Source organism: Pseudomonas graminis, assembly GCF_001705435.1.
GTDB classification, from domain to species: Bacteria; Pseudomonadota; Gammaproteobacteria; order Pseudomonadales; family Pseudomonadaceae; genus Aquipseudomonas; species Aquipseudomonas graminis_B.
In genome coordinates, this window is the sequence record NZ_MDEN01000065.1 from 57672 (window position 1) to 114639 (window position 56968).

General features: G+C 62.7%; 52 protein-coding genes, 1 pseudogene and 1 riboswitch (2 of these 54 only partly in view). Of the genes and pseudogenes, 25 read left to right on the top strand and 28 right to left on the bottom strand.

Annotation, left to right across the window (positions count from 1 at the left end):
• The 8 genes from BBI10_RS17015 to BBI10_RS17050 form a co-directional block, all read left to right on the top strand.
• On the top strand, positions 1-299 hold the end of the coding sequence (locus BBI10_RS17015) for a hypothetical protein (protein WP_432213758.1). The gene continues 346 nt to the left of window position 1, outside the view; the window shows 299 of its 645 coding nt (coding positions 347-645); the start codon falls outside the window, past its left edge; the stop codon is at positions 297-299.
• A 250-nt stretch (positions 300-549) separates the two neighbouring features.
• Positions 550-1470, top strand: a complete 921-nt coding sequence (locus BBI10_RS17020) for a DNA-3-methyladenine glycosylase family protein (protein ID WP_065990357.1) — start codon at positions 550-552, stop codon at positions 1468-1470.
• A gap of 216 nt (positions 1471-1686) precedes the next feature.
• Positions 1687-2226 carry a methylated-DNA--[protein]-cysteine S-methyltransferase gene (locus BBI10_RS17025; RefSeq protein WP_065990359.1) on the top strand — a complete coding sequence of 180 codons (540 nt, stop codon included), beginning with the start codon at positions 1687-1689 and terminating at the stop codon, positions 2224-2226.
• Between the two features lie 75 nt (positions 2227-2301).
• Positions 2302-3105, top strand: a complete 804-nt coding sequence (locus BBI10_RS17030) for an isocitrate lyase/PEP mutase family protein (protein WP_065990862.1) — start codon at positions 2302-2304, stop codon at positions 3103-3105.
• Positions 3106-3225: 120 nt separating this feature from the next.
• Positions 3226-3843, top strand: coding sequence for a transcriptional repressor LexA (lexA, locus tag BBI10_RS17035; protein ID WP_065990361.1), 618 nt, complete (start codon positions 3226-3228; stop codon positions 3841-3843).
• Entirely contained in the window at positions 3843-4460 is a 618-nt protein-coding gene (gene imuA / locus BBI10_RS17040; RefSeq protein ID WP_065990363.1) for a translesion DNA synthesis-associated protein ImuA, read from the top strand. The genes lexA and imuA overlap by 1 nt, the downstream gene beginning before the upstream one ends.
• A 7-nt stretch (positions 4461-4467) precedes the next feature.
• A complete protein-coding gene (locus BBI10_RS17045; protein ID WP_065990365.1) occupies positions 4468-5895 on the top strand; it encodes a Y-family DNA polymerase in 1428 nt (475 codons plus the stop codon).
• The gene (locus BBI10_RS17050) at positions 5892-8993 is read left to right on the top strand and encodes an error-prone DNA polymerase (RefSeq protein WP_065990367.1); all 3102 of its coding nucleotides are present in this window, start codon (positions 5892-5894) and stop codon (positions 8991-8993) included. The genes BBI10_RS17045 and BBI10_RS17050 overlap by 4 nt, the downstream gene beginning before the upstream one ends.
• Before the next feature lie 56 nt (positions 8994-9049).
• On the opposite strand, the gene iolG is transcribed toward BBI10_RS17050, so the two are convergent.
• Complete coding sequence (gene iolG, locus BBI10_RS17055) at positions 9050-10048, bottom strand: inositol 2-dehydrogenase (RefSeq protein ID WP_065990369.1); 999 nt, start codon at positions 10046-10048, stop codon at positions 9050-9052.
• Positions 10049-10106: 58 nt separating this feature from the next.
• Positions 10107-11132 (bottom strand): LacI family DNA-binding transcriptional regulator, encoded by a 1026-nt coding sequence (locus BBI10_RS17060; RefSeq protein ID WP_065990372.1) that lies wholly within the window; start codon positions 11130-11132, stop codon positions 10107-10109.
• Between the two features lie 215 nt (positions 11133-11347).
• Between BBI10_RS17060 and BBI10_RS17065 the strand changes: the two genes are divergently transcribed.
• Entirely contained in the window at positions 11348-12199 is an 852-nt protein-coding gene (locus BBI10_RS17065) for an urea carboxylase-associated family protein (protein WP_065990374.1), read from the top strand.
• A 45-nt stretch (positions 12200-12244) separates the two neighbouring features.
• Here BBI10_RS17065 and BBI10_RS17070 read toward each other — a convergent pair whose 3' ends face one another.
• A complete protein-coding gene (locus BBI10_RS17070; RefSeq protein ID WP_083233153.1) occupies positions 12245-12646 on the bottom strand; it encodes a hypothetical protein in 402 nt (133 codons plus the stop codon).
• Positions 12647-12947: 301 nt separating this feature from the next.
• On the opposite strand from BBI10_RS17070, the gene BBI10_RS17075 reads away from it, so the two are divergent.
• The 3 genes from BBI10_RS17075 (at position 12948) to BBI10_RS17085 (ending at position 16164) form a co-directional block, all read left to right on the top strand.
• Positions 12948-13958 (top strand): zinc-binding alcohol dehydrogenase family protein, encoded by a 1011-nt coding sequence (locus BBI10_RS17075; RefSeq protein ID WP_065990378.1) that lies wholly within the window; start codon positions 12948-12950, stop codon positions 13956-13958.
• An 11-nt stretch (positions 13959-13969) separates the two neighbouring features.
• A complete protein-coding gene (locus tag BBI10_RS17080) occupies positions 13970-15100 on the top strand; it encodes a D-mannonate oxidoreductase (protein WP_065990380.1) in 1131 nt (376 codons plus the stop codon).
• A 356-nt stretch (positions 15101-15456) separates the two neighbouring features.
• Positions 15457-16164 carry a FadR/GntR family transcriptional regulator gene (locus tag BBI10_RS17085; RefSeq protein ID WP_065990381.1) on the top strand — a complete coding sequence of 236 codons (708 nt, stop codon included), beginning with the start codon at positions 15457-15459 and terminating at the stop codon, positions 16162-16164.
• A 43-nt stretch (positions 16165-16207) separates the two neighbouring features.
• Here the strand turns inward: BBI10_RS17085 and uxuA are convergent, their stop codons facing one another.
• Positions 16208-17251, bottom strand: coding sequence for a mannonate dehydratase (uxuA, locus tag BBI10_RS17090; RefSeq protein ID WP_065990383.1), 1044 nt, complete (start codon positions 17249-17251; stop codon positions 16208-16210).
• Positions 17252-17587: 336 nt separating this feature from the next.
• On the opposite strand from uxuA, the gene BBI10_RS17095 reads away from it, so the two are divergent.
• Complete coding sequence (locus tag BBI10_RS17095; protein ID WP_065990385.1) at positions 17588-18877, top strand: MFS transporter; 1290 nt, start codon at positions 17588-17590, stop codon at positions 18875-18877.
• A 93-nt stretch (positions 18878-18970) separates the two neighbouring features.
• On the opposite strand, the gene BBI10_RS17100 is transcribed toward BBI10_RS17095, so the two are convergent.
• Entirely contained in the window at positions 18971-19879 is a 909-nt protein-coding gene (locus BBI10_RS17100; RefSeq protein WP_065990387.1) for a LysR substrate-binding domain-containing protein, read from the bottom strand.
• Between the two features lie 169 nt (positions 19880-20048).
• On the opposite strand from BBI10_RS17100, the gene BBI10_RS17105 reads away from it, so the two are divergent.
• Positions 20049-21392, top strand: coding sequence for an MFS transporter (locus tag BBI10_RS17105; RefSeq protein ID WP_065990863.1), 1344 nt, complete (start codon positions 20049-20051; stop codon positions 21390-21392).
• 31 nt (positions 21393-21423) lie between these two features.
• Entirely contained in the window at positions 21424-22698 is a 1275-nt protein-coding gene (locus BBI10_RS17110) for a glucarate dehydratase family protein (RefSeq protein WP_065990389.1), read from the top strand.
• 614 nt (positions 22699-23312) lie between these two features.
• Here the strand turns inward: BBI10_RS17110 and BBI10_RS17115 are convergent.
• The 5 genes from BBI10_RS17115 to BBI10_RS17135 all read right to left on the bottom strand — a co-directional run bounded on the left by BBI10_RS17115 (position 23313) and on the right by BBI10_RS17135 (position 28497).
• Complete coding sequence (locus BBI10_RS17115; RefSeq protein WP_065990391.1) at positions 23313-24119, bottom strand: ABC transporter ATP-binding protein; 807 nt, start codon at positions 24117-24119, stop codon at positions 23313-23315.
• Complete coding sequence (locus BBI10_RS17120; protein ID WP_065990393.1) at positions 24116-25147, bottom strand: FecCD family ABC transporter permease; 1032 nt, start codon at positions 25145-25147, stop codon at positions 24116-24118. The genes BBI10_RS17115 and BBI10_RS17120 overlap by 4 nt, the downstream gene beginning before the upstream one ends.
• 11 nt (positions 25148-25158) lie before the next feature.
• Entirely contained in the window at positions 25159-26160 is a 1002-nt protein-coding gene (locus BBI10_RS17125; protein WP_065990395.1) for an ABC transporter substrate-binding protein, read from the bottom strand.
• Positions 26161-26304: 144 nt separating this feature from the next.
• Positions 26305-26498, bottom strand: a riboswitch (cobalamin riboswitch).
• 220 nt (positions 26499-26718) lie between these two features.
• Complete coding sequence (locus tag BBI10_RS17130) at positions 26719-27441, bottom strand: aspartate/glutamate racemase family protein (protein WP_065990397.1); 723 nt, start codon at positions 27439-27441, stop codon at positions 26719-26721.
• A 60-nt stretch (positions 27442-27501) separates the two neighbouring features.
• Positions 27502-28497 (bottom strand): aldo/keto reductase, encoded by a 996-nt coding sequence (locus BBI10_RS17135; protein ID WP_065990399.1) that lies wholly within the window; start codon positions 28495-28497, stop codon positions 27502-27504.
• 226 nt (positions 28498-28723) lie between these two features.
• Here BBI10_RS17135 and BBI10_RS27595 point away from each other — a divergent pair, with 226 nt between their 5' ends.
• Positions 28724-28888, top strand: a complete 165-nt coding sequence (locus BBI10_RS27595) for a hypothetical protein (protein WP_167355805.1) — start codon at positions 28724-28726, stop codon at positions 28886-28888.
• A 12-nt stretch (positions 28889-28900) separates the two neighbouring features.
• On the opposite strand, the gene BBI10_RS17140 is transcribed toward BBI10_RS27595, so the two are convergent.
• The 7 genes and pseudogenes from BBI10_RS17140 to BBI10_RS17165 form a co-directional block, all read right to left on the bottom strand.
• Positions 28901-29671: an endonuclease/exonuclease/phosphatase family protein gene (locus BBI10_RS17140; RefSeq protein ID WP_244160391.1), complete on the bottom strand. Its 771-nt coding sequence runs from the start codon at positions 29669-29671 to the stop codon at positions 28901-28903.
• Between the two features lie 207 nt (positions 29672-29878).
• Positions 29879-31105, bottom strand: coding sequence for an MFS transporter (locus BBI10_RS17145; protein ID WP_065990404.1), 1227 nt, complete (start codon positions 31103-31105; stop codon positions 29879-29881).
• A 321-nt stretch (positions 31106-31426) separates the two neighbouring features.
• Positions 31427-33013 (bottom strand): ABC-F family ATPase, encoded by a 1587-nt coding sequence (locus BBI10_RS17150; protein WP_074883050.1) that lies wholly within the window; start codon positions 33011-33013, stop codon positions 31427-31429.
• 332 nt (positions 33014-33345) lie between these two features.
• Complete coding sequence (locus BBI10_RS17155; protein ID WP_065990408.1) at positions 33346-33876, bottom strand: GAF domain-containing protein; 531 nt, start codon at positions 33874-33876, stop codon at positions 33346-33348.
• A 152-nt stretch (positions 33877-34028) separates the two neighbouring features.
• Entirely contained in the window at positions 34029-34478 is a 450-nt protein-coding gene (locus BBI10_RS28650) for a methyl-accepting chemotaxis protein (RefSeq protein ID WP_410933797.1), read from the bottom strand.
• 84 nt (positions 34479-34562) lie between these two features.
• A pseudogene (locus tag BBI10_RS28655) lies at positions 34563-35339 on the bottom strand (PAS domain-containing protein); the annotation flags it as partial.
• 229 nt (positions 35340-35568) lie between these two features.
• A complete protein-coding gene (locus tag BBI10_RS17165) occupies positions 35569-35937 on the bottom strand; it encodes an NUDIX hydrolase (RefSeq protein WP_065990412.1) in 369 nt (122 codons plus the stop codon).
• 584 nt (positions 35938-36521) lie between these two features.
• On the opposite strand from BBI10_RS17165, the gene BBI10_RS17170 reads away from it, so the two are divergent.
• From BBI10_RS17170 to BBI10_RS17205, 8 genes are all read left to right on the top strand, one after another.
• Complete coding sequence (locus tag BBI10_RS17170) at positions 36522-37370, top strand: transporter substrate-binding domain-containing protein (protein ID WP_065990413.1); 849 nt, start codon at positions 36522-36524, stop codon at positions 37368-37370.
• 75 nt (positions 37371-37445) lie between these two features.
• Positions 37446-38108 (top strand): amino acid ABC transporter permease, encoded by a 663-nt coding sequence (locus tag BBI10_RS17175; RefSeq protein ID WP_065990414.1) that lies wholly within the window; start codon positions 37446-37448, stop codon positions 38106-38108.
• A gap of 12 nt (positions 38109-38120) precedes the next feature.
• A complete protein-coding gene (locus BBI10_RS17180) occupies positions 38121-38783 on the top strand; it encodes an amino acid ABC transporter permease (protein WP_065990416.1) in 663 nt (220 codons plus the stop codon).
• The gene (locus BBI10_RS17185; protein ID WP_065990418.1) at positions 38780-39571 is read left to right on the top strand and encodes an amino acid ABC transporter ATP-binding protein; all 792 of its coding nucleotides are present in this window, start codon (positions 38780-38782) and stop codon (positions 39569-39571) included. The genes BBI10_RS17180 and BBI10_RS17185 overlap by 4 nt, the downstream gene beginning before the upstream one ends.
• Positions 39572-39595: 24 nt before the next feature.
• The gene (locus tag BBI10_RS17190) at positions 39596-39982 is read left to right on the top strand and encodes a RidA family protein (protein ID WP_065990419.1); all 387 of its coding nucleotides are present in this window, start codon (positions 39596-39598) and stop codon (positions 39980-39982) included.
• 144 nt (positions 39983-40126) lie between these two features.
• On the top strand, positions 40127-40888 hold the full coding sequence (locus BBI10_RS17195; RefSeq protein ID WP_065990421.1) for an IclR family transcriptional regulator: 762 nt from the start codon (positions 40127-40129) through the stop codon (positions 40886-40888).
• 40 nt (positions 40889-40928) lie between these two features.
• Complete coding sequence (locus BBI10_RS17200) at positions 40929-42134, top strand: amino acid deaminase (protein WP_065990424.1); 1206 nt, start codon at positions 40929-40931, stop codon at positions 42132-42134.
• A 12-nt stretch (positions 42135-42146) separates the two neighbouring features.
• Positions 42147-43088 carry a sugar kinase gene (locus BBI10_RS17205; protein WP_065990426.1) on the top strand — a complete coding sequence of 314 codons (942 nt, stop codon included), beginning with the start codon at positions 42147-42149 and terminating at the stop codon, positions 43086-43088.
• A gap of 178 nt (positions 43089-43266) precedes the next feature.
• Here the strand turns inward: BBI10_RS17205 and BBI10_RS17210 are convergent, their stop codons facing one another.
• Positions 43267-43542, bottom strand: a complete 276-nt coding sequence (locus BBI10_RS17210; protein ID WP_037009819.1) for a peptidylprolyl isomerase — start codon at positions 43540-43542, stop codon at positions 43267-43269.
• 255 nt (positions 43543-43797) lie between these two features.
• On the opposite strand from BBI10_RS17210, the gene BBI10_RS17215 reads away from it, so the two are divergent.
• Complete coding sequence (locus BBI10_RS17215) at positions 43798-44964, top strand: PilT/PilU family type 4a pilus ATPase (RefSeq protein ID WP_065990428.1); 1167 nt, start codon at positions 43798-43800, stop codon at positions 44962-44964.
• 154 nt (positions 44965-45118) lie between these two features.
• Here BBI10_RS17215 and BBI10_RS17220 read toward each other — a convergent pair whose 3' ends face one another.
• The 10 genes from BBI10_RS17220 to BBI10_RS17265 all read right to left on the bottom strand — a co-directional run.
• Positions 45119-45889 (bottom strand): 3-hydroxybutyrate dehydrogenase, encoded by a 771-nt coding sequence (locus BBI10_RS17220; protein WP_065990430.1) that lies wholly within the window; start codon positions 45887-45889, stop codon positions 45119-45121.
• Positions 45890-45899: 10 nt separating this feature from the next.
• Entirely contained in the window at positions 45900-47291 is a 1392-nt protein-coding gene (locus BBI10_RS17225) for a GntP family permease (RefSeq protein ID WP_065990432.1), read from the bottom strand.
• Positions 47292-47547: 256 nt separating this feature from the next.
• Entirely contained in the window at positions 47548-48963 is a 1416-nt protein-coding gene (locus tag BBI10_RS17230; RefSeq protein ID WP_065990864.1) for a sigma-54 interaction domain-containing protein, read from the bottom strand.
• A gap of 63 nt (positions 48964-49026) precedes the next feature.
• Positions 49027-50610, bottom strand: a complete 1584-nt coding sequence (locus BBI10_RS17235) for an ABC transporter ATP-binding protein (RefSeq protein ID WP_065990434.1) — start codon at positions 50608-50610, stop codon at positions 49027-49029.
• A 1-nt stretch (position 50611) separates the two neighbouring features.
• Positions 50612-51634, bottom strand: a complete 1023-nt coding sequence (locus BBI10_RS17240) for an ABC transporter permease (protein WP_065990436.1) — start codon at positions 51632-51634, stop codon at positions 50612-50614.
• Entirely contained in the window at positions 51634-52698 is a 1065-nt protein-coding gene (locus BBI10_RS17245; RefSeq protein WP_065990438.1) for a microcin C ABC transporter permease YejB, read from the bottom strand. The genes BBI10_RS17240 and BBI10_RS17245 overlap by 1 nt, the downstream gene beginning before the upstream one ends.
• A complete protein-coding gene (locus BBI10_RS17250) occupies positions 52698-54566 on the bottom strand; it encodes an extracellular solute-binding protein (protein WP_065990440.1) in 1869 nt (622 codons plus the stop codon). The genes BBI10_RS17245 and BBI10_RS17250 overlap by 1 nt, the downstream gene beginning before the upstream one ends.
• Positions 54567-54777: 211 nt before the next feature.
• Positions 54778-55059, bottom strand: coding sequence for a peptidylprolyl isomerase (locus BBI10_RS17255; RefSeq protein ID WP_065990442.1), 282 nt, complete (start codon positions 55057-55059; stop codon positions 54778-54780).
• Positions 55060-55167: 108 nt separating this feature from the next.
• Positions 55168-56049: an esterase/lipase family protein gene (locus tag BBI10_RS17260; protein ID WP_065990444.1), complete on the bottom strand. Its 882-nt coding sequence runs from the start codon at positions 56047-56049 to the stop codon at positions 55168-55170.
• A 301-nt stretch (positions 56050-56350) separates the two neighbouring features.
• A protein-coding gene (locus tag BBI10_RS17265; protein WP_065990445.1) for a 3-deoxy-7-phosphoheptulonate synthase crosses the window boundary here: on the bottom strand, positions 56351-56968 show its 3' portion. 468 nt of this gene lie beyond the right edge of the window; only the last 618 of its 1086 coding nucleotides appear in the window; the start codon falls outside the window, past its right edge — the gene reads right to left on this strand; it ends in the stop codon at positions 56351-56353.

Genomic DNA, 56968 nt, shown 5'->3' on the forward strand with positions numbered 1-56968 from the left:
CGGTGAACATCGACTTCGCTGCCAACGACACCGGTGATCTGGCCGATGAGTTGATGCGCGACAAATACCACGACGCCACTATCTACACGGCTTGGTCCCACGGTTACCTGCCGGAGCTGATCAACAAAGTCGCCGAGGAGGCATCGGGCGAGAAACTCAAACTGGTCGACGACTGGGTGGCCGAGGACTTCGATTCCGTGCTGGTCCTGACGCTCAAGTGGAACGACGGCAAAGCCACGCTGCAGTACGAAAACTACAAGCAGAACCTCAACGGCGGCGCAGTGGGCTGCCCGAGCTGACGGGAATGCATGGGATCCACTCGTAGGACGCGATCCCTTGTGGGACCGGCTTCAGCCGGGAAGAGGCCGGTGTACCCACTCTCAATTCTGCGGTGTGACACCTGACATGTTACCGGCTGAAGCCGGTCCTACAGTCGGGGCGCGATCCGGTCCTGGGGTCGACACCGCCTGATGTGTTCGAGCCCAAAAAATTTGTACGCCTTCATCGATTAGGCTAGCGTCAGCCGACCTGACTGCCGGCGATTCCCCCATGCTTCGACCTCTCCAGCCCCACGCCTCGCGCCTGATCCCCTTCAACCCGCCGTTCGACTGGCAGCGCATGCTCGATTTCTTTGCGGCGCGGATGACGGCGGGCGTGGAGGCGGTGGTCGATGGGGTGTACATGCGCACGATCGACTTCAAGGGCAGCCAAGGTGCCTTGTCGGTCGCACTGGCGCCGGACGGGCAGCAATTGCTGGCGACCGTCCATGGCGAGGTCAGCCAGCACATTGATGAGCTGATCGTGCCGGTTTCGCACATGTTCGATCTGTACGCCGAACCGCCCATCATCGACAAGGCCCTCTCGCAAGACCCGTGGCTGGCCTCGCTGGTGCAGCGTCGCCCGGGGCTGCGCGTGCCGGGGGCGTTTTCCGGGTTCGAGCTGGCGGTGCGCACGATTGTCGGGCAGCAGGTCAGCGTCAAGGGTGCGACGACGATTGTCGGTCGCCTCGTGCAGCGCGCCGGGGTTCAGGTCCACGATGGGCTGCATGAACAATTGGCCTGGCGCTTCCCGACGCCTGAGGCCTTGGCGCAGGCCAACCTGGACAAGATCGGCATGCCCGGCAAGCGCGTCGAGACCCTGCAGCGTCTCGCGGCGGCGGTGGCCAGTGGCGAGCTGTCCCTTGACGTTCGTCATGGCGGCATTGGCGATTTACGGCGACAGTTGCTGGCCATGCCCGGCATCGGCCCTTGGACCGTGGAATACATCGCCATGCGCGCCTGGCGTGACCCGGACGCCTGGCCTGCCGCCGATCTGGTGCTGATGAATCTGATGACCCTGCAGGAGCCGACCCTGCTGCGCCTGCCGCAGCACAAGGCGCGGGCCGAAGCCTGGAAACCCTGGCGCGCGTACGCCGCGATTCACATCTGGAATTCCGCGGCGGACGCGGCGGGCATGCAGAAGGGCGGCTGACCTGTGAGTTCGAGCGCAAGAAGCGGGTGGTTCGAACCGGGCGCGCGAGTAGTATGTCGGCATTCGACCCGGCGCCCGGACGGTCTGGGTCATGCCGCATGATCACGGATCATGTCGGGTCATTGCGGATGACCAAGGCGCACCACGATCCAGTGCGAAATCCGCAACACGCGCAATACCGCAAGCCAGGCCACAAGTCAGAGCAGGAGCCAGACGATGATTTTCACCTACCGCTTCATCGATTCCCCGGTCGGTCAGTTGAAGCTGATCGCCAAGGGCCCGCGTCTGGCCGCCGTGCTCTGGGAAAACGACCGCCCCAACCGCGTGCTGCTCGGGCCGATGAGCGAAGATGCCGGCAGCGATATCCTTGACCGGACCGAGCGCCAGCTCGGCGAATACTTTGCCGGTCGCCGACAGCGCTTCGACCTTGAGCTCGAATTCCATGGCACCGCATTTCAGCAGAAAGTCTGGCAGGCCTTGTTGAATATTCCTTTCGGCGAAACCCGCAGTTATCTCGACATTGCCCTGCAGATCGGCAACCCCGCCGCCGTGCGCGCCGTCGGTGCCGCCAATGGCAAGAACCCGATTTCCATCATCGCCCCGTGCCACCGGGTGATCGGCAGTACCGGCGCGCTCACCGGTTTTGCCGGTGGCCTCGACGCCAAGCACCTGCTCCTGACGCATGAGGGGTATCAGCCCGCGTCTCGTGGCAAGGGCATTGCGGCGGCGGCTTCGACTCAGGCGTTACTGTTCTAGACTGGCCCCCCACATACACACACGCACCCCCTGTCAGTAAAAACCCGCACAGAAACCGAATCAATGGAGATGATCATGCCTGGTTCCGCTCAGACGTTTCGCTCACTGCACCACCAGTCCACCGTTTTGCGCCTGCCCAATGCCTGGGATGCCGGCAGCGCTCGGCTGTTCGAAAGCCTCGGCGCCACCGCCATCGCGACCACCAGCGCCGGGGTCGCCTGGGCCCAGGGCTATGCCGATGGCCGTGTGTTTCCGGTGGACATCGCGGTAACCGTCGCGGCCAGCATCGCGCGGCTGATCAACGTGCCGCTGTCGGTGGACATGGAAAACGGCTACTCGGACGACCCGCAAACCGTGGCGGAAAACGTCAAGCGGGTGCTGGACGTCGGCGCGATCGGCATCAATATCGAGGACGCTTCCGACGCGCCGGCGCTGCTGGCCCGCAAGATCGAGGCGATCAAAAGCATGGCGGCCCGCAACGGGCTGGACGTCTTTATCAATGCCCGCACCGACGTTTACCTGGCGAGTCTGGTCGCTGAAGAGTTGCGTCTGGAGGAAACACTGAAGCGCGGCCAGCTTTACAGGGAAGCAGGTGCAGACGGCCTGTTCGTGGCGGCATTGGTGGATGTCGAGCACATCAAGACCGTCGTTGCAGGCATCGACCTCCCCATCAATCTGTTGGCGCGACAGGGGCTGCCCGCCGCCGACGCGCTGGCGCAGCTGGGCGTGCGCCGTTTGAGCGCCGGGTCCACCATCACGCAGACCTTATGGGGACAGGCCGAGCAACTGGCGCGGGGCTTTCTGCAGGAAGGGCGATCGGAAGCGGTCACCGAAGGCAGCCTGACCTACCCGCAGATCCAGGCGTTGTTTGAGCGCTAGATAGCACCCATCGCAATAAATGAAATAAGGGGTGGCGATTCTGTGGATTCGCCGCTCTGTTACAAAATTGCCAAGGGATCGACAGGAGGCGCTGGTCAGGATTAGTCGAAAAGAGTACAAATGTGCTCCATGACGACCCTATCCCCCAAACGCGCTGCCATCCTCACGTTCATACGAGATCGCATCGCCCAGAATGGCCAGCCTCCCAGCCTGGCTGAAATTTCCGAAGCCTTCGGTTTTGCTTCCCGCAGTGTCGCGCGCAAGCACATCGTGGCCCTGACCGACGCCGGCTTGATTGAAGTCGTCGCCAATCAGGCCCGCGGCATCCGCCTGCTGGACACTGGGCCACGGCCGCAGATGCTCGACATTCCCGTACTCGGTCGGGTGGCCGCCGGCGCGCCCATCGGCCCCGACCTCGACAATCACGACACCTTCACGCTTGACAGCCGCACCTTCATGCGCGTCCCGGATTACCTGTTGCGGGTGAGCGGGGACTCAATGATCGACGACGGCATCTTCGACGGTGATCTGGTGGGCATCCTGCAAAGCGCCGAGGCCCGCGACGGTCAGATCATCGTCGCCCGGCTGGACGGCGAAGTGACCATCAAGCGCCTTGAGCGCGGCGATGATCAGCTTCGCTTGCTGCCGCGCAACCCGGCATATCAACCGATCATCGTCCAGCCCGACCAGGACTTCGCCATCGAAGGCGTGTTCTGTGGCCTGGTGCGCCGGGAATGATGGGCGCGGTGGTCAGCCTCGACGCGCTGCTGGACGAGCGACGCGTCTGGAAGGGGCGTCAGCAGGTTGCCTCGGTTGCCGCCCAGCCTACCGGCCATGCCGCCCTCGATGCGGCATTGCCCATGGGAGGCTGGCCGCCTGCAGCAATGACTGAAGTGCTGGTGGCGGCCAACGGCAGCGGCGAGTTGCGTCTGATGTGGCCGACCCTGGCGCGACTGGCGGACAGCGGCGAGCGCATCGTGCTGGTTGCGCCTCCTTTTTTGCCCTATGCCCAGGCGTGGCAGATGGCGGGCATCGACCTGAGGCAGTTGTCGATTATTCACGCCAACGAGCGCGATGCCCTGTGGGCGGTGGAGCAATGCCTGCGTTCGGGCAGTTGCGGCGCAGTGCTGTGCTGGCCGACCAAGGTCGACGACCGTGCCTTGCGTCGGTTGCAGGTGGCCGCCGAAACCGGTGAAACCCTGGCCTTTGCCTGCCGTGGGCATGAGGCGGCAGCCAATCCGTCTCCGGCCGCGCTGCGCATTGCCATCGACGCGCGCCCCAGTCAGTTGCGGGTGCTCAAGTGTCGCGGCGGGCTGGCGCCTTCTTCCCCCGTTCCGTTCATCGCTGACGCTTGAGGTTGCCATGCTCTGGGCCTGTGTCCTCCTGCCGCAGCTGGCGCTGGACGGCGTCATGCGCCGTCGCGAAAACCCTGAAGAACCGCTGGCGCTGATCAGTGGCACGGCCCAGCGCCGTGTGCTGCAGACGGTCAACCCGGCCGCCCGCGCGATGGGCTTGCGTGCCGGCCAGTCTCTGACCGCAGCCCACGCCATGACCCGGGAATTCGCCACCGTCCAATACGACCCGGACGAAACCGAGCGCTGGCACCGTTTGCTGGCGGCCTGGGCCTACCGTTTCAGTTCCCATGTCAGCCTCAAGTACCCGCGCGTGCTGTTGATGGAGGTGGAATCCAGCTTCGGCCTGTTCGGTCCGTGGCCGGTGTTCGAGGCGCGACTGCGTCAGGAGCTGACCGAGCTGGGCTTCACCCATCGCATCGTCGCGGCGCCCAATCCGCTGGCGGCCCGCATGCTCGCCAACGCCCATGACGGTCTGGCCGTGACCGATGCCGACACGCTGCAGGAGGTGCTGGCACAGATGCCGGTCAACCGCATCGGCCTGCCAGCCGAAGTCGCCACTGCACTGGCGCGCATGGGCCTGCATCGCGTGCGCCAGGTTCATGGCTTGCCCCGTGACACCCTGGCCCGGCGTTTTCCGGCGGCCGTGCTGCAACACCTCGATACGCTGTTCGGGCGCAGGCCCATGGGGCTGGAGTGTTATGTGCCGCCTGACCGTTTCGATACCCGCATCGAGCTCAACTTCGACGTCGAATCCCATCAGGCGCTGCTGTTCCCGCTCAAGCGCATGATTGCCGATCTGGCGGTGTTTCTGGCCGGGCGCGACAGCGGCGTGCAACGTTTCGTGATTCATCTGGAGCATGTGCCAAGCGTCGGCAGCGTTGCGCCGGATACGCAGATTCCCGTCGGCCTGCTCAGTGCCGAGCGCGAAGCCAACATGCTGTTCGAGCTGGCACGGGGTCGTCTGGAACAAATTGAAGTGCCGTCTCCGGTCCGCGCGTTGCGATTGCAGGCCAAGGATCTGCCGGCGTTCGTGCCGACCCACCGCGAGCTGTTCGACGACCGTCCGCAGCAGACCATGCCGTGGGAGCAGCTTCGCGAGCGCCTGCGCGCACGGCTTGGGGACGAAGCGGTCGCCGGTCTGGGCTTTCAAGCCGACCATCGCCCCGAGTGTGCTTCGTTGCCCGCGTGCCCGGGCAAACCGCCGGCGCTGCTCCACAAAGTACCGCGCCCCGGCTGGCTATTGCCGGAGCCCGAGTTACTGACCGAGCCCGGCCTGCGTGTGCTGGCGGGGCCGGAGCGCATCGAGTCGGGCTGGTGGGACGGCGGCGATGTACGCCGCGACTATTACCTCGTCGAAACCCGCAACGGCCAGCGCGGCTGGGCGTACCGCAGCGTCGGCGACAGCAGTCTGTTGCTGCACGGCTGGTTCGCATGAGCGGGGGATACGCCGAGCTGCATTGCCTGTCGAATTTCAGCTTTCAGCGCGGGGCGTCGAGTGCTAAGGAGCTGTTCGAGCGGGCAAAGCTGCATGGGTATCAAGCGCTGGCGATCACCGATGAATGCACCCTGGCGGGCATCGTGCGTGGGTGGCAGGCCGCAAAGGAATGTGAGCTGCCACTGATCATAGGCAGCGAAATCACCATCGAGAACGGGCCGAAAATCGTCTTGCTGGTGGAGAATCTCGCCGGCTACCAGGCCTTGTGTCGCTTGATCACCCAAGGGCGGCGCCGCAGCAAGAAAGGCGAATACCGGCTGCTGCACGAGGACTTTCAGCAGCCGGTTCCAGGGCTTCTGGCCTTGTGGCTGCCGGATCTTGATCAGGACATCCCGACCCGACGGGAGCAAGGCGAATGGCTGCGGGGGATCTTTCAGCAGAATCTGTGGCTGAGCGTCGAACTGCATTGCGGTCCGGATGACCGAAAGCGCCTCAATACCTTGCTCGGTATGGCGCGTGCCATGGCGATTCCTGCCGTCGCCAGTGGAGACGTGCACATGCACGCCCGCGGTCGTCGGGCGTTGCAGGACACCATGAGCGCCATCCGCCACCACACCACCGTGGCGGAGGCGGGGCATCGACTGTTTGCCAATGGCGAGCGGCATCTGCGGCCGTTGTCGTCACTGAGCGAGGTTTACCCGGCGAGCCTGCTGATTGAAACCGTGAATATCGCCCGGCGCTGCACCTTCGACCTCAGTGAATTGCGCTACGAATACCCCCATGAACTGGTGCCGCCTGACCAGTCCCCCAGCAGCTGGTTGCGGCACCTGACCGAGCAGGGCGCTAGTCGGCGCTGGCCTCAGGGCGTGCCGGAGGTCGCCCGCAGCAACATCGAAAAAGAGCTGAAGGTCATCGCGGCCAAGCGGTACGAGAGTTACTTCCTCACGGTGCACGACATCGTCAGCTTCGCCCGCGGTCAGCACATCCTCTGCCAGGGCCGTGGCTCGGCGGCTAACTCCACGGTGTGTTTCGCCCTGGGCATCACCGAGCTGGACCCGTCAAAAAGCAACCTGCTGTTCGAGCGTTTCATCTCCGAAGAACGCGACGAGCCCCCGGACATCGACGTCGATTTCGAGCACGAACGGCGCGAGGAAGTGCTGCAATACGTGTTCCGTCGATACGGCCGGGGCAGGGCGGCGCTCACCGCCGTTGCCAGTACCTACCACGGTGCGGGGGCCGTCCGGGATGTGGCGCGGGTCCTAGGCTTGCCGCCCGACCAGATCAATGCGTTGGCCGATTGTTTCAGCCGCTGGAGCGACAACATGCCGCCCGCCGAACGGCTCCGGGAATGCGGTTTCGAGCCTGACAGCCCGATTCTGCGCCGGGTGCTGACGTTGACCGGCGAACTGATCGGCTTCCCCCGGCATCTGTCCCAGCACCCCGGCGGTTTTGTGATTTCCGAGCATCCGCTGGAAACCCTGGTGCCCGTGGAAAACGCCGCCATGGCGGACCGCACCATCATTCAGTGGGACAAGGATGACCTCGATCTGGTGGGCCTGCTCAAGGTCGATATTCTGGCGTTGGGCATGCTCAGCGCACTGCGCCGGACCTTCGACCTGGTCAGGGGTTACCGCGGTTACGACCTGACCCTCGCGACCATCCCCGCCGAGGACAAACCGACCTACGACATGATCACCCGCGCGGACACCATCGGCGTGTTCCAGATCGAGTCCCGGGCGCAGATGTCCATGCTCCCGCGCCTGAAGCCCAACACCTTCTACGATCTGGTGATCGAGGTGGCCATCGTCCGGCCCGGGCCCATTCAGGGCGGCATGGTGCATCCGTACTTGCGCCGCAAGAACGGCGAAGAGGCCGTGACGTACCCGTCCGAAGAACTGAAAGCGGTGTTCGAGCGCACGTTGGGCGTGCCACTGTTTCAAGAGCAGGTCATGCAACTGGCGATCGTCGCCGCGGATTACTCGCCCGGCGAGGCGGACCAACTGCGCCGTTCCATGGCGGCCTGGAAACGCCATGGCGGTCTCGAGCCCCATCGCATTCGCCTCAGCGAGCGCATGAAGGAAAAGGGCTACCCCGACGAGTTCATCCAGCGGATTTTCGAGCAGATCAAGGGCTTCGGCAGTTACGGCTTCCCGGAATCCCACGCCGCCAGTTTCGCCTTGCTGACCTACGCCAGTTGCTGGCTCAAATGCCACGAGCCGGCGGCCTTTACCTGCGCGCTGATCAACAGCTGGCCCATGGGCTTTTACAGCCCGGATCAATTGCTGCAAGACGCCCGGCGCCACCAGATCGACGTGCACCCGGTGGACGTGCGATACAGCGACTGGGACTGTTCACTGGAACCGGTGGCCGGGCGGGAATACAACCAGAACCTGGCGATCCGCATGGGTCTGCGCATGATTCGCGGCTTTCGCGAGGAGGACGCCAGGCGCATCGAACAGGCGCGCGGCATACGTGCTTTCAAGGACGTGGCCGACCTGTGCATCCGCGCCGAACTGGACAATCGGGGCCGTGCTGCACTGGCCGATTCCGGTGCGCTGCGGGGGCTGGTGGGGCATCGGCACCGGGCGCGCTGGGAGATCGCCGGCGTTGAGATGCAGCGTCCGTTGTTCGGCGACGACTGTTTCCCCGAAGAGGCCCAGGTCGCGCTGCCGCTGCCCAGTGTCGCCCAGGACCTTGCTGCCGATTACGACACCCTCGGCACCACACTCGGCCCGCACCCGCTGGCCCTGCTGCGCCATAAGCTGGCGGCGAAGCGTTTTCGCAGTTCAAAGGATTTGCTGGATGAAGAACACGGCCGCAGCTTCAGCGTCGCCGGGCTTGTCGTCGGTCGACAACGGCCCGGCACCGCCAGCGGCGTGACCTTCGTGACCCTGGAAGACGAACACGGCATGATCAACGTCGTGGTCTGGCGTGATCTGGCCGAGCGTCAACGCAAGGTGCTGGTGGGGTCACAATTGATGCAGGTGTTCGGCAAGTTCGAATTCCAGAAGGGCGTACGCCACGTCATCGCCCAGCGATTGTTCGACCTCACGCCGATGCTCACCGGGCTCGACGTGCGCAGTCGCGATTTCAAGTGATCCGCCGGGCGTTCATCATGCCCGCACCCAAGTACGGGCGATGGGCACCGCAGGATTCACATGTCCACTTTCACCGCTCGCCCGGTCTTGATCGACTCGATGGCGCAGTTGGCCAGATGCAGCGCTCTCAAGCCATCCCGGGCGTTGGTCGGCAGGGTCTGGTTGCCGCGCACCGCGTCAATGAACTGGTTCAGCTCGATGCGGTAGGAAGCGGCGTAGCGCTCGAGGAAGAAGTTCTCCAGCGGCTCGCGCACTTCGGTCTGCGTGGCGCTGTAGCTGCGCACGGTGCTCGGGCGATGGTTGTCGTTGAGGATCATGCCCTTGGAGCCGAACACTTCCAGGCGCTGGTCATAGCCGTACACGGCCTCGCGGCAGCAGTTGATGTGGCACTGTTTACCGGAGGCGGTGCGCAGCAGCACCATCACGCTGTCGTAGTCGTCGATCTGCGCCAGTGCGGGCTCCACGAGGCGGCTGGCGATGGCGATGACTTCGATGGGTTCTTCGCCGAGCAACGTCCGTGCGGTGTCGAAATCATGGATGGTCATGTCGCGGAAGATGCCGCCGGAGTGGGTCAGGTATTCCACCGGCGCCAGCCCCGGATCACGGCTGGTGATCACCACCTGGCGGACCTCACCGACGTCCCCACGGGCAATGGCTTTGCGCATCTGCAGGGTGTCCGGGTCAAAACGGCGGTTGAACCCAAGCATCACCTTGCCGTTCAGGCGCTCGATCTCTTCCACTGCGCGGGCGGCTTTGGCGAAATCCAGGTCAATGGGTTTCTCGCACAGCACCGGTTTGCCCAGTTTCACCGCCCGCAGCATCAGGTCGATGTGGGTGTCGGTCGGCGTGCCGATGACAATCGCGTCCACATCGTCCCGGGCAATGGCCTCGGCGCAATCGTAGGCCGCGGCGCAACCCAGCTTGCCGGCCAGGGCGTCGACGCCTTCGCGCCATGGGTCAGCGATCAGCACCAGTTTCACGTCGGGATTGGCGGCCACGTTGGCCGCGTGGATGTTGGCGATACGGCCTGCGCCGAGGACAGCAATGCGTAGCATGGGTGGATCTCCGGGATTGTTGTTATGGGGTGATCGGCGTAACGGGTGCGGCTGCACATCAGTGCGTCAGGTTGAACGGCGTGACGACCTGCACGTGGGACACGGGAATCGGCACCGCCTTCCACAGGCGATGGAACTGCAGGATGTGCAGAAACGCATTGCGGGCATCCACGTGCAGGTTGTGATCGATGATCGCGGCAATCTTTTCTTCCGCCAGCAGTTGCCGGTTTTCCTGATCGAGGTCGTGGCCGATGAACACCTCCAGGGGGCGGTCCAGGGCGGCGAAGGCTTCGACGATGGCGCGGTTACCGCCGCCGACGCTATAAATGGCTTTGATCGACGGATTGTCCTGCAGCGCCCGGGTCACTTTTTCAAAGGTCGGCTCATGCACGCCGAACCCTCCGGTGACGTCAACGACGCGCAGATGGGCGGCACGGCTGCGCAGCCAGGTGCGAAAACCCATCTCGCGCTCTTCCTCGCCACGAAACAGCTCGCTGCTGATCACCACGGCCACGTCTTGCGCTTCGTCGGCCAGCCAGCGCGACATCAGATACGCCGCCGTTTGCCCGGCCGTGCGATTGTCCATGCCGATGTAACCGATGCGCTCACTCTGGGGCAGGTCGGAAACAAACGTCACCACCGGCACACCCGCCGCCGTCGCCTGATTCACCGCTTCGTTGATCGGCAACTCGTCCGCGGCCTTGATGATCAGGCCCTGACTGCCTTTGCCGACGCAACGCAGAATCAGGTCGTGCATCTGCTGCGGGCCGATGGCCTGATGGAGGTGAAAGCGCGGAAAGATACGAAACGGCGCCAGACTGCCGAGCTGGGCGAGAACCGCCTCTTGCACGGCATCGCTGAAACGCTTGGGCGTGTGCAGGATGACGTCGATATGAAAGGTGCGGCCCACCGCAGGCCCGGACTTTTCCTGGGCTTCGAGTTCTTCGAGGGCTTGATGGATGCGGCGGTGGGTCTGGTAATGCACGCTGCCGCGCTGATGCAGGACGCGATCGACCGTCGCCTTGCTCACGCCGGCTTGAGTCGCGATCTGCTTGATGGAAAAACGTCTGGCGCGGTCGAGCATGTGAATCCCCTGAAGCCTCTCGATGAGGTCTTGTTGAGGTCGATTCGGGGCCTCGGTGAGGCTGTCGCAATGCTAATCGCAGTTCTATTGCTTGTACAGATGGAAATTAAATTCCAAATAAACGTCGTGGTTTTGCGTGTTCAACGACTCAATGCATTTGGCACGGGGTGTGCTGTGCTCAGTGCGTCCGACCCCATCATTCGCCAGGAGCACCCATGTTCAAAGACTATCCCGCTGCTTATCAGGTCAGCAAAGGCTCGGCGCTGCAAGTCGACACGGCGTTTTACCAACACATCCGCGAGGCGCAGGACAGTCGCACCTTGGTCGAGCAGTTCGAAGTGCCGATCCGCACCGGGCGAGCGTGGAAGGTCAAGGCCGGTCAGGTGTTCCGCGTTACCACCCCGGTGGGCCCGCAAGTGGGCGACTTCAACGTCTGGAGCGCCGATGACCCCCGCGAGCGCCTGTGGGCGGCGCGCACCCGGCAATTGCAGGGCGCCCATGTCACGACCCACGACCGGTTGTGGTCGAACCTGCCGTTCCTGCGGCCGATGATCACCATCACCGACGACAGCCTCGCCAGTTACGGCATCGACGAGCACGGCGGTCGGCTGCATGACCTGCTCGGCACCCGCTGCGATCCCTACGTGAACAAGATGCTCACCGGCGAAGACTTTCACCACCACTGCCATTCGAATCTGACCCGCGCCGTGTTGCCCCATGGCCTGACTGAATTCGACGTGCACGACGTGCTGAATATCTTCCAGTGCACCGGCTTGAATCACGACGACCTGTACTTCATGAAAGCGTGCCCGGCCAAACAGGGGGATTACCTGGAATTCTTCGCCGAAATCGACCTGCTCTGCGCGCTGTCGACGTGTCCCGGCGGCGACCTTTCCCTGCCGATGTGGGGCCCGGATGCCCAGGACCCGCTGACCGTTTGCCGGCCGCTGGGTGTAGAAATCTACGACATTGATGCGGCGTTGCTGCAAGGTTGGGAGCAGCCAAAACGAGCGGCCTACAACGGCTTGCACGGGTTGAAGATCGACAAGGCGGACTGGGAGGAGTAAGGCCGCGCTGAGTCTGGTATTTCTAATACCAGGTCCTCACCGCATTCACGCATCCCGAAACAAGTCGTGGGCGTCGAGCAGGCGCCAGGCGATTTCGGGATTCTTTTCCAGGCCGCGGCGGATGGCGGCGGGGATGGCGGCGCGGGTTTTGCGGCACATGCCGGGCAGTTCGGCGATGTCGATGACCATGCCGCGCATGCTGCGCACTTCATTGAAGCCGGGGCCAATGTCCAGGCGGATGCCCAACTGGTCGAACATCCGCGTTTGCAGGCGCTGCAGATCTTCCAGCGTGGCGATATTTTCCAGACGCTCAAGCAGACGTTTCTCTTCCTGACGGGTCAGGCGAAGGATGCGCACGTCCGCGCCCTCCAGCTCCAACAGTCGGTCGCGGTCGCATTTACAGGCGCCGGGCGGGCAGGGTGAGCGGATCGGCAATGGGGAAGTCATGGGCTCCGATCATAACCATGGGCTGTTGGGATTTACAGCCGTAGCGCTGGTGATCGCGCTGAAAACTCAAATGGCTGATTTGGTAAGGCCAATACCTAAATAGATTAATTGGTCTTGCCAATGGTCAGGCGGCTGTGTCATTTTTTCCTGCAGCGCCGCGCTTGTCATGGCTGCAGCCACTGCACCTGCGGCCCGCGCTTCCAGAATCCATCCGCCACCTCACAACAACAAGATCACTGCCCGGTAACCTGCGGCTCTGGCCGTTTCAGCGATGCCGGCGTGCCTGGTCTGGAGAGAGAAGATGCTCACCGTCGTCTGCGAAAAACCCGGCTCCCTGCTGGCCCTTGACCGTCCGAAACCCGAACGGGCACCCGGCGAGACGCTGGTCCGCATCAAGCGGGTCGGGGTCTGTGGCACAGATCTGCATATCTTCAACGGCAACCAGCCGTTCCTCGAATACCCCCGGGTCATGGGCCACGAATTTTCCGGCATTGTCGAGCAAACCGAGGCGGGCAGCGGGCTTGAGCCGGGCGACGTGGTCTATGTGATGCCGTACTTGTCCTGTGGCGACTGCATTGCCTGCCGCCAGGGCAAGACCAATTGCTGCGTGCGGATTCAAGTGCTGGGCGTCCATCGCGACGGCGCATTCACCGAATACCTGAGCCTGCCCCACGGCTTCGTGCTCAAGGCCGATGGGGTCACGCTGGATCAGGCGGCCATGATCGAATTTCTGTCCATTGGCGCCCATGCGGTGCGTCGTTCGGACGTGCAAGCCGGCCAGCGCGCGCTGGTGGTCGGCACCGGCCCGATTGGCATGGCGGTGGCAATTTTCTCCCGTCTGCGGGGCGCGAAAGTCACCGTGCTCGACACCCGCGAGGACCGGCTTACGTTCTGCAAGCAGCACCTGCAGATTGACTCGGCCGTGCTGATTGGCGAAGACGATAAGCAGCAACTGGAGCAACTGACCGAGGGCGAATTCTTCGATGTGGTGTACGACGCCACCGGCAACGCCAAGGCCATGGAGCGCGGTTTCGAATTCATCGCCCACGGCGGCAAATACGTGCTGGTGTCCATCGTCCGCGACACCATCAGCTTCTCCGACCCTGAATTTCACAAGCGCGAAGCGACGCTCATGGGCAGTCGCAACGCCACCGTCGAAGACTTCCGCTACGTCGAGCAGTGCCTGCGCGACGGCTTGATCCCGGACGCCGCGCTCAATACCCACCGCATGGCCCTGAGCGAAGTGACCGAGCGCTTCACTACGCTGCTCGACCCTGCGCAGCGGGTCGTCAAAGCCATCGTCGAATGCTAGGAGGCGCGGGCATGCAGGCAACCCCGTTCACCCCCATCCTGCAGTTCGGCACCAGCCGTTTTCTTCAGGCCCATGCCGATCTGTTCATTTCCCAGGCCCTGGAGAAGGGCGAAGCGCTGGGCAGAATCACCGTCGTGCAAACCACTGGCAGCGCCGACAGCGCGCAGCGGGTGCAGGCGCTGGCCGGTGGCACGGGTTATCCGGTGCGCATTCAGGGCGCAGAAAACGGTCGCACGGTGAACGAGGAGTTTTGGTCCACTTCCATTGCCGGCGCACTGCAAGCCGGCCCTGACTGGCCGGTGATTCGTCAGGCGATTCGGCACGACGTGCAGGTGGTGATCTCCAACACTGGCGACAAAGGCTATGTGCTGGAGGCGGCGGACACGGCGTCTTGCCTGGCCGCCGATGCGCCGACGCCCCGGAGTTTTCCGGCGAAACTGCTGGTGTTGCTCCATGACCGCTGGCTGGAGAATCCTGATGCGCCGCTGTCGCTGTTTCCCTGTGAGCTGGTGTCACGCAATGGCGATGTGCTGCGCGACCTGATCATTCAACTGGCGGTGGCGTGGGGCATCGACGCCGGGTTTGCGCACTACCTGCGCGACACCTGCCGCTGGGCGAATTCCCTGGTGGATCGCATCGTCTCGCAGCCCATCCAGCCGGTAGGCGCCATTGCCGAGCCGTACGCGATCTGGGCGATTGAGCGTCAGCCTGGGCTGGTGGTGCCGTGTAGGCATCCTTGTATGGTGGTGACGGATGAGCTGGAGCAGTACGAGCAGTTCAAGCTGTTCATGCTGAATTTGGGGCACACCTGGCTGGCCGAACGTTGGTCGAAAGATGGCCGGCCTGAGGGCGAGACGGTGTTTGAGGCCATGAACGACCCGCTGCTACGCGGGAGCCTGGAGGATCTGTGGGAGCGGGAGGTGCTGCCCGTGTTTGCGGCGAAGGGCCAAGGGGATCAGGCGCACAACTATCTGGCAAGCGTCCGCGACCGTTTTCTCAACCCGTTCTTGCAGCACCGGATTGCCGACATCGCGCAAAACCACGAAGAGAAGAAACGCCGCAGGTTCTTGCCGGTGGTTGAAATGGGACGGGGGATTGTGGGATTGGAGCAGCCGAAGCTCGAGGGCGCGTTGCCGGACTGATCCCGCCTGACACACCGCGCACTAAATAGCGGGACCGGCTTTAGCCGGGAAGGCGTCAATTAGCACACCGCAAAATCGAGGGTGAACGCACTGGCCTCTTCCCGGCTAAAGCCGGTCCTACTAAATAGGATGCATCCACTGATGATCGTCCCCACGCTCCGCGTGGGAATGCCGCCCGGGACGCTCCGCGTCCCCTCCTGTGACGCAGAGCGTCAGGGGATGTGTTCCCACGCGGAGCGTGGGAACAATCAAACTAAAAGATCGCGTGCATCCAGTGATGACCGCGTCCATGGTCCCGCCACAAGGCGCCCCGACGCCTGTGATATCCTCCGGCGCATCCTGATGGAACGTGATTGATGACCGCGCCAAGCCCCGCACCCGAACGCCGCCTGTACCAGATCACCGCCGACCGATTGCGCGAGCACATTCGCAAGCATGGCATCGCCCCTGGCGCGCGCCTGCCTCCCGAGCGCGATCTGGCGCAGTTGCTCGGCGTCTCCCGGCCATCCCTTCGCGAAGCCCTGATCGCCCTGGAAATCGAAGGCAGCGTCGAAATCCGCATGGGTTCCGGCATCTACGTCTGTGAGCACCTGCTTGGGGTCAAAGGCAAAACCCGCACGCTGGGCGAGAGCCCGTCCGAGCTGATGCAGGCCAGAGCACTGATCGAAGGTGAGAGCGTGATGCTGGCCTGTCTGCACGGCAGCAAGGCTGATTTTCGCTACCTGCAGGGTTGCATCGACAAGATGCGCGAGGGGGCGCTCAAAGGCGTGCCGGCGCTGGATGACGACCGCAAGTTCCATCAGCGGCTGGCGAAAATGAGCGGCAACTCGACCCTGGTGCGCATCATCACCTCATTGTTCGAAGAGCGGTACAGCCCGCTGACCGCCCATGTCAGCGAACACTCCGAAACCACCGAAACCTGGGCCATGGCCGTGGCCGAACACGAAGCCATTCTGCACGCCGTCCAGACCCGCGACCTGATTGGCGCCCAGACCGCCATGCGCGAACACCTGCGCCGCTCCGAAGCGCGCTGGCTCGATGGCATGGATGCGGAGCTGCGTTAACAGGCGCCCGCCGCAAGGCGGTGCTGTTCAAAAATCCTCAGCCTCACGCCATCGTTTTGCGGATCCCTTCCCACAAGCCATTCAGGTACACCGCACCCAGCGCCCGGTCGTACAGGCCGTAGCCCGGCTTGCCGGTTTCGCCCCAGATCATCCGTCCGTGGTCGGGGCGGTAATAGCCCTCGAAGCCGGTCTCGACGTAAGCCTTGACGATCTCGGCCATGTCCAGCGAGCCGTCTTCCGAGCGGTGTGCGGTCTCAAAAAAATCACCGGCTTCGTTGACCTTCACATTGCGCAGATGGGCGAAGTGAATGCGCCCCTGACCGCCGAATTCCCGCACCAGCGAGGGTATGTCATTGCCCAGATCGGCGCCGAGGGAGCCTGAACACAGGGTCAACCCGTTAGCCGGGTCATCGACCATGGCCAAAATGTGCGCCAGGTCTTCGCGATTCTTCACCACCCGCGGCATGCCGAACATCGAGCGCGGCGGGTCGTCCGGGTGCAGGGCCATCTTGATGCCGGCGTCTTTTGCAACCGGGATGATGCGCTCCAGAAAGTACGCCAGCCGTTCGCGCAGGGTGGCTTCGTCGACCTGGGCGTATTCGTTGATCAACGCGCGCAGGACCTCCGGCTCATAGCTGACGTCCCAGCCAGGCAGGCTGATGCCGTTGTCCAGGTTCGCCTGCTCGATCACCGCCACGTCGAACGCCAGGGTGGTCGAACCGTCGGGCAGTTCCATGGCCAGGGTCGAGCGGGTCCAGTCGAACACCGGCATGAAGTTGTAGCAGACCACCTTGATCCCGCAGGCCGCCAGGTTGCGCAAGGTCTGGCCGTAATTGTCGATCAGTTGATCGCGGGAAGGTAGGCCACGCTTGATGTCTTCGTGGACCGGCACGCTCTCGATGACCTCCAGCTCCAGGCCGTGGGCATTCACCGTGGCTTTGAGGGCGGCGATCTTGTCCAGCGGCCAGACCTCGCCCACCGGGATGTCGTAGATGGCCGAGACCACGCCGGTCATGCCGGGGATCTGGCGGATGTAGGGCAGGGTGACGGGATCGCTGTCGCCGTACCAACGGAAGGTCATCTTCATTGCGCAGTCCTTGTTGTTATGGGGGCAGTCCGCTCAAGACCGCCAGTGCCTCGCCGCCAGCGGCCCGAGGTGGCTTGCGCAGCAGGATAGATTGGTCAGGCCAAATTATGCAAATACCGACCGTCCAGCCACAAAACCGCAAATAAATCGCCTTTTCAATTTCCATAACCTGGTTTCCGGGTCTAGTATCCGCTGCATTCGGATATTTGGTCAGGCCAATTCCGCGGTTCTCGACGGGTGCTTTATCCCTCGTTGAGCAGCGTGTGAATCAAGGCCAGGGCGCTATGCGAAGCTCAAACGACGTCTTACTCATAAAAATAATTAGGAGGACTCGCCATGCAGAAAGGGCGCTGGTTGGTAATTTTTCTGTGCTTCCTCGCGGTGGCCATCAACTACATCGACAGGGCCAACCTCGCGGTTGCCGCCCCTTACATCCAGAAAGAACTCGCCTTGGGCTCAGGGCAAATGGGCCTGCTGCTCAGCGGCTTCTTCTGGACCTACGCACTCATGCAAATGCCGTTTGGCTGGTTCGTCGACAAGGTCGGCGCGCGCATCGCGCTGCCCCTCGCGGTGGCCTGGTGGTCGCTGTTCACGGCGGCCACGGCGGCGGCGAGCAGCCTGGCGTCGATGTTCGGTTGCCGGCTGATGCTCGGCGTGGGCGAGGCGGGGGCGTATCCGTCCTGCGCGAAAATCGTCAGCCAGTGGTTCGACGTCAAGGAGCGCGGCTTTGCCACCAGCATCTTCGACAGCGGTTCGCGGGTCGGCTCGGCGCTGTCGATCCCGCTGGTGGCGCTGATCATCGAGCTGTGGGGCTGGCGCGCGTCGTTCATCATCACCGGCGCGGTGGGCCTGATCTGGGTCGTGGGCTGGTTCCTGATCTACAAAGAGCCCCAAGCCGTTGCCGCCATCGAGCAGCATGAGGCAGGCAAGGCGGCAACCCTCGCCGCGCGGCCGAAAGTGAAATGGGCCTCGCTGTTTCGCCACCGCACCCTGTGGGGGATGATGCTGGGCTTCTTCTGCCTGAACTTCGTGATCTATTTCTTCATCACCTGGTTCCCGACCTATCTGGTCACCGAGCGCGGTTTCTCGCTGAAATCCCTCGGTACGCTGGGCACCATCCCGGCGGTGGCGTCCATCGTCGGTGGCTGGATCGGCGGACTGACGTCCGACGCGCTGTACCGCCGGGGCTGGAGCCTGACCGCCGCGCGCAAGACCTGCATCGTCGGCGGCATGCTGATGTCGTCAAGCATTTCGCTGTCGGTGTTCGTTGACAGCACCTGGGCGATGCTCGGCTTTTTCAGTCTGGCCTATGCCAGCCTGGCGTTCGCCGGCGCGAGCATCTGGTGCCTGCCGGCTGATGTGGCGCCGTCGCCTGCCCACGTAGCGTCGATCGGCGGCATCCAGAACTTCGCGTCGAACACCGCTGGCATCTTCATCACCACCTTCACCGGCTTCATGCTGGTGATCGGCAACGGCTCGTTCACTGCGCCGCTGATGACCGCCGGGGCGTTTGCCCTGTTGGGGGCGTTCAGCTATTTGTTCATCGTCGGCAAGATCGAGCCGTTTTCCACGACGCCGGAGGATGCCGCGCCGCTGGACGCGTCGGCGGTCGCCCAGCGCACCTGAATGTTGAAACAGATGCGGGCACCACTTCTGCGGGGTGCCCACTGACGCTTTCCCGGCTAAAGCCGGTCCCACAAGTCGGCGTTCTAGCCGGTCCTACTGCGCGGTGCGCCCTTCGGCTTTCACTGCCGCGCGAATCGCTTCCAGCAGCATCTGACACGCCGGGTTGTCGTTGTCCGAGCGCCACACCAGATGCAGCTCGCTCTGCACCCCTTCACCCAGATCGATGTCGCGAAACGTCACGCCCTTGAACACCACGTTGGTGGCGCAGCGTGGCACCAACGCCAGGCCCATGCCGGCGTTCACCAGCGCCAGGATGGTCAGCGACGAACCCAGCCACTGCACGTATTCGGGCGCCACTTGCGCGGAGCGAAACATGCCGGTGAGCAGTTCGTTGAACGGCGGGTAGGCCGAGTGCGAGTACATGAGGAAGGGCTGGGCGTCGAGGTCCTGCACGTTGATGCGCTGGGCGTTCGCCAGCGGATGACTGCTGGGCACCGCCAGCACGAACGGCTCGCGGACCAGGCATTCGGTCTCGTAACCGGGCTGCAGCAGCGGCGCCCGCACGATGCCCAGGTCGATGCGCCGGGCGCGCAGGGCTTCGTGTTGCTGGTACGTGTTGAGTTCAGTGAGGGAGATTTTCACGTGGGGCTGGTTCTGCCGCGCCTCGGCGATGACCCGTGGCAGAAACTCGTACACCGCGCTGCCGACGAAACTGATAGTGACCGAGCCGATGTCGCCTTCGGCAAAGCGGCGCGCCGCGATGGCCGCCTGATGCGCCCGCTCCAGCAGCGTCTGCGCTTCGATGAAAAACGCCCGGCCCGCCGCGGTCAACGCGACGCTGCGGGTGTTGCGGTTGAACAGCTGAACCCCCAGCGAATGCTCAAGCAACTGGATCTGCCGACTGAGGGGCGGCTGGGTCATGTTCAGCCGCTCGGCAGCCCGGCGGAAGTTGAGTTCGGTGGCGACGGTGGTGAAGCAGCGCAGCTGGGCGAGCTCGAACATTGATCTAATCCAGGTATCAATCAACAGTCAATCTAGATTAGACGGGAACAATGCCTCGGTCCATGATCGGTTCATTCCACGCTATCCCACAAAAAATACAAAGACCGGGAGTCGCACCTTGAACCGCACCGTTCCCACCCCTGCACCCCTCAGCAGCGCCGATTCCACCGTGCTGGCCCGTGCGGCCACGAAGGTGAAGCGTCATGTGTTGCCGTTGTTCGTGATCATGTTCATCGTCAACTACATCGATCGGGTCAACATCGGCTTCGTCCGCAGCCACATGGAAACCGACCTGGGCATCGGCGCCGCCGCCTACGGGCTCGGCGCCGGTCTGTTTTTCGTCGGCTACGCGCTGTTCGAAGTTCCGTCGAACATGCTCCTGCAACGGTTCGGCGCCCGCGCCTGGCTGACGCGCATCATGTTCACCTGGGGCGCTGCGGCAATGGCCATGGCCTTCGTCCGTGGCGAAACCAGCTTCTACGTGTTGCGCTTCATCCTCGGCGCGGCGGAAGCGGGGTTCTTCCCCGGCATCATTTATTACTTCACCCAATGGCTGCCTTCCAGCGAACGCGGCAAGGCCATGGCCATCTTTCTCAGCGGCTCGGCCATTGCGTCGGTGATTTCCGGGCCGGTGTCCGGTGCATTGCTCGGCGTCAGCGGTATGAACCTGCACGGCTGGCAGTGGATGTTCATCATCGAAGGCTTTGCTTCCATCGCCTTGTGCGGCTTCGTCTGGTTCTGGCTGCAGTCCCATATCCGCGACGCCAAGTGGCTGAGCGAAGAAGAGAAGGGCGCACTGATCAGCGCCATCGACGCCGAACAGCGCGCCCGGGAGGCGGCGCAAGTGGTCAAGCCGTCGATCTTCAAGCTGCTCGCAGACCGGCAGATCATGTTGTTTTGCTTCATCTACTTTTCCGTGGCCCTGACCATCTACGGCGCGACCTTCTGGCTGCCGAGCATGATCAAGAAGATGGGCAGCCTCAGCGATTTCGAAGTCGGCCTGTTCAACTCGATCCCGTGGATCATCTCGATCATCGCCATGTACGGCTTCGCGGCGCTGGCTGCACGCTTCAAGCATCAACAGGCGTGGGTCGCGGTCACCCTGGTGATTGCCGCGTGCGGGATGTTCATGTCCACCGTCGGCGGGCCGATCTTCGCCTTCGTCGCCATCTGCTTTGCGGCCATCGGTTTCAAGGCGGCGTCGGCGCTGTTCTGGCCCATTCCCCAAGGCTATCTGGACGCGCGCATCGCAGCGGCGGTGATCGCGCTGATCAATTCCATCGGCAACCTCGGCGGCTTCGTGGCGCCCACCGCGTTCGGCTTTCTGGAGCAGAAAACCGGCTCTATTCAAGGCGGCATGTACGGCCTGGCGCTGACCTCGCTGGTAGCGGCCGTGGTGATCTTCTTCGTCCGCACCACGCCGAAGAGCGACCCACACCGCCCAAAGCTTGAAGACGCTGCGCCACGGCCTGCAGCCAGCGCGCTCAGCCCCCATACCAGTCTTAAACCCTAGCCTCGAACCCTGATTGACCGGGAGAAGTCATTTGAAAATCACACGCGTCACCGTCACCCCGATTGCCTTCCGCGATCCGCCGTTGCTCAACGCCAGCGGCATCCACGAGCCCTTCGCCCTGCGCTCGATCATCGAAGTCGAAACCGACAACGGCTACCTCGGCCTCGGCGAAAGCTACGGCGATGCGCCGGCCCTGGCGATTCAACAGCAGTTGCAAAGCCAGTTGATCGGCATGGACCCGTTCAACCTCAACCACTTGCGGGCGGTGGTCAACGCTACGGTGGCGGCTAACAAACCTGCTTCAATGGCGGGTGCCGAGCTGGCGCCGGGTTCTCACGCCAGCAAAGCGGTGAGCAATGCCTATTCGGCGTTCGAAGTGGCGTTTCTCGATGTGCAGGCACGTTCAATGAATCTGCCGCTGGTTGACCTGCTGGGCGGTGCCGTTCGCGACCGCGTGCCGTTCAGCGCGTACCTGTTCTTCAAATACGCCCAACACGCCGATTCGCCCTACGCGCCAGACAGCTGGGGAGAAGCGCTAAGTGAAGAACAGATCGTCGCCCAGGCGCGGCGGATGATCGACGCCTACGGCTTCAAGAGCATCAAGCTGAAAGCCGGCGCGCTGGACCCGGAACACGAAGTGTCGTGCATCAAGGCGCTGAAAAAGGCCTTTCCCGGCTATCCGCTTCGCATCGACCCGAACGGTAACTGGTCCCTGGACACCTCGATCCGCATGGCCGAACTGCTCGGCGACGACCTGCAATACTACGAAGACCCGACGCCCGGGCTGGACGGCATGGCCGAACTGCATAAACGTACCGGCCTGCCGCTGGCGACCAACATGGTCGTCACCGACTTCGACGAATTCCGCCGCAGCGTCGCGCTGAACAGCGTGCAGATCGTCCTCGCCGACCACCATTACTGGGGCGGCCTGCGCGACACCCAGGCGCTGGCAAAAATGTGCGACACCTTCGGCCTCGGCGTCTCCATGCACTCCAACTCCCACCTGGGCATTAGCCTCATGGCCATGACCCACGTCGCCGCCGCCGTCCCCAACCTCGACTTCGCCTGCGACACCCACTACCCGTGGCAAGAACCGGACGAAGAGGTCATCAAAGGCGGCAAACTCCCCATCATCGACGGCTGCGTCCACCTCACCCGCGAGCCCGGGTTGGGACTGGAGCTGGACTACGACCAGCTGGGCAAACTCAACGACCAATATCTAACGTGCGGCATTCGCCAGCGTGACGACGTGCGGCAAATGCAGAAATACAAACCGGAGTGGAAGGCGGTGAAGCCACGGTATTGAGGTTGGAGGGAGTCATTACCAGGGCGGGTCGGAAGCGAGACCAGACACAGACAGACCGGGGACAGATTAATTTACGGTGAAGCGTTGTAAATAAATCAGTCCCCTTTGGAAAGTCCCCTTTGGAAAAACCCGAAGATCCTCCAGTGCCGGATGTATCCCCACGCAGAGCGTGGGAACGATCAGCGTTGGGCAGCGAAATTTCCGTTGCCGTCACCGGCCTCTTCCCGGCTAAAGCCGGTCCCACTAAAAGACCGCACGCGCCCGTAGGACCGGCTTCAGCCGGGAAGCTCTTGATCTGCTCTTGATCTGCTCTTGATCTGCTCTTGATCTGCTCTTGATCTGCTCTTGATCTGCTTTTGATCTTCCTGCGCAGAAGGTCCAGACACCGCCAATCGCGACTTTGGTGCAGGCCGAACGTAGACGACGCGGAGTGGGCCGAGCCGCATGGATGCGGCGAGAGCGCCGTCAGGACATGGATGTCCGTTCGGCGCGGGCCCACGGAGCGTCGTCGGAGTGAGGGAACCCGACGAAGTCGGGCCAAGCCGAGAGCAGGCACTTTTGGTTACTTTTAGTGCTTTTTAAAAGTAACTCGCCGAAGGCGAAACAGTCTGCCCCTAGGCAGACGCTTGTGATTCTGGCGCCCTCAGCCTTAGCAGACGAGCCCCGTCAAACGGATCAACCAACCAATGCCCCCGCACCCCAAACACGTCACCCAACAGCTCCGGCGACAACACATCAAACGGCGACCCCAGCGCCACCAAACGCCCGCCATCCATCACCGCCAGACGATCACACCCCAACGCCTGATTCAAATCATGCAACGCCACCACCGTCGTCACCGGCAACTGCTGAACCAACCGCAAAATCGACAACTGCTGCTGAATATCCAAATGATTCGTCGGCTCATCCAGCAACAACACCTGCGGCCGCTGCGCCAGCGCCCGCGCAATATGCCCGCGCTGCTGCTCCCCGCCCGACAACGTATGCCACGCCCGATGCGCCAGGTGCTGCAAACTCACATCCGCCAACGCCTGCGCCACAATCCGGTCATCAACCTCACCCCACGGCGCCAGCGCCGACAGCCACGGCGTACGGCCCAGCTCAACCGCCTGCAACAGACTGATCGAATCACCCGTCTGCGCATGCTGCTCCACCACCGCCACCTGCCGCGCAATGTCTCGCCGGCTCAACGCCGACAAGCGCTGCCCACCCAGGCGAACGTCGCCCTGGGACGGCGTTTGAATCCCCGCCAGCAACTTCAGCAGCGTCGACTTCCCCGAGCCATTGGGCCCGACGACCCCCAGGTTTTCCCCCGGCCGAATCGCCAGGCTTACCCCGCTGAGCAGTGGCGCGCCCTTGACCGAGTAACTCAGGTCGCTGCCTTCGAGCATGGCGCCGGACACCTCCTGACGCGCGTTCATCGAGGACGATTCCCGCGGACCAGAATCATGGCAAACACCGGCGCGCCCACCAGCGCCGTGATGACCCCGATCGGCAACACCTGACCCTTGATCAAGGTGCGCGACAGCACATCGGCGGCAATCATGAACAGCGCGCCGATCAGGGCGCTCAAGGGCAGCAACCGGGCATGGCGCACGCCCGCCACCAGGCGCACCGCATGGGGAATCACCAGACCGACGAAGCCGATGGAGCCGACAATCGACACCATCACCGCCGTCATCAGTGCGGCGGTGAGGATCAGCACCGCCTGCACCCGGCGCACCGGAATGCCCAGGGACGCGGCCGAATCGCTGCCAAACGTGAACGCATCCAGCGCGCGCCGATGCCACAGGCACACCAGCAAACCGAGGACCACGACCGGCACCGACAGCGCCACCGACGACCAGCGCACGCCGCTGAGATTGCCCAGCAGCCAGAACATGATCCCGCGGGCCTGCTCGGCATTGGCCGACTTGGTGATCAGGAAGGACGTCAGGGCGTTGAACAGCTGGGACCCGGCAATGCCCGCCAGGATGATCTGGCCCGCAGCGGTCTGGCCCCGAGAGGAGCGGGCGAGCAGGGCGACCAGCGCAAAGGCGGCAATCGCCCCGGCAAATGCGCCGGTGGACAGGGAGATCGTCCCGGCACCGATGCCGATGATCGCCACCAAGACCGCGCCGGTTGAAGCACCGGCAGAAATGCCCAGCAAGTAGGGGTCGGCCAAGGGGTTGCGCAGCAGCGATTGCAAAACTACGCCCGACACCGCCAGCCCTGCACCGCAGGTGGCGGCAACGATGGCCCGGGTCAGGCGGTAATTCCAGACGATGCCCTCGTCGATCGGGTCGAGGGGAAAACCCGCGGCCCACAGCTTGTTCGCCAGCACCTGAACGATCACCGGCAGGCTGATCGACGTCTCGCCGATCGCCACGCCCGCGAGCACCGCCAACGCCAGTAATGCGATGGCCCAAGCGCCATGCCCGAAGATGCGGACGACGCTCGACCGGAGCATGCCGACAGACGTCATGGCGCGAGAGTGGCCCCGGCCAGCTGTTCGATACCGTCAAACAGCCGCACGCTGGACTCCATGGCGCTGGCGTCCATGATCACGATGCGATTGTTTTTCACTGCATCCATATTGCGGGTGACCGGATCAGAGCGGAGGAAGGCCAGCTTCTTTTCGTGATCGTCGGCCGGGAAGCGGCGACGGTCCATGCGTGCGATGACCAGCACGGTCGGGTTGGCCTTGGCGATGGTTTCCCAGCCCACGGTCGGCCATTCCTCATCGGAGTCGATGACGTTGCGCATGCCGAGGGTGTCGAGCATGAAGTTGGGAATGCCCTTGCGCCCGGCCACGTACGGATCGACGTTGATGTCAGGGCTGGAAAACCAGAACACCGCCGAGACGGGTGGGTTGGCATGGGCTTTTGCCTGCGCCACAGCTTTGGCCAGCCGCCCCTGATAATCCGCGATCAGGTGCTCGCCACGGTCTTGCACATCGAAGATCTGCGCCAGCTGACCGAGGCTTTTGTACAGCGTTTCGATGCGGAAGGCTTCGAGGCGCGTGCCGTCGGCGCCGACCCGGTTGTTCTTGCCCTCGCAATCGGAGGGCAGGATGTAGGTGGAAATGCCTAAATCGCGAAACTGCTCGCGGGTGCCGACCGCGCCCTGTGGGCCGACCATCCACTCAAACTGCACCGGGACGAAATCCGGGCGTTTGCCGATCACCGATTCGAAGCTCGGCGCATTGTCGGCCAGGCGCTCGATGCCGTCGTTGAGGGTTTGGTACTGGGGCAGGACGGGGTTGAACCACAGTGACGTGCCCACGACCTTCGGGCCCAGGCCAAGGGCATAGAGCATTTCGGTGGCGGCCTGGCCGATGGTCACGGTTTTCTGCGGCGCGTGGTTGAACGTCAGCGCTTCGCCACAGTTGTCCACGGTCAAGGGGTAGGCCGTCGACGCCGCGAGCGCGGCGGTGGGCAAGGTCAGCGTGACGAACAGGGCGGCGAGGCGGCGCAGCGGCATGAACAGCGATCTCCAGAAAGCCTGATTGCTTGGCGAAGCAGGCGCTGGAAAGTCCATCCCGGCAGGCGCCCTGAAAGTGGGGGCGCGCACAGCGTGCGCGAAACGACGCACGAACGGGAGTCCTTCCCCGGACACCCCGCCGGTGAATGAATATGCTGGCCGGCAGGTCTCCTGACTGGCGCTTCATTGCCATGCTTCGGCCTTCCCGGGGTGACCCAGTGGCAAACAGGAAGCAGGGCTCGGCGCCTACAGTTGCGGGGACAGTTCCGTTTGAGCGCGATGACGCGCCCGGGATTCCCTATTAATTCCGAGTGGAAACCGGCGGCGGGGATACTAAACGATTCGGCGGGTGGAGGCGAATGCGGCGGTGGTGTGCCGGAGATGTATTGGCACCTCGCAGTAACTGGACGGACGCAACACCTGTGGGAGTGAGCTTGCTCACGAAGAGGCGGTACATTCACTTGATCTTCAGCGGCTGGAATGCCGTCTTCGCGAGCAAGCTCGCTCCCACAAGGTATGTGTTTGCAGCGCCATCGGCGTGAGCTCAACACCACCGGCTTAGAGCTTAAACGGCCAACCGACGATCTTCTTGGGCCGTGGCGTGGCGTAGGTCCGCACTTTGGAGGTCTTCAATCCCAGACGCACCAGCGATTCCGCCAGTGCCACCGCTGCGGTGACCCCATCCACCACCGGCACGCCCGCGCGTTCGCGGATGAGTTGATCCAGCCCGGCCATGCCGCCACAGCCCAGGCAGATCACCTCGGCCTTGTCCCGGTTCACCGCTTCGATGGCCTGCTCGACGATTGCCTCGACCGCACGCTCCGGCGATTCCTCCAGCTCCAGCACGCTCATGCCGCTGGCCCGCACCGAGGCGCAGCGCTCGTACACCCCGGCCAGCTTCAGGCGGTCTTCGATCAGCGGCACAGTGCGGTCCAGCGTGGTGACCACCGCGTATTTATGCCCCAGCAGCATCGCCAGGCTGGCCGCCGCTTCGGTGATGTCCACCACCGGCACGTCGAGCAGCTCCTGCAAACCTTCGCGGCCATGCTCGCCATAACCGGCCTGAATGACCGCGTCATAAGGCCCTTCGTAGGACATGACCCGGTCCATCACCGCGATGGCCGCGAGGTAACTTTCAAAATTGCCTTCCACCGACTCGGCGCCGAAGCGCGGGGTCAGACCAATGATCTCGGTGCCGGGCGAGGCCACGCTGCGGGCCTGCTCGGCGATGGTCTCGGTCATGGATTCAGTGGTGTTGACGTTGACGATCAGAATTCGCATGGACGGATCTCGCGCAGGGAACAAAGCCGGGCGTCTGGCCCGGCGTCATTGGGCACGATATCAGTCTTTGCCGGGGACCGGCGCCTGCAGGGCAATGAAGCCCTGATCGCGCATGGCTTGCCAGAAACCATCCGGCACCTGTGCGTTGAGCGCGGTAACGTCTTCGATGATCCGCGACGGCCGGCTCGCGCCTGGAATCACCGCTGCCACCAGCGGATTGGCGAGGACGAACTGCAGCGCTGCCGACTTGATGTCGACCTGATACTGCCGAGCGATTTCCTGGATGTGCGCCACTTTGTCGAGCATCGCCTGGGACGCTTCCTGATATTCGAAATGCTTGCCGCCCACCAGCACGCCGGAGCTGTAAGGCCCGCCGACGACGAACTCGGCGTTGTGCTGGCGGGCCTTGTCGAACAGCCGTTGCAGCGGCTGGTCATGGTCGAGAAGGGAATAACGACCGGCGAGCAGAAAGCCATCTGGCTGGGCTTCTTCCAGGTCCAAAGTCAGTTCGCACGGCTCGACGCGGTTGACGCCCAGGCCCCAGGCCTTGATCACGCCTTCTTCGCGCAGACGGGTGAGGGCGCGGAAAGCGCCGGTGCGAGCGATGTTGAAATGCTCGATCCAGGCATCGCCATGGGCGTCCTGGGCGACGTCGTGGACAAACACGATATCCAGTCGGTCGGTGTTCAGCCGTTTCAGGCTCGCTTCAATGGAACGCAACGTGGCGTCGGCGGAGTAGTCGGTGACAATCTTGTTTTTCAGGCCTTCGGCGAAAGGACCACTGCGCGTTTCGGTGTCGATCTCATCGGAAATCAGCCGGCCGACTTTGGTGCTCAAGGTGTACTGGTCGCGGGGGATGCCCGCCAGTGCCTTGCCCACCCGCTGCTCGGACAGGCCGGCGCCGTAGATGGGTGCGGTGTCGAAATAGCGGATGCCCTGGTCCCAGGCGGATTGAACGGTGGCTGCCGCTTCGTCTTCGTCAATGGTGCGAAACATGTTGCCCAAGGGCGCGGAGCCGAAGCCGAGGCGGCCGATGATCTTGTCGTGCAGACTCATGGGGATTTTTTCCTGTGCGGTGAGGCGTGTCTGGATGCGCGGCTCATGACGCCGTCTTCGCCCGATAAGGAACAGCGCGACGAAAGCGGCGAGGCTTGTTTACTGACTGCTGATTGCCATAGGTGTTCTTGATAGTGTCGATCGGTCTTGTTGCACCTGAGGCGCCTGCTAAGCTCCACGCATTGAATAGAGTCTTCAGCAAACCTACCGAAACGAGGAAACTGCCATGCAATCTCACTCCCCCGATGCTGCGCCGCTTGCACCGCACCCTGGGCATCAGCCCGATGAGCCGGAAACGGAACTCGATGCCGATATGGATCCGGGTAACGAAGACCCGGGTTCCCAGTTTGATCGTGACGCCACGGTTCCCCTGATCGATCCGGATAAATGACGGCGTAGCTCATTACAGATGCACTTCGACCGCCAGCGGCAGGTGATCGGACAAATGCGTCCACGGCCGCGTGCCGAGGATTTTCGGGTGGTGGCTGGTGGCGTTGCGCAAATAGATACGGTCAAGGCGCAGCATCGGGAAGCGCGCCGGATAGGTCTTCGCCAACCGCCCCTGACTGCGCTCGAAGGCTTCGTGGAGGTAGCCGCAGCGCTGCAGGCGCTTGTTGCCCTGCAGCTGCCAGTCGTTGAAATCGCCGGCGATGACCACCGGGGCGTCCTCGGGCAGGGAGTCAAGCAGGTCGCAGAGCAGGTTCAGCTGCAATTGCCGATGGCTCTCCAACAGGCTGAGGTGCACACAAATCGCATGGACTTCCGCATGCCCCGGCACCTGCAGCACGCAATGCAAGAGGCCGCGGCGCTCCGGCCCGGTGATGGAAATGTCCAGATTGCGGTAATGCAGGATCGGGTATTTGGACAGCAGCGCGTTGCCGTGGTGACCGTCGGGGTAGACCGCGTTGCGGCCATAGGCGAAGTCCGTCCACATGCTGTCGGCGAGAAATTCGTAGTGCGGCGTGTCGGGCCAGTCTTCGTACTTGGCGGCATGGCGGTCATGCCCGCCGAGGACTTCCTGGAGAAACACCAGATCGGCACCGGTGCTGCGCACGGCCTCACGCAATTCCGGCAGGATGAAACGCCGGTTCAGTGCAGTGAAGCCCTTGTGGGTGTTCACGGTCAGCACGCGCAGTTTGTGGACTTCGCGCAACGTGGCCGGGTCCGGAGGGATAGCGTTCGAGCCAGAGGGGTCGTGGGTCACGCCCTCACTCCTGTTCGGGGGATGTGCTATTCCGACCGGGACGCGAGGCGGCAGTTCAGCTTTTAGGTGGGACCGGCTCTAGCCGGGGGATTTCAACAGCCATTTAGTGGCATGATCGCCGGCCGCTTCCCTCTGTAGGACCGGCTTTAGCCGGGAAGCCGTTATACCGCGCGTTCTCTACACCCGCGTATCGACCGGCGTCCTGCGCGACAGCACCACCGCCAGCGTCAGCGCCGCCACCGACAACACTGCAGCGAAAAAGAAAATCCAGCCATAGCCCATGCCCAGCGCCACGGCACCCATCAGCGGTCCGGCAATGGCCAGCGCCAGGTCGAAGAACACCGCGTAAGCGCTGAGCCCGGCACCGCGACTGCTGTTGGGCACCTGCTTGATGGCTTCGACGCCCAGCGCGGGATAGACCAGCGACAGACCAAAACCGGTCAGCCCTGCGCCGATCAGGGCGAAGGTGGTGTCGGGTGCCAGCCAGAGCAGCAACAGACCCAGGGTTTCCACCGTGATGCAGACGATCGCCGAGCGAAAGCCGCCAAAGCGGTTGATCGCGTTGATGAACAGCAAACGCGCGACGATGAAACAGATGCCGAACACCGTCAGGCACCAGGCCGCGCCTTCCCAGCCACGGGCCACGTAAAACAACGTGATGAACGTCGTCAGCGTGCCGTAGCCGATGGAGGACAGGGTCAGGCTCAGGCCAAACGGCGCCACCCGGCCGAACACCGAGAAGAACGGCAGGCGCTCGCCGCGCACCACCGGGATCGCCGTTTTGTTGCGGATCAACAGCAACGCCCCGGCCGCCAGGACGAACAGCACCAACCCCAGGCTGGCAAAGCCCAGCGCCCCGACCATCACCACGCCAAGGGGAGCGCCAATGGCGATGGCGCCGTATGACGCAATGCCATTCCAGGAAATCGAGCGGGCGGTGTGCTCCGAACCGACCTGGCCGATGCACCAGCTGATGGTGCCCACGCCGATCAAGCCCTGGGACGCGCCGAGAAACAGGCGGGCGATGATCAGGATTGTCAGGCTGACGTCTGCGAAACGCTCCAGGAGGATCGCCGCCAGGGTCAGCACGCCGCTCAACGCGATGCCGGACAGCCCGTAAACGATGGCGCGCTTGGTGCCGATGGTGTCGCAGATACGCCCGGCCACCGGGCGACTCAACAGCGTCGCCAGGTACTGCGCACCGATCACCAGCCCCGCGACCACCGCGCTGAAACCCAGCTGGTTGTGCACGTAACCGGGCATCACCGCGATGGGCAGACCGATGCACAGGAAGGCAATGAAGGTGTAGACGACGATGGAGATGATTTGCAGGGTGATCGCCATCGAACTGGCGTCGCTGGCAGGCGTGTTGACAGGCGAAACAGGCGGCTGGGCGGCAGACATGGGGACTCTTCGCTGGAGCGGTGGGAGTGCCGCATCATCGCCCGTGGGGTCGGGAAATGAAAGCTGGCTAACGGTTTTTATCCGGGGTCAGACGGCGGCCGGACTTGCCCGTTCCCGGCTGAAGCCGGTCCTACGAGTGTTCGCATTTGCCTTCGTAGGACCGGCTTTAGCCGGGAACGCGTCGGAGGTCACACCGCAGGATTGGCGGCGCCTGGCCTGGCGTCTTCCCGGCCAACGCCGGTCCCACTGTCACAAAAAAGCCCCGTCACGGTGGACGGGGCTCCCTGGTTTCAGCTTCACTCTGTCAGCGGATTGCCCTGATCAGAACGCGACGCCCTGGCTGCGCAGGTAATCGTCGTAGGTGCCGCTGAAGTCGGTCACGCCACTTGGGCTCAACTCGATGATGCGGGTGGCCAGGGACGATACGAACTCGCGGTCGTGGCTGACGAAGATCAGCGTTCCCGGGTAGTTCTCCAGCGCCAGGTTCAGCGCCTCGATCGACTCCATGTCCAGGTGGTTGGTCGGCTCGTCCATGATCAGCACGTTCGGCTTCTGCAGGATCAGCTTGCCGAACAGCATGCGGCCTTGCTCACCACCGGAGATCACCTTGACCGACTTGAGGATCTCGTCGTTGGAGAACAGCATCCGGCCCAGGGTGCCACGAATGACTTGTTCACCTTGAGTCCATTGGCCCATCCAGTCGAAGAGGGTGACATCGTCTTCGAAGTCGTGGGCGTGGTCCTGGGCGTAGTAACCCAGCTCTGCCGCATCGGTCCACTTGATCGTGCCGGCATCCGGGGTCAGTTCATTGACCAAGGTGCGCAGCAGGGTGGTTTTACCGATCCCGTTCGGGCCGATGATCGCAACGCGTTCGCCGGCTTCAACCTGGAAGCTGAAGTTCTTGAACAGTGGCTTGCCGTCGAAGCCTTTGGCCATTTGGTCAATGATGACCGCCTGACGGTGCAGCTTCTTGTTCTGATCAAAGCGGATGAACGGGCTGACGCGACTCGAAGGCTTGACCTCGGCCAGCTGGATCTTGTCGATCGCCTTGGCACGGGAGGTGGCCTGCTTGGCTTTCGAGGCGTTGGCCGAGAAGCGGCTGACGAACGACTGCAGCTCGGAAATCTGGGCTTTCTTCTTGGCGTTGTCCGACAGCAACTGCTCGCGGGACTGGGTCGCCACGGTCATGTACTCGTCGTAGTTGCCCGGGAACAGACGCAGCTCGCCGTAATCCAGGTCAGCCATGTGGGTGCACACGCTGTTGAGGAAGTGACGGTCGTGAGAAATGATGATCATCAGGCTGGAGCGCTGGGTCAGGATGTTTTCCAGCCAGCGAATCGTGTTGATGTCCAGGTGGTTGGTTGGTTCGTCGAGCAACAGCACTTCAGGGTCGGAGAACAGCGCCTGGGCCAGCAATACGCGCAGTTTCCAGCCAGGGGAGACCTCGCTCATCGGGCCGAAGTGCTGCTCGATGCCGATGCCCAGACCGAGCAACAGCTCGCCGGCGCGGGATTCGGCGGTGTAGCCGTCCATTTCAGCAAATTCGGTTTCCAGCTCGGCCACGGCCATGCCGTCTTCTTCGGTCATTTCCGGCAGCGAATAGATGCGATCGCGCTCAGCCTTGACCTTCCACAGCTCTTCGTGACCCATGATCACGGTGTCGATGACAGAGAAGTCTTCGTAGGCGAACTGGTCCTGACGCAATTTACCCAGGCGCACGTTCGGCTCGAGCATCACCTGGCCGCCGGACGGCTCCAGATCGCCGCCGAGGATCTTCATGAAGGTGGACTTGCCACAGCCATTGGCGCCGATGAGGCCATAGCGGTTGCCACCGCCGAATTTGACCGAAACGTTCTCGAACAGCGGCTTGGCGCCAAACTGCATGGTGATGTTAGCTGTGGAAATCAATTGCTTATCCTGGATTGTTTACAAGGGGCTGATTGGCGATGGCCTTCGACGCCTGGTGGCGATTGCTCGTGATCCAACCAGCAGCCTGCACGTCACCGATGACGGCGACATGACCTGATGAAGATGGGTGAACGGGAGCAGCGTCCGATACGGGTTCAGCGGGTGACCGACCTGCATCGACCACGCTTGCTGTGCGCCGGAGGACGCACATGTCTGGGGCGCGCGCCGCGACCCCGTGAAAGGCTCAAGCGGCGCATGCGAATTCAAGGCGCGGCAGTGTAACACCGTCTTGGTTATCCACCTACCGCCGCTCGCCGGTGAGGATCACCGGATCAGGCGTGCTCGACCTGCGTCCTTACTTTGTTCACCGTGCTGTAATGGGAGAACACGATGCAGCCGATCAGCCGGGAGAACAGGCCCAGGGTTTCGACGAGGTCCGGGCTTTCGAAGGTGCTGGCTTTGGAATCGAGCAGGCACAAGGCGCCGAACAGCTGGCCGTCGGGCAGGCTGATCGGCACGCCGATGTAGCTCTCGATGGCGTATTGCTTGACCACCGGGCGACCCGCATAGCGCTCGCTCTGGCTGATGCTGGGGATGATCAGCGCTTTCGGGTTTGCGATCAGTTCGTTGCACAGCGTGGTTTCCAGCTCCAGCACTTCGCCTTCCTGGATGCCGATGTGAATCTCGTCATAAACCGCGCAGGCGACCCACTCGGAGTCGGTGAACTTGGCAATACCGGCAAAGCGCATGCCGGTCAGCCGCGTCACGAGCCTGAGGATATTCGTCGTCGCTTCAACCTCGGCGATCGCCGAACGCTCTGCGATGGTCAGCAAATCCGGGCAGAGCAGGGAATCCAAAGCCATTGTCGGCTCCATGTCAACGTGGGGTGGCATACCCGGATGGGGCCACATATGTGGCGCAGATTAGCATTTTGTAGGGCAAGCGTATCTCCCGCTCGGCGCGCTGCGACCATTTGTCATGGGGGACCCCGAGTTAAAGGCGGGTGCGGCCGCTGTCAGAGCTGGTGGTTGAACCGCTGGACGGCACCCACCACCTGACGCGCGCCTTCCTGGATCTCAACGATCACGCTGCCGGCCTGGTTGGCCAGCGACAGGCCTTGCTCCGCCTGGGCGCGGGTGCTGCCCATGTCCTTGACCACATCATCCACCAGTTTCTGGTTCTGCTGCACCACCGCGACAATCTCTTCGGTCGCCGTGCTGGTGCGTCCGGCCAGCTGACGCACTTCATCGGCCACCACGGCGAACCCCCGGCCCTGTTCGCCGGCACGGGCGGCTTCGATGGCGGCGTTGAGGGCGAGCAAGTTGGTCTGTTGGGCGATGCCGCCGATGGTTTGCACGATGGTGCTGATCAGCAACGACTGCTTGCCCAGCGCTTCCATGCCATGGGAGGCAGAGAGCATCTGGTCGGCGATGCCGTTCATGGTTTCCACGGTGTTGTTGATCACCGCTGCCCCGCGCTGCGCCGAGACGTCGGTGCGCTGGGAGATCTCGAAGGCTGTGCCGGCCGCGACGCTGATTTCGGCTTCGCGACGTACCTGATCGGTAATGACAGTGGCGAATTTCACCACCTTGTAAAGCTTGCCCTGGGTGTCGTGGACCGGGTTGTAGGTCGCTTCCAGCCACACGTCCTCGCCACGGCTGTTGATGCGTTTGAACCGGTCGGCCACGAAGTCGCCGTTGTTCAGGCGTTTCCAGAACGCTTTGTAGTCTTCGGTGGCGGCGAATTTCGGGTCACAGAACAGGCTGTGGTGCTTGCCGAGAATCTGATCCTGGCTGTAGCCCATTTCCTGGAGGAAGGACTGGTTAGCCTTCAGCACGTGGCCGCCGAGGTCGAATTCGATGACCGCTGTCGAGCGCAGCAGGGCGTTGATGAACGACTCGTTTTCCCGGGCCTTGTTGACTTCGGCGGTGACGTTGGTGGCCAGACATTTGAGGGCGGCCACACGGCCCTGATCATCCTTCAGCGGCGACCACGTGGCGTGAATCCAGATCAGCGAACCGCCTTTGCTGATGAAGCGGTAGTCGTCGGTCACCGCAGTGCCGTTGACGGCCGCTAATTTGAAGTCGCGGAAGCACGGCAGGGTTGCGACGTAGGTCGGAATGAACGCCGCCATGGGCTGGCCAACCAGCTCGTCATGGGAGTAACCGATGGCTGCGCAGAATTTGCTGTTTGCGTCCGTGATGCGCAGGTCGGCATCCACGGTCAGCGACAGCATTTGCTGCATGAGGGCGTCGTGAAAATTTTTCAGCGCGACCAGCTCCGAGCTCAGAGTGGACATTTGCTTTTTGATTTTGGAATTAAACATCTGCCGCTCCTTGGATATGCTCACTTAACTGTCGGCGTTCGGATGCCGAAATTAAGCCCGGTCGTCAGAATGTTTATAGATCAGGCAGGGAGAAAAGGAGGGGGGCGGGAGGAATTTTGGGCAAGAAAAAGCCCGCGATGGGGGGTGCGGGCTTAAAGTCAGTCTTGGAGGAGCAAGTGAAGAGTATCGCCCCCGATGTGAAAAACCTGTGAACGCCTCTCAACAACACTTAATAAATGGCGTTGGTCAGAAAAGCCTTCACGATGGACTTCGCCGCTGGGCTGACTTTCTGGTCGCCCAGCTCTTTGCTGGTGAACCACTTGCAGTCGGCAATTTCGTTGTGGGGGGCAGGGGTGGCGATCATCGTCACCGACACTTCGAACACGTGATGCAACACGGCACCGCCCTCATAGCGAGTGATGTACGCCAGGTCTTCCAGGATCAGACCGGTCTCTTCACGTAATTCGCGCGCAGCGGCCTGCGCAGGCGATTCATCGGCTTCGACTTTGCCGCCGGGAAGGTTCCACCGGGCGTTGGATTTGCGCACGTAAAGGATCTGGTTGTCCCTGCGGCAGATGACTGTGGCTCGCTGTTTCATTGGGGGTTCCTCCACCGTACAACCCGTAAAAGTGCCGCCGTCCCTGGGTATTCACGCGGCTGTCATAAAAGCTTCATAAAGACGTTTGAAGCAGTAACGGTGCCAATGTTCCCTTCATCCTCCTGAATCGGCCGGTATTAAGAAAACCATAGCTCGATTGAGGGGTGTGTCGGGATAACCAGCCAGACGGTGTCTTGTTCAGCCTGATGGGCGGGGTGCCAACATGAACCAATATGCCACTACTTAACCAACGCGCTGATTGGGTTCTTTGGCGGGCGGATCGTGCCCTTGGCGCGATGAACGGTCTTGGCACGCAAACCGTGATGCGCGTTATTGGCGCGGAGTGCACGCCGATGGGGCCCTGTGCGCACTGTGTGGGGTGATCCGTAGCGCGGAGTCTGGTCAGCCCGCGTGGCGTTTCGACCTGCACGCACCTGGATTTCAACCCATGTGATTGAAAACACCGGTGATTCTCGCCGCTTCTTTTACCGCCTGACTCTGTGGCACACTTTCTGCTGTCTATTCCGTTGTGGCAAACAAGGTTCCGCTATAGCGGAATAAATACAACCGGCGGAGTTTCTCTCATGCGGCGCGGATCCCTTTCTTTGAAAGCTTGTGCATTGGCCCTGATAACGGCAGCAACGTTGGCAACGACGGCCTATGCCGCCGACAGCAAGCTGGACAACGTCCTGCAGCGCGGCCATCTCATCGTGGGTACCGGGAGCACCAATGCCCCTTGGCACTTTCAGGGTGCGGACGGCAAGTTGCAGGGTTTTGATATCGACATCGCGCGCATCGTCGCCAAGGGCTTGTTTAATGATCCGAGCAAGGTCGAGTTTGTCGTGCAGTCCTCCGACGCGCGAATTCCGAACCTGCTGACGGATAAAGTCGACATGAGCTGCCAGTTCATCACGGTGACTGCCAGCCGCGCCCAGCAGGTGGAGTTCACGCTGCCTTATTACCGCGAAGGCGTGGCGCTGCTGCTGCCGAGCAACAGCAAGTACAAGGAAATCGACGACCTGAAAGGCGCGGGTGATGGCGTCACCGTTGCCGTGCTGCAGAACGTCTACGCCGAAGAGCTGGTGCATCAGGCGCTGCCCAAGGCGAAAGTCGACCAGTACGACAGCGTCGACCTGATGTACCAGGCCATCAACTCCGGTCGCGCCGATGCGGCGGCCACCGATCAGTCGTCGGTGAAATACCTGATGGTGCAGAACCCCGGTCGCTATCGTTCGCCCGCGTTCGCCTGGAGCCCGCAAACCTACGCGTGCGCCGTCAAACGTGGCGATCAGGACTGGCTGAACTTCGTCAACACCGCTCTGCATGAAGCCATGACCGGCGTTGAATTCCCGATGTACGCCGAGTCGTTCAAGAAGTGGTTCGGCGTGGACCTGCCGACCCCGGCGATCGGTTTCCCGATGGAATACAAATAACCCGCGCCGCTCGCGTCGCCCACTGAAGGGGGCGGGGACGGCCGTGATGCCGTCCCGCCCCAGGTACTGCTGACCATGAATTATCAGCTGAATTTTGCAGCGGTCTGGCGGGATTTCCCCAGTCTGCTGGCAGGGCTGGGGCTCGGCCTGGAACTGGCCCTGATTTCCATCGCCATCGGTTGCGTCATCGGCATGCTGGCAGCATTCGCGATGCTGTCCCGCTACCGCGCCCTGCGGATCGTCGCGTCGATTTACGTGACCGTGGTGCGCAACACGCCGATTCTGGTGCTGATCCTGTTGATTTACTTTGCCATGCCCAGCCTGGGCATTCGTCTGGACAAGATCCCGTCGTTCATCGTCACCCTGTCGCTGTATGCCGGGGCGTATCTGACCGAAGTGTTCCGCGCTGGCCTGCTGAGCATCCACAAGGGCCAGCGCGAAGCGGGGCTGGCGATCGGCCTCGGCGAATGGCAGGTGCGCGCGTACATCGTCGTGCCGGTGATGTTGCGCAACGTGCTGCCGGCGCTGTCGAACAACTTCATTTCGCTGTTCAAGGACACGTCGCTGGCCGCTGCCATCGCGGTGCCGGAACTGACCTATTACGCGCGCAAGATCAACGTCGAGAGCTACCGGGTGATTGAAACCTGGCTGGTGACCACGGCGCTGTACGTCGCCGCCTGTTACCTCATTGCCATGCTGCTGCGTTACCTCGAGCAGCGTCTGGCGATTCGCCGCTAGGAGGCCCGGACCATGTACGAACAACCCAGTTGGTTGCATGAATTGTGGGTCGCGCGGGAAGCGCTGTGGGCCGGGTTTCTCACCAGTGTCCAGTGCGCGGGCCTGGCGATCGTGTTCGGGACGGTGATCGGCGTATTTGCCGGGCTGATCCTGACCTACGGCAAATGGTGGGCGCGCCTCCCGTTTCGCGCCTACGTGGATCTGATTCGCGGCACGCCCGTGTTTGTGCTGGTGCTGGCCTGCTTTTACATGGCGCCAGCGTTGGGCTGGCAGATCGGCGCGTTTCAGGCCGGTGCGCTGGGGTTGACGCTGTTTTGCGGCTCCCACGTCGCCGAGATCGTGCGCGGTGCCTTGCAGGCCATCCCGCGCGGGCAGCTGGAAGCCGGCAAGGCCATCGGCCTGACGTTCCCCCAGTCCCTCAGCTATGTGTTGCTGCCCCAGGCATTGCGGCAGATCTTGCCGACCTGGGTTAATTCCTCGACGGAGATCGTCAAGGCCTCGACCCTGCTCTCGGTGATCGGCGTGGCCGAGCTGTTGCTCAGCACCCAGCAGGTCATCGCGCGCAATTTCATGACCCTTGAGTTTTACCTGTTCGCCGGCTTTCTCTTCTTCGTCATCAACTACGCCATCGAGCTTCTTGGGCGGCAAATCGAAAAACGGGTGGCCTTGCCATGACACAGACTCAAACTGCACCTGCCGCCCCGGCTCTGTTGAGCATCGAAGGGCTGCACAAATCCTATGGCCCGGTTGAAGTGCTCAAGGGCGTTGACCTGAAAATGAACAAGGGCAACGTGGTCACGCTGATCGGCTCCAGCGGCTCGGGCAAAACCACGCTGCTGCGTTGCGTCAATCTGCTGGAAGAGTTTCAGGGCGGGCACATTCGTCTCGAAGGTCAGGACATCGGCTACAGCGACGTCAGTGGCAAGCGCGTGCGCCACCCGGAAAAGCTCATCGCCCGGCACCGCGCGATGACCGGGATGGCGTTTCAGCAGTTCAACCTGTTTCCGCACCTGACCGCGCTGCAGAACGTCACCCTCGGCTTGCTCAAAGTGAAGAAGCTGCCCAAGGACCAAGCCATCGCCCTGGCCGAAAAGTGGCTGGACCGCGTTGGCCTGCTGGAGCGGCGCAATCACTTTCCCGGCCAGCTCTCCGGCGGTCAGCAGCAGCGCGTGGCGATTGCCCGGGCCATTGCGATGAACCCGAGCCTGATGCTGTTCGATGAAGTCACCTCAGCCCTGGACCCGGAGTTGGTCGGTGAGGTGCTCAGCGTGATCAAGGGCCTGGCGGAAGAGGGCATGACCATGCTGCTGGTGACCCACGAGATGCGCTTCGCCTACGAGGTGTCCGATCAGATCGTGTTCATGAATCAGGGCCGCATCGAAGAGCAGGGCCCACCCAAGGCATTATTCGAACAACCCAAGTCAGCGCGTCTGGCTGAATTCCTCAAGAACATTCGTTTTTAAGACGCTCACTCAAAGGAGATTTTCATGAGCATTACTCGTTACGGCGCCGGCAGTACCGCAGGTGGCGGCCAGCCACGTCCATTCGCCCGCGCCGTCGAAGCCGATGGCTGGCTGCATGTGTCGGGTCAGGTGCCGGCCGAAAACGGTGAGATCATCAACGGCGGGATCGTCGAGCAGACCCACAAGACCCTGCAGAACCTGGTGGCGATTCTGACCGAGGCCGGCTACGGCCTGGAGGACGTGGTGCGCGTCGGCGTGTGGCTGGAAGACCCGCGTGATTTCTGGAGCTTCAACAAGGTTTTCGGCGAGTACTTCTCCCCGGAACACGCCCCGGCCCGCGCCTGCGTGCAGGCCAGCATGATGGTCGACTGCAAGGTCGAGATCGATTGCATTGCCTACAAGAAGAAGTAGGGAGCAGGGGCAAGCTGCAAGCTGCAAGTCGGGATCGCGCTGATGCAACACTTGCCTCTTGAAGCTTGCAGCTCAATTGCCTACCCCATTTTTAAAGGCTGAAGGCGCTTTTGCATCCGCGCCGTTTAGCTTGGAGTTGCTCTTATGACCGAAGACATCAAACGCCGGGCCCGTGGTTTAGACCGAGCGTTCGATATTCTCGATTTCCTCAAGGAAACCGGCACGCCGATGCGGCCCAACGAGATCGCCAGCGGCATCGGCAGCCCGAAATCGACGGTGTACGAATTGGTCAGTTCGCTGCTGGAACGAAGGATCCTCGAGACCGTCGGCAAGGACGGCCACGTCTACCTGGGGCGGCAGTTGTATTTCCTCGGGCAGGCGCATCTGCGTCATTTCGACTTCACCCGCGAGGCCGAGGTCAGCCTGGGTGAAATCGTCGAGCAGACCCGGGAAACCGCGCAGATGTGCCTGCTCAACGGCCGCAAATACACCGTCGCCTTGATGAAAGAGGGCGCGCGGCATTTCCGTATTTCGTCGGACATCGGCGAGGACGCGCCCATCCCGTGGACCGCTTCGGGCCGTCTGTTGCTCGGGCACCTCACGGATCAGGCGATCATCGACCTGATCGACGACGAGGACTTCATCCTCCCGGACGGCACGCGCCTGCCGGTCGAGACGTTTCTCGCCGAGATCCGCAAGGCCCACGACGACGGCTTCTTTTCCTTCGACAGCATCGCCGACACCTTCACCCATTGCTTCGCCGCACCCGTGCGGGACAAACAGGGCATCTGCATCGCGACCCTGTGCATCGTCGCCCCGCGGGCCGACGCCACGGCCCACTACGATCATTACCGGCGCGTGTTGATCGACAGCGCCAACGGCCTGGCCCGGCGCGTCATCGAATAGCGTCGCCGCACACACGAACAAAAAATTCAGGAGAACAGAGATGAGCATTGCCGCGATTGAAAAAGGCGCCACGCAACCCGGCGACCACCTGGTGCGGGACGTCAGCCTGCCCGCGCTGGTCATCCACGACACGGCGCTGGAGCACAACCTGCGCTGGATGCAGAAGTTCGTCAGCGACAGTGGCGCTGAACTGGCGCCCCACGGCAAGACCAGCATGGTGCCGGCGCTGTTTCTGCGGCAGTTGCAGCACGGCGCCTGGGGCATGACCCTCGCCACGGCGGTGCAGACCCGCGCGGCCTATGCCCACGGCGTGCGTCGGGTGCTGATGGCTAACCAGTTGGTCGGCGCGCCGAACATGGCGCTCATCGCCGAGATGCTCACGGACGGGATGTTCGACTTTCATTGCATGGTCGACCACCCGGACAACGTCAAGGCGCTGGGCGAGTTCTTCGCCGCCAAGGGCCTGACCCTCAATGTGATGATCGAGTACGGCGTGGTTGGTGGGCGTTGCGGCTGCCGCAGCGAAGCCGAGGTCATGGCCCTGGCCGACGCCATTGCGGCGCAACCGGCGCTGAAGCTGACCGGCATCGAGGGCTACGAAGGCGTGATCCATGGCGACCAGGCGGTGAGCGGCATTCGCGCGTTTGCCACATCGCTGGTGCGGCTGGCCGTGACCCTGCAGGACAAGGGCGCGTTTGCCCTGAATCGCCCGATCGTCACTGCCTCGGGTTCGGCCTGGTACGACCTGATCGCCGAGGAATTCGACGAGCAGCAGGTGCGCGAGCGTTTCCTCAGCGTGCTGCGCCCCGGCAGTTACGTGGTCCACGACCACGGCATCTACAAAGACGCGCAGTGCTGCGTGCTCGACCGACGCCACGACCTCAGCGAAGGCTTACGGCCGGCGATGGAAGTCTGGGCCCATGTGCAGTCGATGCCTGAGCCGGGTTTTGCGGTGATTGCCATGGGCAAGCGCGACGTGGCGTTCGACGCCGGCATGCCCAACCCGATCAAGCGCTATGCGCCAGGGGCGGTGCCGGCGACTGGCGAGGACGTCAGCGCCTGCACCGTCACGGCGGTGATGGATCAGCATGCGTTCATGACCGTCGCGCCGGGCTGCGAGTTAAAGGTCGGCGATATCGTTTCGTTCGGCACCTCGCACCCGTGCCTCACCTTCGACAAATGGCGCACGGGGTGCCTGGTCGGCGATGACCTGCGCGTCATCGAATCCTTCGATACCTGCTTCTGACAGGAGTCTGCAATGAGTGAAATGGTCAGTCACAGCTACCCGCGCGTCGCCCTGATCGGCGAATGCATGATCGAGTTGCAACAGCACGCTAACGGCACGCTCAAGCAGAGCTTCGGCGGCGACACGCTGAATACGGCGGTGTACCTGTCGCGGCTGCTGGGTTCGGCGGCGCAGGTGGATTACGTCACGGCGCTGGGCGATGACAGTTTCAGCGACGCCATGTGCCAGGTCTGGACGGAGGAGGGCATTGGCCTGAGTCGGGTCCAGCGTCTGCCGGGGCGGCTGCCGGGGCTGTATTGCATTCAAACCGACGCCAACGGCGAGCGGCGTTTCCTGTACTGGCGCAACGAGGCGGCGGTGCGCGAATGCTTCACCACGCCGGCGGCGGAGCCGGTGCTGGCCGCGCTGCCGGATTACGACGTGCTGTATTTCAGCGGCATCACCCTGGCGGTGCTGGGGGAGACGGGTCGGGCGCGGCTGCTGTCGACCCTCGCCGATGCCCGGGACCGTGGCGCGCGGGTGGTGTTCGACAACAACTACCGCCCGCGCCTGTGGCGCAGTGTCGAGCAGGCGCGCCAGGCCTATCGCGCGGTCATGCACGAAGTGGATCTGGCCCTGCTGACCGAGGAGGACGAGCAGGCGCTGTTCGATTACGCCGACGGCGAGGAAATTTTGCAGACCTACCGCGACCTGGGTGTCAGCGAAGTGGTTGTCAAGCGCGGGGCGCAGAGCTGTCTCGTGAGCGTCGACGACCGGCGTTGCGAAGTGCCTGCGCACGCCGTGCAGAAAGTCATCGATACCACGGCGGCGGGGGATTCCTTCAGCGCGGCCTATCTGGCTCGGCGTCTGCGCGGCGGCGGTCCGAAAGATGCGGCCAACGCCGGGCATCAGTTGGCGAGCCTGGTGATTCAGCACCCGGGGGCGTTGATCCCGCGCAGTGTGATGCCGATTTGAGGCAGGGCCGAGAACCCTGCGTAGGGCCGCGCACACCCTGTAGTACCGGCTTCAGCCGGGAAGGGGCCAGGCGACACACCGCAAAAACGAGGGTGCTCAATCCGGCCTGTTCCCGGCTGAAGCCAGTCCTACTAAGGCAAGGGGCCAGAACGACCACTACACATTCCGGCCCCAACCCTCAATCCCGATAAAACACCTGCACCAGGTGATACCCGAATTTGCTTTTGACCGGACCATGCACGGTCCGCAACGGTTTTTTGAAAATCACCTGGTCAATCGCGCCGACCATCTGGCCCGGTCGCACTTCACCCAGATCCCCGCCGCGCTTGCCGCTCGGGCAGGTCGAATACTTCTTCGCCAGTACGTCAAACGCTTCGCCCTTGGCAATGCGCTGCTTCAGTTGCTCGGCTTCTTCAGCGGTCTTGACCAGAATGTGGCGGGCTTGGGCTTTCATGGGGTACCGGACGTCTCGATAAAAAAGCCGCGCATTATGCCTTTGCTGCGCGATTTCGGGTAATTTCCCACACCTTGACCGGACGAACGTGTGGCTCGGCGCTGAGACAGGCCTGACCCGGCTTTTCAGACGGCCCTGACCCGGCTGTTCAAGGGCCTTGCCCCGGCCAGCAAACAGCCCGAACGTTAAAACCGGTCGAAGGTCCACAACCTGTAGGCCTGCAGTCTCCTCAAACCTCATGTGCGGTGTTGCCTTATGGATTTTCCGGCGTTGTTGAAGGTGCTTGCCACCCAGGATGGATCGGACCTTTACCTGTCCACCGGCGCGCCCCCCTGCGCCAAGTTCAATGGCGTGCTCAAGCCGCTGGGCACCGAAGCGTTCAAGCCCGGTGACGTCGCGGTGATTGCCAACGGCATCATGGACGCCGAACAGCGCGTGGATTTCGAACGCGACCTGGAAATGAACCTGGCGTTTTCCCTGTCCGGTGTCGGGCGATTCCGGATCAACATCTTCAAGCAGCGCAACGAAGTGTCAATCGTGGCGCGCAACATCAAGCTCGACATCCCCAAATTCGAAGACCTGCACCTGCCGCCGGTCCTGCTCGATGTGATCATGGAAAAGCACGGCTTGGTGCTGTTCGTCGGCGCCACCGGTTCGGGTAAATCGACGTCGCTGGCCGCGCTGATCGACCACCGCAACCGTCACGCCAGCGGCCACATCATCACCATCGAAGACCCGGTGGAGTTCATCCACAAACACAAGCGCTCGATCATCAATCAGCGGGAAGTGGGCGTCGACACGCGCAGCTTCCATGCGGCGCTGAAGAACACCCTCCGTCAGGCGCCGGACGTGATCCTCATCGGCGAGATCCGCGACCGCGAAACCATGGAGCACGCGCTGGCCTTTGCCGACACCGGCCACCTGGCGATTTCGACGCTGCACGCCAACAACGCCAACCAGGCGCTGGACCGCATCATCAACTTCTTCCCCGAAGAGCGCCGGCCGCAGTTGCTCCATGACCTGGGCAACAACCTCAAGGCGTTCGTCTCCCAGCGGTTGGTCAAGACCACTGACGGCAAGCGCCGTGCGGCAGTGGAGGTGATGCTGGGCACGCCGACGATTCGCGACCTGATCCACCGCAACGAGTTGACCGAGCTTAAGGGCATCATGGAGAAGTCCACCAACCTCGGCATGCAGACCTTCGACAACGCGCTGTATGACCTGGCGGTGGAGGGCGCAATCACTGAAGACGAAGCCCTGAAGAACGCGGACTCGGCCAACAACGTGCGCCTGCGGTTGAAACTGCACAGCGAGGACGGGCCATCGACCATCGCCAGCGCCCCCCGTGCGCCCCAGCCTGCCGCGCAGGTGAATGTGAAGGATTGGGGGCTGGTGGACGAGCGGGACGAGCCGGGGAATTGAGGTTTCCTCAGTGATGATCGTGCGGTGTCATCACTGACGCCTTCCCTTGTAGGACCGGCTTCAGCCGGGAAGAGGCCGGTATGAACACCACACATTTGAGGTGTAGCGACCGACGTCTTCCCGGCTAAAGCCGGTCCTACAGGGCTTGCCGCCCTTATCGCGCCAGCCACCCTCCATCGATATTCCACGCCGCGCCACGCACCTGCGCGCCGGCTTCGCTGCACAGAAACAACGTCAGCTCACCCAACTGCGAAGGCGTCACGAATTCCAGCGATGGCTGCTTTTCCGCCAGCAAGTCATGCTTGGCCTTTTCCACATCGCCGGTCTGCGCGGCGCGATCGTCGATCTGCTTCTGCACCAGCGGCGTTAGCACCCAGCCCGGGCAGATGGCGTTGCAGGTGACATTGCTTGCAGCGGTTTCCAGCCCGACCACCTTGGTCAAGCCAATGACGCCGTGCTTGGCCGCCACATACGCCGCCTTGCCCGTCGAACCGACAAGGCCATGCACCGAGGCAATGTTCACGATCCGACCCCAACCCTTGGCACGCATGCCCGGCAGGCACAACCGCGTGCTGTGAAACACCGACGACAGGTTGATGGCGATAATCTTGTCCCAGCTCTCGACGGGGAAATCCTCCACCGCGTCGACGTGCTGAATGCCCGCGTTGTTGACCAGAATGTCGACGCCGCCGAATTCGCGCTCGGCGTAGGCGATCATGTCGGCGATCTGCGCGACATCGCTGACGTCCGCCGGGTGGTGGCCGACCTTACCGCCGTACTGCTTGACCTGCTCGATCACCGCCGACGCATCGCCGAAGCCGTTGAGCACCAGATGTGCGCCCGCCTTGGCCAGCGTCAGCGCGATGCCCAAGCCGATGCCGCTGGTAGAGCCGGTGACCAATGCGGTTTTGCCTTGCAGACTCATGTGCAATTCCTCATACGATGCCGGTTGCATAGAAAACGCCGATCACCACGAACACTGCCAGCGTCTTGATAATCGTGATGCCGAAGATGTCCTTGTAGGCCTCGCGGTGGGTCAGGCCGGTGACCGCCAGCAGGGTGATGACCGCGCCGTTGTGCGGCAGGGTGTCCATGCCGCCGCTGGCCATGGCCGCGACGCGGTGCAACACCTCCAGCGGAATGTTCGCCGCATGGGCCGCCGCGATAAAGCTATCGGACATCGCCGCCAGGGCAATGCTCATGCCCCCGGACGCCGACCCGGTGATCCCCGCCAGCAGCGTCACGGTAATCGCTTCGTTGACCAGCGGGTTGGGAATGCTCTTCAGTCCGTCGGCCAGCACGAGGAATCCGGGCAACGACGCAATCACAGCGCCGAAACCGTATTCCGACGCCGTGTTCATCGCCGCCAGCAGTGCGCCACTGACTGCACCCTTGCTCCCCTCGGCCAGCTTGGATTTCACCGTCCTGAAGGCGAACAGCAGCACAAACACAATGCCCACCAGCAACGCCGCTTCCACGGCCCAGATCGCGGTGATCTTGGCGATGTCGGTCTGCACAGGCGTCGCCATGCCCGGTAGTGCCAGGGTGTGAGTCTTGCCGTACCACTGGGGAATCCACTGGGTAAACAGCAGGTTCATGATCCCGACCAGCAACAGCGGCGCCAACGCGATCCACGGGTTGGGCAGGGCGATGTCGTCCGGGGTGTCCGGCTCGTTGCGCAGCTCGGTGCCGTAGCCTTCGCCGGCACGCTGGGCCTTGTTGCGCTGGCGCTGCAGAAACAGCATGCCGACGCTGAACACGAACGCCGTGCCGATCAGCCCCAGCCACGGCGCCGCCCACGCCGTGGTGTTGAAGAAGGTCGAGGGGATGATGTTCTGGATTTGCGGCGTGCCGGGCAGGGCGTCCATGGTGAACGAAAACGCACCCAGGGCGATGGTCGCCGGAATCAGCCGTTTGGGAATGTTGCTCTGGCGGAACATCTCGGCGGCGAACGGGTAGACCGCAAACACCACGACGAACAGCGACACGCCGCCGTAAGTCAGCAGCGCGCAGACCAGCACGATCACCAGCATCGCCTGGCGGGTGCCGAGCAAGCGAATGGCGGCGGCCACGATGGAGCGCGAAAAGCCCGACAGCTGGATGAGCTTGCCGAACACGGCACCGAGCAGAAACACCGGAAAGTAGAGTTTGACGAAGCCGACCATCTTGTCCATGAACACGCCGGTGAAGGCGGGGGCCACGGCTGACGGGTCGGTAAGCAATACAGCGCCGAGGGCCGCGATGGGGGCAAAGAGGATGACGCTGTAACCCCGGTAGGCAGCCAGCATCAGCAGCGTAAGCGCCGCTAAAGCGATGATCACACTCATCGAGTGTCTCCTGTCGTTTTTGTTTTGGGTGCGGCGAGGCCGCGCAACAGGAGGTATAGCTACATTCATGCCATCGCGCTAAGTGGCTGATTATTAGGAGGTTTAGCTGAAATGGGTGGTGGCGGGGGGCCTGTGCGTCCCGATAATGGGACGGTTAAGGCCGGAACGGGGACCGCCAAAGCGATCGTGTCGAGTGGCAGCCGCTCTGGTGCGGGAACCTGTGCCCGTTATCCCGGAAGGTAGACAGACAGTCTCTTTATTGAGACTCGGCGATGCCCAGCGCGGCCATCTTCTTGTACAGCGTCGAACGGCCCAACCCTAGCTGCCGTGCCGCGCGCACCACGTTCCCCGCGCACTGGGCCAGCTTTGCCTGAATCAGCTCCCGGTCGAAATGCTGGCGCGCCTCGCTGTAGGTCTGGTCATTGGATGCGGACCACGCTGCCACCGGCGGGCTGGCGACCGGCACCAGCGTGCCGATGGCGGCGCGGATGTCGCCGGGGCTGAGCTGCAGATCGTCGCTGAGCAGCGCGGCACGTTCGAGCACGTTGCGCAGCTCGCGGATATTGCCGGGCCAGGCGTGCTGCGCGAGGGCCACCAAGGCCGCGGGGGCCAGTTCGTGATGGCTATGAAGGTCCTCAAGGATCGCCTCGGCCAGCGCTGGGATGTCATCCAGACGTTCGCGCAACGGTGGCACTTTTATGGGCAGTACGCTCAGCCGGTAATACAGGTCGGCGCGAAACTCGCCGCGCTTGATCGCCGCTTCAAGGTCGGTGGAGGTCGCGGCGATCACGCGCACATCGCTTTTGATCATCGCGTTGGAGCCCACCGGCTCGTATTCTTTTTCCTGCAGCACCCGCAGTAACTTGCTTTGCAATGGCAGGGGCATGTCGCCGATTTCGTCGAGAAACAGCGTGCCGCCCTCGGCCAGGTGCAATTTGCCGTGGCGCCCCTTGCGATCGGCGCCGGTAAACGCGCCCGGGGCCGTGCCGAAGAATTCCGCCTCCAGCAACGCCTCGGGAATCGCCGCGCTGTTGATGCTGATGAAAGGTTTGTGCGCCCGTGGCGAGCTGTTGTGCACGGCGTGGGCCAGAAGCTCCTTGCCGGTGCCGGTCTCACCGAGCAGCAACACCGGGGAATCGGTACTGGCACTGCGACGGGCGCGGCGTTTGACTTCCAGGCTGGCGGCGCTGGTGCCGATGAAGTGGGTGAAGGTGTACTTAGCTTGCCGGGCGCGCAGCAGCGAGCGGGTCGAGGCCAGCTCCTGCTGCATGTTCGAATAGCGCTTGAGCAGCGGCGACAGGGCCTGTAGCTCATCGAACAGTGCGAAGCCGATGGCGCCGATCACCGCGCCGCCGTCGTCATGGATCGGCAGGCGCATGACCACCAGCGGGTCCTTCGCCGTGTCCATCATGTCCAGCAGAATCGGTTGGCCGTTGCTCGCCACCTGACGCAGCAGGCTGCCGGGAATCACCTGCTCACAGGGCTGGCCCACCGCGCGGCTCGGGTCCTCCAGGCCAAAGCGGCGGGCGTAGCGCTCGTTGATCCAGACGATGCGGGCGTCGCGGTCGACGATGACCGTGCCCTCGCTGGACTGCTCGATGATCTCAAACAGCGAGCGGATCGCCAGCCGCCGAACGCGCCGGTAATCCTTCAGGCTTTCGTTGTCGTTCATGTGCGGTTCCATCCATCCTGTTCCTCGGCATCTGGCCGCACAGACTACTGTTTGGGGCGAGCTTCAATTGAAACCGGGGTGGGCCGCCGCCAGCAATTCCCGGGTGTAAGGGTGCTGCGGCGCATCGAACACGTCGTGGCTCGCGCCGCGCTCGACCACTTTGCCGTCCTTGACCACGATCAGGTCATGGGCCAGCGCCTTGACCACGGCCAGGTCGTGGCTGATAAACAGATAGGTCAGGCCATGCCGCTCCTGCAATTGCCGCAACAACGCGACGACCTGCTTCTGCACGGTGCGGTCCAGCGCAGACGTCGGTTCGTCGAGCAGTATCAGGGCAGGTTTGAGCACCAGCGCGCGGGCAATGGCGATCCGCTGCCGCTGCCCGCCGGAAAATTCATGAGGGTAGCGGTGCCGGCTGGACGGGTCGATGCCGACTTCTTCCAGCGCGCGGATCACTTCGGCCTCACAGCTGGCCTGGTCCAGGTCGCTGTGGACTTCCAGCCCTTCGCTGATGATCTGTGCCACCGACATGCGCGGGCTGAGGCTGCCGTAAGGGTCCTGGAAAACCACCTGCATCTGCTTGCGCCATGGGCGCATCTGCTTTTGATTCAGGCTGTCCAGCGCGTGACCCTTGAAGCGGATACTGCCACGGGACTCGAGCAAGCGCAGGATGGCCTGACCGAGTGTCGACTTGCCCGAGCCGGATTCGCCAACGATCCCTAAGGTTTTGCCGCGCTCGATGCTGAGGCTGATGTCATCGACCGCTTTCAGGTATTCGTGGTGCCGGTTGAAAATCCCGCCGCCGAGGGAGAACCAGACGCGCAGGTTATCGACTTCCAGCACCTTCTCGCGGGTGTCCCGGGGTAACGGCTCGCCCGCCGGTTCGGCGTCCAGCAGCAAGCGGCTGTAGGCGTGTTGCGGGTTTTTGAACAGCGACTGGCAGTTGGACTGCTCGACGATTTCCCCGGCGCGCATCACGCACACCCGCTGGGCGATGCTGTGGACCAGATTCAGGTCGTGGCTGATCAGCAACAGCGACATGTTCAGCCGTTGCTGGAGCTGTTTGAGCAGCAGCAGGATCTTGCGCTGCACCGTCACATCCAGCGCCGTGGTGGGCTCATCGGCAATCAGCAGTTCCGGCTCGCAGGCCAGCGCCATGGCGATCATCACCCGCTGGCGCTGGCCGCCGGACAACTCGTGGGGATAGGCCTTCAGGCGCTTTTTCGGGTGCTGAATGCCGACCAGCTCCAGCAGCTCGATGATCCTTGCCTGGGCCGCCTTGCCTGCCATGCCCTTGTGTAGCAACAAGGTCTCGCCGATCTGCCGGGACACCGTGTGCAGAGGGTTCAGCGAGGTCATTGGCTCCTGAAAGATCATCGCGATCTGATTGCCGCGCAGCTCGCGCATGACGTTGCCATCGGCGCCGAGCAACTCTTTGCCGCGATAGCGAATGCTGCCGGTGCTCAGCGTGCCGGCCTGGGGCAGCAGTTGCAGGATCGAATGGGCGGTCACCGATTTGCCCGAGCCCGACTCGCCGACCAGTGCCAGGCACTCGCCGGCCGGGATGTCCAGGCTCAGGTGCTTGACCACGGTGTGCCCGTTGAACGACACCGAAAGGTCGCGGATTTCGATCAGGTTTTCGGACATCTCAGGACCTCGGGTCGAAGGCATCCCGCAGGGCCTCGCCAATAAACACCAGCAGCGACAGTATCAGCGCCAGTGTGAAAAATGCCGTGAAACCGAGCCATGGCGCTTGCAGGTTCTGTTTGCCCTGGGCAATCAGCTCGCCCAGTGACGCGCTGCCGGCAGGCATGCCGAAGCCGAGGAAGTCGAGCGCGGTCAGCGTGGAAATCGCCCCGGTGAGGATGAACGGCAGATAGCTCAGGGTAGCGTTCATCGCGTTGGGCAGAATGTGCCGCAGGATCACCTTGCGATCACTCAATCCCAGCGCCCGCGCCGCTTTGACGTACTCCAGATTGCGCCCGCGCAGGAATTCGGCGCGCACCACGTCTACCAGCGCCAGCCATGAAAACAGCGCCATGATCCCCAGCAGCCACCAGAAGTTTGGCTCGACGAAGCCCGACAGGATGATCAGCAGGTACAGCACCGGGAGGCCAGACCAGACTTCCAGCAGGCGCTGTCCGATCAAATCCACCCAGCCGCCGTAATAGCCCTGTAACGCGCCGGCTGCGATGCCGATCAGCGCGCTGATGAAGGTCAACGCCAGGGCAAACAGAATCGATACCCGCGCGCCGAAAATGACCCGGGCCAGCACGTCCCGGGCCTGATCGTCGGTGCCCAGCCAGTTGATCGAAGAGGGCGGGCTCGGCGCCGGTTTGTTCAGGTCATAGTTGGGTGTGTCATCGCTGAACGGAATCGGCGGAAACAGCATCCAGCCATCGCCCTTGCTGATCAGCTGGCGCACGTAGTCGCTGCGGTAGTCCGGCTGAAAGGGCAGTTGGCCGCCGAATTCCTGCTCGGTGTGGCGCTTGAAGGCGGGGAAGTACAGCTCATGCTGATAACTCAGCACCAGGGGTTTGTCGTTGGCAATCAGCTCGCCGCACAGGCTGAGCACGAACAGCCCGCAAAACAGCCACAGCGACCACCAGCCCCGGCGGTTATTGCGAAAGCGCTCGAAGCGACGGCGTGCCACCGGAGACAGTCTGCGCATCACGCATTCCTCGCGCTGAAGTCGATCCGGGGGTCGACCAGGGTGTAGCAGATGTCCCCGACCAGCTTTATCAGCAACCCGAACAGCGTGAAGATGAACAGCGAGCCGAACACCACCGGGTAATCCCGCGACACCGCGGCTTCGTAGCTCATGCGGCCGAGGCCATCGAGGGAGAAGATCACTTCGATCATCAACGAACCGGCAAAGAACACACTGATAAACGCCTGGGGAATGCCCGCCACGATCAGCAACATGGCGTTGCGGAACACGTGGCCGTAAAGGACGCGGCGCTCACTCAGGCCTTTAGCGCGGGCGGTCACCACGTACTGGCGGGTGACTTCGTTCAAGAAGGAGTTTTTAGTCAGAATGGTCAGCGTCGCGAAACCGCCGATCACCAGTGACGTCACCGGCAACACCAGGTGCCAGAAGTAGTCGGCGATCTTCCCCAGGGTGCTCAGTTGATCAAAGTTCTCGGACACCAGCCCGCGCACCGGGAACCAGCTCAGCGACGTGCCCCCGGCGAAAACCACCACCAGCAGCATGGCGAACAGAAAGGCCGGCATTGCGTAGCCGATGATGATTGCCGTGCTGCTCCAGATATCAAAGTGACTGCCGTGCTTGACCGCCTTCCGAATGCCCAGCGGGATCGACACCAGGTAGGTAATCAACGTGGCCCATAACCCCAGCGAAATGGACACCGGCATCTTCTGCAGGATCAGGTCCGTGACCTTGGCGCCGCGAAAGAAGCTGTTGCCGAAATCCAGTTGCGCGTAGTTCTTCAGCATCAGCCACAGGCGCTCATGCAGAGGCTTGTCAAAACCGTACTGGTGCTCGATTTCCTTGATCAGCTTGGGGTCGAGCCCGCGACTGGCCCGGGACTGCCCGGCGTTCATGGTTTCGGTGTGGCCTGCGCCGATGGTGCCGCCCGCGACGCCTTGCAGCTTGGCGATGGCTTGCTCGACGGGGCCGCCGGGCGCTGCCTGCACGATGAAGAAGTTGACCAGCAGAATGCACAGCAGCGTCGGAATGATCAGCAGCAGGCGCCTCATCAGGTAGCCGAGCATTACTTGACCTCCGAGGGAATGGCCGAAGCGCCCCGTTGCTGGGCGAACTGTTCGTTGGTCAGTGCCTGGGGGCTGACTTCCCACCAAGTATCGATGGCTTCGCTGTTGCTGGCCTGTACCTTGGGAATGCCGAAACGGTTCCACCACACCGTGGACGAGCCGGGCGGGTAATAGTTGGGAATCCAGTAGAAGCCCCATTGCAGCACCCGGTCCAGGGCATGGGCGTAATCGATCATCGCCGGCTTGCTGTCGGCTTTGGCCAGGCCCTCGATCAGGGTGTCAACGGCCGGGTCGCGCAAGACCATGTAGTTGCTGGACCCCGGATCGTTGGCGACCTTCGAGCCGAAGTTGTTGTACAGCTCCATGCCCGGGGAGGTCGAGACGCCGTAGCCGGTGACGATCATGTCGTAATCCCGGGCCATGACCCGGTTCAGGTACTGCGCCGAGTCGATGCGGCGGATTTCGAAGTCGATGCCGATCTGCGCCAGATTGCGCTTGTACGGCAACAGGATTTTCTCGAAGCCGCTCTGGCCGTTGAGAAAGGTAAAGCTCAGCGGTTCGCCCTGGGCGTTCACCAGCTTGTCACCCTGGGGCATCCAGCCTGCTTCTTCGAGTAGCGCCAGGGCTTGCAGCTGTTTGTCGCGAATGAAGCCGCTGCCATCGGTTTTCGGGGTGTGGAACACCGTGGTGAAGACTTCCGGCGGCACCTGACCGCGCAGCGGTTCAAGGATCTTCAGCTCGGACTCGGTGGGCAGGGCCGTTGCCGCCAGGTCACTGTTGGAGAAGTAGCTGTTCTGGCGCACGTACACGTTGCGCATCATCTGTTTGTTGGTCCATTCGAAATCCCACAGCATCGCCAGCGCCTGACGCACGCGGCGATCCTGAAATTTCGGACGGTCCAGATTGAAGATGAAACCCTGAGAGCTCTGCACCGCGCCCTTGGCCAGGTGCGCCCGCTGCAAGCGGCCTTCGGTCAACGCCGGGCTGTCGTAGCCGATGGAGTAACCCGTGGCGGAATATTCGCGGTTGTAGTCATAACCGCCACCGCGCAGCACTTGGCGGGCGACGTCGGTGTCGCCGAAATACTCGACGCTGAAGTGATCGAAGTTGTACAGGCCGCGATTGACCGGCAGGTCCTTGCCCCACCAGTCCGGGTTGCGTTCGAAGGTGATGCTGCGCCCGGGGTCGACCTTGCCGATGCGATACGGGCCGCTGCCCACCGGAATCTCGAAGCCGCCGCCGTTGGCGAAGTCGCGGTCTTTCCACCAATGCTCGGGAAACACCGGCAGCGAGGCCAGATCCAGGGGCAAAGTGCGGCTCTCACTGCTTTTGAAATCAAAGCGGATCTGCGTCGGCGACTCGACTTCCACGCCTTTGACGTCTTGAAACTCGGTGCGGTACGACAGGCTGCCCTGGGTCATCAGCAGGTTGTAGGTGAAGCGCACGTCTTCGGCGGTGATGGCCGAGCCGTCGGAAAATTTGGCCGTGGGGCTCAGGTAGAAACGCAATGACAGGCCGTCGGGGGCGCGCTCCATTTTCTCTGCGATCAGGCCATAAACGGTGTAGGGCTCGTCCAGCGACCTGACCGCCAGGGGCGAGTACAGCAAGCCGTTGACCTGGGCCACGCCGGTGCCTTTGTCGAGGTACGGCATGATGTGATCGAACTGACCGATTTCCTGGGCCGAGCGGCGCATGCTTCCGCCTTTGGGGGCGTCGGCGTTCACGTAATCGAAATGCCCGAAGTTCGCCGGGTAACGCGGCGCCTCGCCGTAAACGGTCAATGCGTGTTGAGGGGCGGCGGATAAAACCTGAAAACCAGAAACGAGGACGAGTGTTGCGACCATCAGCGATGACAAAACAAAACGCATTGCACGAATCCTGACTGACATCGGCGAGCAATATCTGGGTTGAAGGTCATGACGGCGCGGGGTGGCCGGTCCGGTTTTTTATTGATTGCCCCGCAGCCAAGGTACCGCAAAGCCGGCGTCTTTGTAACCGGACAATGCATTGCCGAGCGGGCATCGGATAAACAAACGGCCCGCTTTCAAGGGCGGGCCGTTGGTGCAGCAGCGCGGAGGGTCAGTCCTGGCGGCTGGTCACTTCCAGCAGGTGATAACCGAACTGGGTTTTCACCGGGCCCTGAACAACGTTCAGCGGTGCGCTGAACACCACGGTGTCGAATTCCTTGACCATTTGACCCGGGCCGAAGGAGCCGAGGTCGCCGCCTTGACGGCTGGACGGGCAGCTGGAATTGGATTTTGCGACTTCAGCAAAATCAGCGCCGCCTTCGATCTGCGTTTTGAGTTCGTTGCACTTGTCTTCGCTGGAAACGAGGATGTGGCGGGCAGTGGCTTTGGCCATTTTGGGTGACTCCTGTGAAAAAAAGAAACGAAGCGTACCGGAATAAGGGCCTCGTTTCCCGAGAAAGTTCAGGCGCCTTTGACGGCCCGTGACAGACGACATCGTCGGTCAAAGCCCTTTGCGGAACAGCAGAGCGGCGTGATCCACGTACAGCTTCACCGGGTCCACCTGCTTGCGGACCAGACCGGCACTCTGGTTGATCGAATCCACGTGGTCCATCGGATAGTCGGAGCGGATGACCTTGCCCAGATGAGAGCTGAAGCGGCCGACCAGGCCGTCATTGGACGCAGCCTCCTTTTCGAACAGCAGTGCATAACTGCGCAGCGCCAGGTGCAGCGGGTCCAGCGCATTGCGGCCCTCGGAAAACAGCGAGCCGTCGATGCACCCGCTCCACGAGTAATAATGAACGCCGTTGACCCGTTCGGCGCCTTCGCCGCCCCATGTTGCGGGCAGTCCTTGGGAATACCTGCGGTTAAAGGCCGCGACGCCCTCGGTCGTCAGCGCATCCAGTGCCTGAACCGGATCCTGTGGAAGGTCCGAGTTACCGCTCAGCAGCGCCAGGAAGTGGGCAAAACCTGCGGTCAGCCGCGACGCCACCGCTTCAGGCATCTGCCCGGGCGTCAGCGCCCGACGTACCCGGTCGGCCACCTCCGATCCGTGATTGGGGCCGCTCACGGAAGTGACCGACGCCACGATATCCGGACGCATCGCAGCGGCATAGCGGGAGGTCAGCGCGCCCTGGCTGTGCCCGATCAAGTTGACCTTCAGGTAACCGGTGCGGCGGAGGAAGCGTTCGATCTGATCAATCAACTGCTCCCCGCGAATTTCGTTATCGTGGACGCCGGACAGCGCCGGCACGTGGACCCTGCATCCGGCTTTCTCCAGCGCCTGGGGGATGGCGTGGAACATTTCAACCTTGCCGATCCGGTCAAAGCCAAACAGCCCGTGGACCAGCAAGATGGGGTATTTGGTGGTGACTTCCTTGTACATGTCGATCATTCCTTCGATATAAAAGAAGGATCGAGCTTAACCAGCGAAGGTCATGGGCGGAGGGCGCAGCGGAGTATGGCCATGCGCCGGTTAGTGCAGGTCGTGGCGAGCGTTTCATCGCTCCAGACCTTGTGTCCCGCAGAGGCAGGAAAAGACGCTGGCGTTGCGGTGCAAATACGCCGAGGGCGCGGGACGCTTTCCCACGAGGGGCGTCTTCGCTGCCACGGGCTGCAGTTGACGGCGACGACGCTTCTGCGGGAAGCCGGACGCATGGCTGCGACCGGCTTCCCGTTTGCAAATGTTACCTGTAGCGCAGTTTGTTCACGCCATCGCGAAGCAGGCGTTCCGTTGACTCCCAGCCCAGGCACGCGTCCGTCACCGACACGCCGTATTTGAGGGGAGCACTCAATGGCTGGCAGCCTTCGAACAGGTGACTCTCCAGCATCATGCCGATCAGTGTCCGGTCACCGGCCAGCCGTTGCTGCAGCACGTCGTTGAAAACGGCGGGCTGACGCAGCGGATCCTTGCCGCTGTTGGCGTGACTGCAATCGACCATGATGCGCGCGGCCATGCGGTGCTTCGCCAGGCTGGCCTTCACCGCTGCAACGCTGGCGGCGTCATAGTTGGGCCCGCCGTGACCGCCGCGCAGCACGATGTGGGTGTCGGGATTGCCCGACGTCTCGATAATCGCCGGGTGGCCCTGAGGGTCCATACCGAAATGCCGGTGGGCGTGGGCCGCCGAGCGAATGGCGTCGCAGGCCACGGAGATGCCGCCGTCGGTGCCGTTCTTGAAACCCGTGGGCACGCCGAGGCCGCTGGCCATCTCCCGATGGATCTGCGATTCGGTGGTTCTTGCGCCAATGGCCACCCAGCTCAACACATCATCGAAGTAACCCGCCGCCATCGGCTGCAGCAACTC

Bases quoted from the DNA above. Each gene is read 5' to 3' on its own strand.
- BBI10_RS17200 (WP_065990424.1), top strand. From the start codon at position 40,929: ATGAGCATTGCCGCGATTGAAAAAGGCGCCACGCAACCCGGCGACCAC.
- uxuA (WP_065990383.1), bottom strand. From the start codon at position 17,251: ATGAAGATGACCTTCCGTTGGTACGGCGACAGCGATCCCGTCACCCTG.
- BBI10_RS17185 (WP_065990418.1), top strand. From the start codon at position 38,780: ATGACACAGACTCAAACTGCACCTGCCGCCCCGGCTCTGTTGAGCATC.
- BBI10_RS17215 (WP_065990428.1), top strand. From the start codon at position 43,798: ATGGATTTTCCGGCGTTGTTGAAGGTGCTTGCCACCCAGGATGGATCG.
- BBI10_RS17020 (WP_065990357.1), top strand. From the start codon at position 550: ATGCTTCGACCTCTCCAGCCCCACGCCTCGCGCCTGATCCCCTTCAAC.
- BBI10_RS17085 (WP_065990381.1), top strand. From the start codon at position 15,457: ATGACCGCGCCAAGCCCCGCACCCGAACGCCGCCTGTACCAGATCACC.
- BBI10_RS27595 (WP_167355805.1), top strand. From the start codon at position 28,724: ATGCAATCTCACTCCCCCGATGCTGCGCCGCTTGCACCGCACCCTGGG.
- BBI10_RS17045 (WP_065990365.1), top strand. From the start codon at position 4,468: ATGCTCTGGGCCTGTGTCCTCCTGCCGCAGCTGGCGCTGGACGGCGTC.
- BBI10_RS17065 (WP_065990374.1), top strand. From the start codon at position 11,348: ATGTTCAAAGACTATCCCGCTGCTTATCAGGTCAGCAAAGGCTCGGCG.
- BBI10_RS17075 (WP_065990378.1), top strand. From the start codon at position 12,948: ATGCTCACCGTCGTCTGCGAAAAACCCGGCTCCCTGCTGGCCCTTGAC.
- lexA (WP_065990361.1), top strand. From the start codon at position 3,226: ATGTGCTCCATGACGACCCTATCCCCCAAACGCGCTGCCATCCTCACG.
- BBI10_RS17225 (WP_065990432.1), bottom strand. From the start codon at position 47,291: ATGAGTGTGATCATCGCTTTAGCGGCGCTTACGCTGCTGATGCTGGCT.
- BBI10_RS17115 (WP_065990391.1), bottom strand. From the start codon at position 24,119: ATGAACGCGCGTCAGGAGGTGTCCGGCGCCATGCTCGAAGGCAGCGAC.
- BBI10_RS17145 (WP_065990404.1), bottom strand. From the start codon at position 31,105: ATGTCTGCCGCCCAGCCGCCTGTTTCGCCTGTCAACACGCCTGCCAGC.
- BBI10_RS17220 (WP_065990430.1), bottom strand. From the start codon at position 45,889: ATGAGTCTGCAAGGCAAAACCGCATTGGTCACCGGCTCTACCAGCGGC.
- iolG (WP_065990369.1), bottom strand. From the start codon at position 10,048: ATGCTACGCATTGCTGTCCTCGGCGCAGGCCGTATCGCCAACATCCAC.
- BBI10_RS17260 (WP_065990444.1), bottom strand. From the start codon at position 56,049: ATGTACAAGGAAGTCACCACCAAATACCCCATCTTGCTGGTCCACGGG.
- BBI10_RS17155 (WP_065990408.1), bottom strand. From the start codon at position 33,876: ATGGCTTTGGATTCCCTGCTCTGCCCGGATTTGCTGACCATCGCAGAG.
- BBI10_RS17250 (WP_065990440.1), bottom strand. From the start codon at position 54,566: ATGCGTTTTGTTTTGTCATCGCTGATGGTCGCAACACTCGTCCTCGTT.
- BBI10_RS17240 (WP_065990436.1), bottom strand. From the start codon at position 51,634: ATGCGCAGACTGTCTCCGGTGGCACGCCGTCGCTTCGAGCGCTTTCGC.
- BBI10_RS17100 (WP_065990387.1), bottom strand. From the start codon at position 19,879: ATGTTCGAGCTCGCCCAGCTGCGCTGCTTCACCACCGTCGCCACCGAA.
- BBI10_RS17170 (WP_065990413.1), top strand. From the start codon at position 36,522: ATGCGGCGCGGATCCCTTTCTTTGAAAGCTTGTGCATTGGCCCTGATA.
- BBI10_RS17255 (WP_065990442.1), bottom strand. From the start codon at position 55,059: ATGGCCAAAGCCACTGCCCGCCACATCCTCGTTTCCAGCGAAGACAAG.
- BBI10_RS17120 (WP_065990393.1), bottom strand. From the start codon at position 25,147: ATGCTCCGGTCGAGCGTCGTCCGCATCTTCGGGCATGGCGCTTGGGCC.
- imuA (WP_065990363.1), top strand. From the start codon at position 3,843: ATGGGCGCGGTGGTCAGCCTCGACGCGCTGCTGGACGAGCGACGCGTC.
- BBI10_RS17165 (WP_065990412.1), bottom strand. From the start codon at position 35,937: ATGAAACAGCGAGCCACAGTCATCTGCCGCAGGGACAACCAGATCCTT.
- BBI10_RS17130 (WP_065990397.1), bottom strand. From the start codon at position 27,441: ATGCGAATTCTGATCGTCAACGTCAACACCACTGAATCCATGACCGAG.
- BBI10_RS17195 (WP_065990421.1), top strand. From the start codon at position 40,127: ATGACCGAAGACATCAAACGCCGGGCCCGTGGTTTAGACCGAGCGTTC.
- BBI10_RS17175 (WP_065990414.1), top strand. From the start codon at position 37,446: ATGAATTATCAGCTGAATTTTGCAGCGGTCTGGCGGGATTTCCCCAGT.
- BBI10_RS17125 (WP_065990395.1), bottom strand. From the start codon at position 26,160: ATGCCGCTGCGCCGCCTCGCCGCCCTGTTCGTCACGCTGACCTTGCCC.
- BBI10_RS17025 (WP_065990359.1), top strand. From the start codon at position 1,687: ATGATTTTCACCTACCGCTTCATCGATTCCCCGGTCGGTCAGTTGAAG.
- BBI10_RS17060 (WP_065990372.1), bottom strand. From the start codon at position 11,132: ATGCTCGACCGCGCCAGACGTTTTTCCATCAAGCAGATCGCGACTCAA.
- BBI10_RS17070 (WP_083233153.1), bottom strand. From the start codon at position 12,646: ATGACTTCCCCATTGCCGATCCGCTCACCCTGCCCGCCCGGCGCCTGT.
- BBI10_RS17190 (WP_065990419.1), top strand. From the start codon at position 39,596: ATGAGCATTACTCGTTACGGCGCCGGCAGTACCGCAGGTGGCGGCCAG.
- BBI10_RS17135 (WP_065990399.1), bottom strand. From the start codon at position 28,497: ATGAGTCTGCACGACAAGATCATCGGCCGCCTCGGCTTCGGCTCCGCG.
- BBI10_RS17050 (WP_065990367.1), top strand. From the start codon at position 5,892: ATGAGCGGGGGATACGCCGAGCTGCATTGCCTGTCGAATTTCAGCTTT.
- BBI10_RS17205 (WP_065990426.1), top strand. From the start codon at position 42,147: ATGAGTGAAATGGTCAGTCACAGCTACCCGCGCGTCGCCCTGATCGGC.
- BBI10_RS17180 (WP_065990416.1), top strand. From the start codon at position 38,121: ATGTACGAACAACCCAGTTGGTTGCATGAATTGTGGGTCGCGCGGGAA.
- BBI10_RS17245 (WP_065990438.1), bottom strand. From the start codon at position 52,698: ATGCTCGGCTACCTGATGAGGCGCCTGCTGCTGATCATTCCGACGCTG.
- BBI10_RS17030 (WP_065990862.1), top strand. From the start codon at position 2,302: ATGCCTGGTTCCGCTCAGACGTTTCGCTCACTGCACCACCAGTCCACC.
- BBI10_RS17230 (WP_065990864.1), bottom strand. From the start codon at position 48,963: ATGAACGACAACGAAAGCCTGAAGGATTACCGGCGCGTTCGGCGGCTG.
- BBI10_RS17095 (WP_065990385.1), top strand. From the start codon at position 17,588: ATGCAGAAAGGGCGCTGGTTGGTAATTTTTCTGTGCTTCCTCGCGGTG.
- BBI10_RS17080 (WP_065990380.1), top strand. From the start codon at position 13,970: ATGCAGGCAACCCCGTTCACCCCCATCCTGCAGTTCGGCACCAGCCGT.
- BBI10_RS17235 (WP_065990434.1), bottom strand. From the start codon at position 50,610: ATGTCCGAAAACCTGATCGAAATCCGCGACCTTTCGGTGTCGTTCAAC.
- BBI10_RS17210 (WP_037009819.1), bottom strand. From the start codon at position 43,542: ATGAAAGCCCAAGCCCGCCACATTCTGGTCAAGACCGCTGAAGAAGCC.